The sequence below is a fragment of the Blastococcus sp. CT_GayMR16 genome, assembly GCF_004570875.1.
Lineage (GTDB): Bacteria > Actinomycetota > Actinomycetes > Mycobacteriales > Geodermatophilaceae > Blastococcus_B.
Map to the genome: position 1 here is coordinate 57,672 of NZ_SPQK01000010.1, position 57,671 is coordinate 115,342.

Consider the following 57,671-nt stretch of genomic DNA (forward strand, 5'->3'; position numbering starts at 1 on the left):
CCGACGACCGGCGTGTGCGCAGCGGGACCGGCGAGCATGCGCTCCCCCCGTGGCCGCGAGAAAGAAGTCATGCACTCATCCGAACCGAGCGTGCCCGCCGGGCTCGAGGACCTGCTCGACCTGAGCGTCCGCCTGGGCTCCGACCTCCGCCTCGTCCAGGGGGCCGGCGGCAACCTCTCGATCAAGACCGACGGCGTCCTGTGGATCAAGGCCTCCGGCACCCGGTTGAGCCAGGCGCGGACGCGCGACATCTTCGTCCCGATGGATGAGGCGGCCACCCGGGAGGCCGTGCTGGTCACCGAGGCGCTCACCCCCTACGTGCTGCCGTCCGCCCAGGCCGGGGGGCTCCGTCCGAGCATCGAGACGGCGCTGCACGTCCTGCTCCCGCACACCGTCGTCGTCCACGTGCACGGCGTCGGGTCGATCGCGGCCGGGCTGACCGACGGGGTCGAGGAGTCGGTCCGGACGCTGCCGGCCGACGTCGACACGGTCGTGGTGCCCTACGCCAAGCCGGGCGTCGAGCTCGCCCGCGCCGTGCTCGCGCGCACCCCTGCAGACCTCACCGGCGACCGTCCGCTGGTGCTGGTCCTGCGCAACCACGGGGTCGTCGTCGGAGCGGCGGACAGCGCCACCGCTGCCGAGGTGCTGGACCGCGTCGAGGCGCACTTCCGCTCGGCCTCGGCACCCCCCGCGGACGTCTCGACCGACTCGGGCCCGCTCTCCCCGCCCGGCACCGTCGACGCGACCGCGGCAGCGGTGCTGTGCGCCGGCGCCCTGACCCCGGATTCCGCGGTGTTCCTGGGCCCCGCGCCCTTCGGCCGGATCGACGGGGGCCCGCCGGCCGCCGACGACGGCAGCCCGCACTCGGGCTTCGTCGCCGACGACGGCTCGGTGTGGCTGCGCCCCGGGCTCGGCCCCGACGAGCGCGAGGTCGCGGCCAGCCTCGTCGACGCCGCTCGTCAGACCGACGGCGGCGACGTCTCGACGCTCTCGACCGCGCAGGTCGACGAACTGGTCACCTGGGAGGCGGAGAAGTGGCGTCAGCAGCTCAAGCGATGAGGCCCCTGCTCGTCATCCCGATGACCGGGGTGAGCGCGCGGTTCACGGCGGCGGGCTACGACCGGCCGAAGTTCCTCCTCGAGACCGACGGTCAGCTCGTCATCGACCACGTGATCGACATGTACCCCGACTGGGCCGACGTGGTCTTCGTCTGCAATGCGCTGCACCTCGACGATCCGCGGTTCGGCCTCGAGGAGCACCTGCTCTCCCGGCGTCCCGGCGCGACCGTCGTCCGCGTCGACACCCCGGCCCTCGGGCCGGGCGACGCGGTGCTCCGGGCGCGCGAGCACATCCCCCTGGACCGCCCGGTCGTCGTCAACTACTGCGACTTCGCCGCCTACCAGGACAGCGACCTGCTCGCCGAGCGCTTGAGCAGCGGCGAGGTGGACGGGATCATCCCCGTCTACACCGGCGGACACCCCCACATGGCGCACTCCACGTCCTACGCCTACGTGCGCATGGACGGCGCGCGGGTGGCCGACATCCAGGAGAAGCAGCCCTGGACCGACGATCCCACCAGCGAGTTCGCGTCCAGCGGCACCTACGCGTTCGCCTCCGGGAAGCTGCTGCTCGACTCGCTGGAGCAGCAGGTCGAGGAGGGGCACCTGCTCAAGGGCGAGTACTACCTGAGCCTCACCTACAAGCCGCTGCTCGCCCGCGGCGGCCGCGTCGAGGTGCTGGAGCTCCAGCACTTCATGCAGTGGGGCACGCCGCAGGACTTCGAGGAGTACCGGGAGACCAGCCGGGCCGTGGCCGCCTGGACCGCCCCCCGGGTCCGCCCCTCCACCACGGGTGCGGCCGGCCCGAGCGCGCGCGTGCTCCTGGCCTCCGGCGCAGGTCAGCGGTTCAAGGACGCCGGCTACGACGCCCCCAAGCCGGCGCTGCCCCTCTCCGGCCGGCCCGTCGTCGACCACGCCCTGGCCGGCCTGCCCGGCACCGAGACCGTGCTCGTGACCCGGCGCGACCTCGCCGACCACGGCGCCGTCGCGAGCCTCGCCGAGCAGGTGGGGGCCCGGCTGGTGTCCCTGCCCGGCATGACGCAGGGCCAGGCCGAGTCGGCGCTGCGCGGGCTGGAGGCGGTCGCGGCCGACGTCCCCGTGACCGTCGGCGCGTGCGACGCGCTGCCCACGATCGCGCAGTCGGCCTTCGACGAGGCGCTGGCGACCGCCGGACCCGAGGGCCTGGTGGTCTGGCTGGCCCGCCCGTACCACGCGGCGGCTCGGCGCCCCCAGCAGTACGGCTGGGCGTCGGTGGTCCCCGACGGCACCCTGGGCGACTGCTGGCTCAAGACGGCCCCGGCCGACCCGTCTGCCGGCGTCATGATCGGCACGTTCACGTTCGGCTCCCGGGACGCCGGCATCCGGCACATCGAGTCCCTGATGGCCGACGACGAGCGGGTGAACGGCGAGTTCTACCTCGACAGCCTGGTCGCGCGGCTGGCCAAGCAGGGCGTCCCGGTGGCCGGTCTGGTCGTGGAGACCTTCAGCTCGGTGGGCACCCCGGCCGAGTACGAGGCGCTGCGCTACTGGCAGTCCTGCTTCTCCAAGTGGGTGCACCATCCCTACGCCCTCGCCGCCGATCCGCTCGTCCGGGCCGCCGACCGGGCGGCGCTGGACCACGGGTTCCGGCAGTTCGAGCCCCGCCTGCCCGTACCGAGGACGCCGCACCGTGGCGCGTGAGCAGCATCTGAAGTCGCTCCTGCGCTTCCTGCTGGTGGGTGGCACCGCGGTCGTGCTGGACGCCGTCTCCTACGTGCTGCTGCACAAGGCCGGCGTCCCGGTCGACGCCGCCAAGGCGATCAGCTTCCTGATCGGCGCGGTCTTCGCCTACTTCGCGAACTGGCGCTTCACCTTCGGTGCCCGCCGAAGCCGGTGGAGCGAGGTCCTCTTCGTCGTCGTCTACGCCCTCGCGCTGGGGATCAACGTGGCGGCCAACGCCGGTGTGCGAGCGTGGCTCGGCACCAGCACCACCGACGCGACGATCGCGTTCCTGGTGGCGACCGGCCTGTCGGCCGCCTGGAACTTCGTCGGCATGTCCCTGTTCGTGTTCCGCCGGGAGGAGTCCAGCGTTGACCACGTCGCACAGCGGTGACACCACGGGAGGAGGCAACCTCGCCTTCTCCCTGGTGATCCCCTGCTACAACGAGTCCGCCGGACTGCCCGAGCTCGTCCGTCGCTGCGCGTACGTCGCGGCCGAGGGCGGGGGCGAGATCGTCCTGGTCGACAACGGCTCTACCGACGACTCCGCTGCCGTGCTCGAGGGCCTCCTGGGCCCCGCCGGCGACACCGCGGGACGCGACGGCGTGCGATGGGTGCGCGTGCCGGTCAACCAGGGCTACGGCTTCGGGATCACCAGCGGCCTCGCGGCGGCCCGGGCCGACATCGTCGGCTGGACGCACGCGGACCTGCAGACCGACCCGGCCGACGTCCTCCGCGCGCTGCCCCTGTTCGAGGGGGCCGGCGAGCGGGTGCTGGTCAAGGGCCGCCGCTTCGGCCGGCCGGTCGCCGACCGCGTCTTCACGGCCGGCATGTCGACCTTCGAGACCGCGCTGCTCCGCCGTCCGCTGCGCGACATCAACGCCCAGCCCACGCTCTTCTCCCGGGAGCTGCTGGACCGCTGGGGCGAGCCGCCGACCGACTTCTCCCTGGACCTCTTCGCGCTGTACTCCGCACAGGAGCTGGGCTTCGAGATCCGGCGCTTCCCGGTGATCTTCGCGCCGCGCAAGTGGGGCTCCTCGAGCTGGAACACCGACTGGTCGGCCAAGCGCCGCTTCATCCGCCGCACGCTGGACTACAGCCTCCAGCTGCGGAAGTCGCTGTGACCCTGATCTGCGCCCACCGCGTCAACGAACCCGACGCGCTGCGCGAGGTGCCGACCGACCTGGGCGTGGAGATCGACCTGCACGCCGACGGCGACCGCCTCGTCCTCGTGCACGACGCCTTCTCGACCGGACCGGACTTCGAGACGTGGCTGGCCGGCTACCGGCACCGCTTCATCGTGCTGAACACGAAGGAGGAGGGACTCGAGCAGCGGATCACCGCGATGCTCACCGAGCGCGGCATCACCGAGTGGGCGTTCCTCGACCAGTCCTTCCCCTTCCTCGTCCGCAGCCTGCGCTCCGGGGAGACCCGCACGATGGTGCGGCTCTCCGAGTACGAGTCGGTGGCGACGGCGATGGCTCTCACTCCCCGGCCGGACTGGGTGTGGGTCGACTCCTTCACCGGCAGCTGGCCGCCGGCGGAGGAACTGCGCACCCTCGCCGACCACGGCTTCCGGCTGATGGTCGTGAGCCCCGAGCTGCAGGGTCGGCCCCTGGACGACGAGATGCCCGCGATCACCCAGCGCTTCCTGGACGCCGGCATCCGCCTGGACGGGGTGTGCACCAAGCAGCCCGCCCGCTGGCATCGACCCGAGGCGCCGTGGTGGGGACCCTGATCGCCCGGCTCAAGGGGAGCCGCACGCTCACCGGACTGTCGCGGGGCACGGCCGTCCTCCTCGCCCTCGCGCTGCTCCTGCGCCTGGCTCTGGTCCTGCTCCTCGTGCCGGAGATCCACAGCGCGTGGTTCGTCCCGTTCTTCGACGACGTCATCGCCCACCCCTCGTGGGACCCGTGGCAGTCGTTCCTGGACCACGGCGGCGACCCGGACTCCTTCCCCTACGGGCCGGTCATGTTCGTCTGGTTCGGCTTCTGGGCCTGGATCACCAGCTGGCTGCCCGCCCCCTGGGGCACCCAGATCGGCATCGGGCTCGGCCTGCTCGCCCTGGAAGTCCTCCTGTGGGCGCTGGTCACCCGGTTCCGACCCGCGTCGTCCCGGACGACGCTGCTCCTGCTGGCGCTCAGCCCGGTCGCGGTCTACGCCACCTACATCCACGGTCAGCTGGACCTGCTGCCGACCCTGCTCATCGTCGCCAGCGTCCTGCTCCTGCGGGACCGCCGCTGGACGGCGGCCGGCGTCCTCGGCGGGCTCGCCGTGGCCGCCAAGTTCTCCTCGGCCTTCGTGCCGCCCCTCATCCTGATCTTCCTGCTGCGCAACGCGCGCTTCCGGGAGCACACCCGGGCCTACGTGATCGGGCTGATCCCGGGGCTGGTCCTGACGGTCCTGCCGATCCTGCTGCCCGGCTACCGCACGATGGTCCTGCGGACGCCGGAGAGTCAGTCGGTCGTCGCCTACGCACTGGAGCTCGGCCCCGGGCTCGCGCTGGTCGTCCTGCCGGCGGTCTACCTTGCCCTGGCCGGACTGCTCTACCGCTTCAAGCGGGGCAATCCCGACATCGTCGTGCTGGTCGTCGGCGTGATGCTCACGGCGGTCACCCTGCTCACCCCGGCCAGCCCCGGCTGGTACCTCTGGTCGGTCCCGTTCCTCGCGCTGCTCGCCGCACCGCTGGGCCGACAGGCGGTCGCCTCCGTCTGGCTGTTCTGGGGCGCCGCCACGGTAACCCTTGCCCTGCGCGCCTCCGGCGCGACATGGCGGGCCGCGGTCGGAGACCGGCCCGCGAGCACGTTCAGCGAGGTCGGCAACTTCGTCAACCGGTCGGGCGCCGTCGGCGCAGTCCTCTCCACAGGCACGGTGCTGCTCGGCGTCCTCATGCTGGTGCTCATCTACCGCCGGGCCCGCCCCCGCCTGGACATGTACCGGCTCAGCAACTCGCCGATGTCGGTCGCCATCGCCGGGGACAGCGGCACGGGCAAGGACACGCTGTGCATCTCGCTGGCCAATGTCTTCGGCGAGAGCGCGACGTCGTTCCTGATGGGCGACGACTACCACCTCTACGACCGCAAGGCACCGCTGTGGCAGGTCACCACCCACCTGCACCCGGCGGCCAACGACCTGCCCACCATGAACCGCGACGCGCTGAGCCTCATGCGCGGCCAGCCGGTGTGGGCGGTGCACTACGACCACACCCGGGGCCGGTTCACCAAGCCACGGCCGATCAAGCAGCGGGAGCTGGTCGTCGTCAACGGTCTCCACGCACTGACCGCGGAGGAGGTCCGCCGCACGGCGGACCTGACCGTCTACACCTCCATGGACGAGCGGCTGCGCCGGCGGCTGAAGATCAACCGGGACGTCGGACAACGCGGGCACTCCCTGGAGAACGTGGTCGCCTCCATCGAGCGGCGCTATCCGCACGCCCGCCGGTTCATCGAGCCGCAGGCCGATCTCGCCTCGGTCGTCTTCCGGCTGGAGCCGGTGAAGCCGCTGCCGGCCGAGGAGGCTGTCGACAACCGCCCGATCGAGATGATGCTGGTCGCCTACCTGCGTGGCTCCTCGTTCGTAGAGGCGCTTCAACGGACACTGATCTCCGTCGGGAACTGCCCGACCTGGATCGAGTACCTCGACACCCCCGGCTCGGTCCGGCTGGTCGTCCACCCGGAGCACCTTCGACCGGCGGACACGGCTGCGGTCGCCAGCTACCTGATCGAACGTCCCGAGGAGCTGTTCACCGGGACGCCGGTCTGGCTCGGCAAGACCCGGGGCGCCATGCAGCTGATCATCGTTCTGGCCCTGCTGGAGCGACGGAAGAACGGACGCACGCGGTGACCGCGACGCAGATGCCGACGATGGTCGTCTTCGATCTCGACGACACCCTCTACGAGTACGAGCCGTGCAACACCGCGGGCAAGGACGCTCTCTTCCGGTTCGCGACCGAGGAGCTCGGAGTCATGTCCCCGGCCTTCGAGCAGGCGTACACGCAGGCCCGGGTCAACGTGAAGAAGCGCCTGGGCCCCACGGCCAGCAGCCACAGCCGACTGCTCTACTGCCACGAGGCGATGGAGCTGATCGGGCTGCGCAGCGAGCCGCATGTCGCGCTGGTCATGGAGCAGGAGTACTGGCGCAACTACATGCTGGCCATGGAGCTGCGCCCCGGTGTGGCCGACCTCCTGCAGGCGCTGCGCTACAACGACGTGGTGACGGCGATCGTCACCGACCTCACCGCCCAGATCCAGTTCCGCAAGCTCTATCACCTCGACGTCGCCAAGCTCATCGACCACGTCGTCTGTTCGGAGGAGACGGCGCTGGAGAAGGCGTCGCTGCAGCCCTTCGAGCTCCTCGCCGCCCGGGTGACTTCCTCGGCGCTGGACTGCGTGTGGTTCGTCGGTGATCAGGACTTCGACGCGCCGGTCGACGTCCTGGTCGAGCGGGGCGTCATCAAGGACGGCCTCGGCTTCGTGCACGGCTCCTCGGGGCAGGACCGGGTCCGTCCCTGGCGGACCGTCCGCGAGATCGAGGACCAACTGGACCGCAGCGCGAGTCCGTCGTCGTGACCACGACGGAGAGCGAGCCGATCCCCTCCCGCACCCGGTACGAGCGCCCCGCGCATCCGAGATCCCGCGGACGCAGCCGCGTCCTGCTCGCCGGCGTCAGCCGCCGGCGGGACGACCTGCTCGGCCTGAACGCTCCCACGATCGGCGAGCGGGCCACCGGCCCGGCCTACGTGTTCGCCGTCCTGGCGGCGCTGTTCTACCCCCTCCATCAGCTGCTGACCCGCGGCGAGCTGCTGCTCAGCGGGTCGATGTGGGCCGAGATGGGCACGAACTACTACGCCACCACGCAGGACCCCTCGCTGCTGCAGCGCCTGTTCGCGACCGACGCCGGCTACATCCCGCTCCCGCAGCGGCTCATCGCCTTCGCCGGCGGCACCCTCGGCCTGCCTGCGGAGACCGTCCCGTATCTCTACACCGGCTCGGCCCTCGTGCTGGCGGCGGTACTGATCGCGACGGTCTGCCTCCCGGTGTTCCGGCCGGTGCTCGCGAGCGACGGCATGCGGTTCGTCCTCGCCATTACGCTGATGATCGTTCCGGACTACGAGACCCGGACGTTCATCAACTTCACCTACTTCGCGGTCGTCCCCGCCGTGGCCCTGACGGCCCTGGCCGCCGTCCAGCGGGACCGCGAGGTGCCGGCCTGGGCCTGGGTCCTCCCTCTGTTCATGCTGTCCAAGCCGGGTGTGCTCGCCGTGCTCCCGGCCATGGTGCTCGTCGCCGTGGTCAGCCGGCCCCGCTTCCGCTGGATCACCGTGGTCTCGGTGGTCGCCGGCCTCGTCCAGGCCGTCCAGCTGGCGTTGAGCACGAGTTCGGGGGCCAGCCTCCTGCAGGCCAGCGACCAATCCGGTCTGTCGAAACTCGTCACGGCGCTGAAGTACACGCTGGGCTTCGTGGGTCGGCTCGTGCTCGGCCCCGGCACGACCCTCAGCACGTACCCGTGGATGTTCGCGGGGCTCGCCGTCGTCGTCCTGAGCGTCGGGGCCGCCCTGTACCTGCGGTCGCGGGCCACGCCGCTGGTGTTCATCGGCCTGTCCCTCGTGCTGTTCACGATGTTGGTCAACGGCTTCACGTTCAGCGCCGCCTTCACCCGCGACATGGCCCTGTTGTCCTACCCGGCCTTCGACCGTCGGTTCGTCGTCGCCGTCATCGGTGCCCTGTTCGTGGTTGCCGGGCTCGTCGCGATGGTCGTCGAGAGCCCCCGGACGGTGGCGTTGGCGCAGCGCATCCCACGGTTGCATCCGGCCCGTGTCTCGTCGATGGTGGGTACCGCGGTCCTTGCGATCTGGCTGTTCCTCGCCGGCTGGACGGACTACGCGGCGATGATCAACCGCCCGTTCGGCGTGCCCGTCGGCAACGTCTCGCAGTGGCAGCAGATGAGCCCGGTCCTCAGCAGCGCCGAGCCCGTGGTCTGCGTTCCGCTCGACCCGTTCAGCTGGGTATACGGGCGCAACTGCGAGGTCCTGACCGAGCGGGTCATCCCCTTCTACTACGCCTGGACGGCGAGCGACCGGGCCGACGACGGCTCGGGGCTCGAGCTGCCGGTGCCCCGCGAGGTCCGCGACGCCGAGCTGGCCTCCGTGGGCGTGATGGTCCGCCCGACGGCGGGCACCAGCATCGTCAGCGGCCGCGCAGTCGTCACCGACGGCGCGGGCCGGGAGACGGTGCTGTCGGGTGAGGCGGAACTCCCCGCGGACGGCGGCCTCCTGCAGTTCGTGGCCAGTCCCACACCGCTCGTCGACGGTGCCCGGTCGCTGCGGCTGGAGTTCGACGAGCCCGTCGAGGTCGCCGCCCTGGACGGGCACGACACGGACACCACGATCGTGCTCTGGATGGGGCAGCCCGGCTCCGGCGAATGACGTCTGGGGATCGGCGCCGCGCTCGGGTGCGCTGCGCCGATCCCGGCACCCCTCTACCGTGCAGGGGATGACTGCGACCTCGGGACACCGGACAGATGAGTCCCAGCGGCCCGCCGTACTGGGCGACAGCGCGCTGCAGTCCCGCACCCTCGAGTCCCTGGCGTCAGCGGTCAACTACCACGACTGGCTCACGGCACTGACCTTCCCGCACCTCGGGGAGCACCCGCTGGAGCTGGGGAGCGGACTGGGCGACTACGCCCTCCGGTGGCTCGACCTGGGCGTCCCGCGGCTGACCCTCACCGAAGCCGACCCGGAACGACTGGGCCGGCTGGAGGAGCAGTTCGCGGACGAGGACCGGGTGGACGTGCGTTTCCTGGACGTGCGGCAGCCCGAGCCCGCCAGCCACTCCGCGTTCGTGATGGTGAACGTGCTCGAGCACATCGTGGACGACGTCGGCGCCCTCCGGGCTGCCCACACTCTCGTCCGGCCCGGGGGGACCGTGGTCGTCCTGGTACCCGCCTTCCCGTTCGCGCTGAGCCGTTTCGACCGCGCCGTCGGCCACGTCCGCCGCTACACCGTGCGGTCGCTCACCCGGGTCCTGACCGAGGCGGGTCTGACCCCTGCGTACGTCCGGTACGTGAACCTGCCGGGGCTCCCGGCCTGGTTCCTCGGCATGCGCCTGCTCCGCATGACGCCGGGTGAGGGGAGGTGGGTCTCCTTGTGGGACCGCTACGTCGTTCCGCGGGCCCGCCGCTGGGAGTCGCGGCACCGCCCGGCCTTCGGCCAGTCGGTGCTCGCCGTCGCCCGGGTGGCCGGCCGATGACCACGACCCGGCCCGAGCCGACCGCGACGACGGCAAGCGGCAACTTCGTCGTGGACACCGCCCTGGTGGGCAGGCCCGCCGAGGCCGCCGGCGGCACGGAGACCTGCGAGCTCTCGATCGTGCTGCCGTGTCTCAACGAGGCGGAGACGCTGGAGACCTGCATCCGCAAGGCCCAGCGATCGCTGACGGCTCTCGGCGTCGCCGGCGAGGTGATCGTCGCCGACAACGGCTCGACCGACGGCTCCCAGGACATCGCGCGTGCCGCCGGGGCCCGCGTGGTCCCGGTGCCCCGCAAGGGCTACGGCGCCGCACTGCAGGGCGGCATCGTGGCGGCGCGCGGCCGCTACGTCCTCATGGGCGACGCCGACGACAGCTACGCCTTGGACGACATCGGCGGTTTCCTCGGCGCGCTGCGGGACGGCGCAGACCTGGTCATGGGCAACCGTTTCCAGGGCGGCATCGAGCCCGGCGCCATGCCGTTCCTGCACCGGTACGTCGGCAATCCGGTGCTCTCCTGGGCCGGCCGCCTGTTCTTCCGGGTGCCCATCGGCGACTTCCACTGCGGGATGCGGGCGTTCCGGCGGGACCGCGTGCTGGCACTGGGCATGCGCACCGAGGGCATGGAGTTCGCCAGCGAGATGGTGGTGCGCGCGTCACTGCGGGGCCTGGCGATCCATGAGGTCCCGACACAACTGCGCCCCGACGGGCGCAGCCGGCCTCCCCACCTGCGCACGTGGCGGGACGGCTGGCGCCACCTGCGATTCCTCTTCGCGTTCAGCCCTCGCTGGTTCCTGCTCTACCCCGGGCTGGCGATGATCGCCGTCGGCCTGCTCGGCCTGACCTGGCTGGCCGCCGACGACGTGACCATCGGCGGGCTCACGTTCGGCGTCCATACCATGCTGGCCTGCGCCACCGCCGTGATCGCCGGGCTGCAGGTGACCGGTGTCGCAGTCGTCTCCCGGTCCTACGCGGCCCGCCTGGGCCTGTTGCCCCGCAACCAGGCGCTGGAGAGATGGCTGGAGCGGGCCACCCTCGAGCGAGGGCTGGTGCTGGGTGCGCTGTGCGCGCTCGCGGGTGTCGCCTGCTTCGTCGTGGCGCTCGTGACCTGGGGATCCACCGGCTTCGGGGTGCTCGACCCGGTGGCTACGCTGCAGCTACCGATCCTCGGCATGGTGCTGATCGTGGGAGGCACGGAGATCGCGGTCGTCGGGTTCGCGGTGAGCCTGATCGACGCCACCGACCGCCCGGCGGACTGACCCCGGACGACGGCGGTCCCGCACCACGGCGACCACCCCTGCTGCACCGACCGTGACGGCGGCCAGCAGGAACACGTGGGAGGTGAGCTGGTAGCGGCCGTTGGCGGCGTCGTACTCGGCGACGTCGACGATGGCCAGCAGTCCCAGCCGCACGAGCACGCCCACGGCGAGCGCCGAGCCCAGCACGACGAGGGCGGCCTCGCGTCGCGGTGCGCGCCACCGCGGACGTCGACGGCGGAGCACCAGGACGGCGATCCCGCCCAGCAGCGCGACGGCCAGCAACGCGAGGACGGCGCTGCGGTACACGGCGCCGAGCCCCTCGTACAGCCAGAGCCGATCGCCATACTGCGCGCCCTCTGCCGCCGCAGCCGCGTTGCTGCCCGGCAGCCCGAGGATGATCGCGGTGTACTCGGCGCGGGTGCGGGGGGAGACGTCGGTCTGCACCTCGACGGGCTCGAACAGGTCCCGCGAGAGCAGCAGGTCGCCGGCCATGCCGCCGTAGGACCGGGTGAGCTCCCCGGCCGGAGCCCGCTGGACCGGCTGGAGGCCGGCCGGCAGGCGGGAGCTACAGGTCAGCTCACCTCGGGTGCAGGCGCCGTCGATCTCCGCAGCGAGCCGGACGAAGAACGCCTGTGCCTCCCGGGCGTCGTCGAAGTGTCCCGCCTCGGCGGCGGCGTCGCGGATCGCCCAGACCATCCACCCCCCGCCGAACTCACACGGCCGGGTGCGGCAGTCCTCGTATCGCCACGGGTTGTCCTTCCGCTCGAGGTACGGGGCGAGCTCACGGGCGGCCCCGCTGACCGCGTACACCGCGCGGCGCTGGGCGGCGTCGATGGGCACACGCCGCTGCTCGTCGCCCACCTCGACCCGGGTCCAGTCGGCGTAGGCCCGCAGGAACGTCCCGGAACCCATGTCGTCGGTGAGGGCCACTCCGTACCGTTCTGCGTTGGTCGCGGCCACTGCGACGAGCGGGGCGGCGAAGGAAGCGCCGACGACGAGGACGGCGATCAGCGGCCGGGCCGCCGCCGCCCATGACCGGCGGCCGGGACCGAGGGCGCGACGACGACGCCGGGAGCTGCGCCAAGTGACCACGCCGAAACCCACGACGACGGCGAGCACCGGCGGCACGAGCGAGAGGCCTTCCTCCCGGGTCACCCACGCCCAGGCGCCGCTGAGTCCGCAGAGCAGTCCGGCCCCGACGATCCAGACGATCCGAGCGCCGCGCAGGACGGCGAGACACAGCAGCGCCGTGGACGCCACGAACAGCAGGGCCAAGGACGCGTAGAGGTTGTCGCGGACGACGTCGTTGCTCGCGGCACCGAAGTTGGCGGGAGCGAGCGCGAGGAAGACGAAGCACCCGGTGGAGAGCACCTTCCTGCGGGTGGCCGCCAGGATGCAGCCGGCGACGGCGAGGGCCGCCATCAGGTACACGAGCTGTTCGGCCTGCCCGAGTTCGATCCTCGCGTCGTGGGCGAACGCCATCAGGGCCGGGTAGCCGATGCCCTTCACGAGGGTGAGGTCGGTGAACCGTCCCAGCCAGTCGCCGTCAGCCAGCGAGGTGGCGTTGCGGGCGAAGAGCAGCCCGTCGTAGGGAGACAGGTTGAGGAACGTGGGGACGCCGCGCTTGAGGACGAGGCTGACTGCCGCCGCCATCAGGACGGTCAGCAGGCAGAGGACCGTGGACGTGCGGCCGGGCGTCCGCCCCGCTCCGTCCGGACGGGATCCGGGACGGACCACGGCAACCGGGGGTGGGCCGGGCATCCGTTCGTCGACTGCCATCGGACCGAGCCTAGGCGTGCGGGCCGCGGGAGGGCCGCGGCGACGGCCGCCGACGGTCAGCCCGCGAGCCGCGACCCGTGGCGGCCGGCGATGACCTCGATCCGGGTGGGGATCCGGTTGCGCAGCTCTTCGAGGTGACTGATGACCCCGACGGTGCGCCCGCCGCGCCGGAGCTCGTCGAGCACGCTCATCACCGCGTCGAGGGCGCGGGCGTCGAGCGTGCCGAACCCCTCGTCGACGAACAGAGTGTCGATCTGCACGCCACCGGACTCGGCGGTCACGACGTCGGCGAGGCCCAGCGCCAGCGCCAGCGACGCCATGAAGCTCTCGCCGCCGGACAGGGTCTTGGTCGCCCGCAGGCATCCGGTGTACTCGTCCAGGACGTCGAGACCGAGACCGCCCCGTGCACCGTGCCGGCCCTGCGCGTCGCTGTGCCGGAACGTGTACCGACCGCCGGACATGTCCTGCAGCCGCCGGCTGGCCGCCTCGGCGACCTGCTCCAGGCGCGCCGCGAGGACGAACGACTGCAGGCGCATCCGGAGGGTGTTGGCGCCCCGGCCGTTGACCAGGTCGGCGAGCCCGCTCACCTGGTCGAACGCGGCCCGCCGATCGTCGAGCTCGACCTGCAGGGCCGTGACCTCGCCGGCGAGGGAGTCCAGGCCGGTCGCACACCGGCGGGCCCGGTCCAGCTCGGCGACCGCGGCGTCGCGCTTCCGCGTCTCCTCGGCGCACCGCTCCCCCAGCACCTCGAGGTCCGGCCGCGCCCCCAGGTCGGCGAGGTCGGGGTCGGCGACGGCCGCCTGGACCACGGAGAGATCGCGGTCGTGCCCGTCGATCCGGCGGTCCAGCACCGCCAGCCGTCCCGCGTCCAGCAGCGCCGCAGTGGCGTCGAGCAGGTCGTCGAAGCCGGCCTGAGCGGCCCGCTCCTCGGCCGCCTCCCGGGCGGTGTCGGCGGCGGCCCGGGCCCGCACGTCGTCGGTCTCCGCCGCAACGACCGCCTCGCAGCGCTCGGCCTCCATGGTCAGCCGGGCGACCCTGGCGGGCAGGTCGGCGTCCTCCCCGCGCGCGGCGGCCAGCTCGGCGGTCAGGTCCTCCAGTGCAGCCGAGACGGCGGTGCGCTCGGCGGAGCGGGCCTGGAGCTCCTCGCGGCCGGCGGCCAGCTCGGCCGCCGCAGCGTCCCGTCCGGCGACCAGCTTCGCCAGCCGGGCCCGGACGGCCGGGAGCTGGGCAGCCTCGCCCTCGGTGCGTCCGGCGACGTCTCGCAGCTGCTGGACCACGGTGAGCTGCTCGGCCGCCGGCAGGTCACCGGCCCGCCCGCGCAGCGCGGCCAGTTCACGCTCCTGGAGCTCCACCACTGCCGCGGCGCGTGTCGTGTCGGCCTCGGTCGCCTCGACGACCTCGCGTGCCGCCTGCTCGTCGGCTGCGGTCACCACCGGCCCGTCGTGGGCGGCCGGTCGCGGGTGCTCGGTCGCTCCGCACACGGGGCAGTCCGCTCCGTCGGCCAGGCCGGCCGCGAGCTCGGCGGCCATTCCGTCCAGCCGCTGGGCACGGAGGGTGACCCAGTGCTCGCGGGCGTCGATCCAGGCCTCGCGGCACCGGGCAGCCTCCCCGCGGGCGCGCTCGAGGGCGGTGCCGAGACCGTCCGCGGCCTGGGCGGCGGTCAGGGCGGACTCGGCCGCCTCCAGCCGTTCGCGCAGGCCCGGGATCCGGGCGGCCGCGTCCCGGGCCGCCGCGACCTGGGCCTCCTGCTCCGCGATCCGGGCGGGCCACCCGGCGAGGTCCGCCGCACCCTGCTCGCACCTGCGGGTGAGCTGCGCCAGCGCGGTGTCCAGGCGGCGCAGCTTCCGGGTGAGCTCCGCGGCCCGGTCGACGTCCGGGAGGAGTGCCCGCACGGCGGCCGCCTCGTCCCGCAGTGCCCGGGCGAGGATCCCGTCGGCCTCCTGCCGGCCGACCGCCGCCCACGCGCGGCGGGCGGATTCGAGCGCCTGTGCTGCCCGCTCGGCCTCCAGCGCGGTCCGGCCGGCCGCCTCCAGGACGTCCCGGAGCGGCTCGGCGCGCCGGCCGGAGTCCCGCTCGGCGCGCAGCGGAGCCAGCTGCTGCTCCTGCGCGGTGAGCCGGGCGAGCTCCGCCCGGGCGCGGTCCCGTCGGACGTGCCGGTCGGCCAGCGCCCGAGCCGCCGTCAGCTCCGCGTCGATCCCGGCCGTGCGCTCCTCCGCGGCCGTGGCGGCGGCGCGGGCCGCGGTCAGCCGCCCGGCCGCCGATGCGCGGACACCGGTGACCCAGCGGCCGATCCCGGCGCCCGGCCCCGCCCCTGCCAGCTCAGGTGCCAGCGCCTCCGGGACGTCGATGTCGGCCACCTGGGCCAGGCGGGCGATCAAGGTGCTCATCGTGTGCCGGACCGCGTCCAGTCGGTCGCGGGCCGTGGCGCGCTCCCCGGCCAGCCAGTCCTCGACCGTGGCGAAGCGCCCGACGTCGAAGAGGGTCCGCAGCAGACGGCCCCGGTCCTCCGGCTCGGCCCGCAGGAACCGGGCGAAGTCGCCCTGGGGCAGTAGGACGACCTGGCAGAACTGCTCGGCGGAGAGCCCCAGCCGGGTGTGCAGGTACTCCGACCCCTCGTCGATCCGGGTGCTGACCGGCGACCATTCGTCGCCGGTCCAGCGCTGCACGGTGAGCTTGGCCTGCTCGGTGGTCCAGCCGCTGCCGCGCTTCTTGAGGCGTTGCTGCTCGGGACGCCGGATCACCCGCACCCGCTCACCGGCGAGCGTCGCCTCGCAGGAGACCTCGGTGCGCACGTCGGCGGTGGCGTGGTCGCTGCGCAGCCGCTTCTCCTCGCCCCGCGCGCCCGGGACCGTGCCGTAGAAGGCGTAGACCACGGCGTCGAGCAGGGTGGTCTTGCCGGCCCCGGTGGGCCCCCAGAGCAGGAACAGCCCGTCGCGGCCGGCCTCGTCGAGGTCCACGTCCACGGTCCCGGGGAACGGTCCGAAGGCGGTGAGGGACAGGGAGTGCAGCCTCACAGCTGGGCCTCGGCCCGGGCTGCGGAGGCCAGCGCCCGGCCGAGCAGCTCCCGCTCGGCGGGGGTGGCCGGCACGCGTCGCACGTGGCCGACGAACTCCCCGACGACGTCGAGGTCGCTGCGGCCGCGGAGCCGCTCCTGGTAGCTCCGGGCGTCCGGGACCACGCCGGAGCCGGTCCACTCCAGGTGCACGCAGTGGGGGAAGCGCGCCTGCAGGCGACGCATCGGATCGGTCGGCCGGGACGGATCGGTCAGGCGCGCCGAGACGAAGTGGTCGGTGACCGGGTCATGGGCAGGATCGGCGAGCAGGTCCTCGAGCTCGCCGCGCAGGACCGACAGCGGCCGGGGCGTCGGCAGCTCCACCGGCCGCACGTCGGCCAGACCGGAGGCGTCGAGGTCGATCAGCCAGGCCTGCTTCTGCTGCCCGGCCTCGCCGAAGGAGTAGGCCAGCGGCGAGCCGCTGTACCGCAGGCGAGGGGTGAGCGTCTGGGGCCGGTGCAGGTGGCCGAGAGCGACGTAGTCGACGCCGTCGAACACGGCCGCGGGCACCAGGTCGACCCCGCCGACGCTGATGTCCCGCTCGCTCTCGCTGGGCAGCCCGCCGCCGACGAAGGCATGCGCCAGCACCACCGATCGCGCCCCGGGCCGCAGGAACAGGTCGGCACGCACGCGGTCCATCGCCTCGGCCAGCACCGCCTCGTGGCTGCGCGCCGCCGGCAGCCCCAGCTCGAACCGGGCCACCTCCGGCTCCAGGAAGGGCAGCCCGTAGATGGCGACCTCGCCGTGCTCGTCGGCGAGGAGCACCGGCTCGTCGAGCTTCTGGGTCTCGGCCCGCACGTGCAGCCCGCCGACGGCCAACAGCTCGGAGAACGTGCCGAGCCGGCGGGCGGAGTCGTGGTTGCCGGGGGTCAGCACGACGGCGGCCCCGGCCCGGCGCAGGCGCGCGGCGACGCGGCTGAGCACCGCGGTGGCATCGGCCGACGGAACGGCCCGGTCGTACACGTCACCGGCGACGAGCACGACGTCGACGCCCTCGGCAGTGACGACATCGGCGAGGCCGGCCAGCACCTGCTCCTGCTCCGCGAGCAGGTCGGTGCCGTGCAGCGACCGGCCGATGTGCCAGTCGGACGTGTGCAGGAGGCGCATGGTCGGGACGGTAGGTCGCGCTACCGACAGAAACGATCCGGACGCGCCGTGACGGACCGGTCCACAGGAGTCAACCGGGTCACGGGAGGCTGCTCGGACTTCATTGAGGGGCGGTCCCCTGGTGCCCGCTGTAGTAGTCACCGACGTAGCCGGCACTTTCCTGCGCGCGACGGTCGGCGTCTTCCTCGACCATGTAATTGAGCAGCTGCTGGACGCCCTCGCTGTCCGGAATCTGGCGGAGCACCGTCGCGCCGCTGTCGCCGGCGGACTCGATGGTCAGCGTCCCGGAATTGATGATCCGGTCCCACAGGGACTGCCGGTAGGACACGTCGGTGATCCGCGAGAGCCCGATGTCGCGGCCGCGGCGCGCCATGATGCCCTCGCGGAACAGCAGCCGGTGCGTCGTGATCACGTAGTGGGTCGTCCGCCACTTCAGCAGCGGCACGAGGACGAACACGATCAGCAGGACGACGGCGAGCGCGAGGATCAGCATCCGCACGAGGCCCTGCTGCCGCCCGGCCGGGATCGCGGCCATGCCGAAGGAGGCGCCCCCGATCACCACGAGCAACCACACGACCGGCCAGAAGAGGGTCAGCCAATGGGGGTGCAGGTGCCGGGCGACCTCTTCGTCCTCCGCCAGCAGCTTGTCCGGGTACGGCATGCAGCCAGGATGACGCACGATTCCGTGCAGGGAAGTCAGCCAAGGACTGTGTTGTGACGAGTGTGGCCCGAAGGGTCCCGCGAGGAACGACAGGCGTACCCCAGCGACAGCGTCGGGCCGAGTGGGGCCCGGAGGGTCCCAACGCTGGCGCGAGACAGGGGCTCCGAGCATCCGGGGAACGGCTCGTGGCCGCGGTGTCGGCCGGAGGACCGCCATGTCACCGCACGTGCCGCACGTCTCCCGAGGCGAGCTCGACGGTGCCGCCCGGCGTGGCCACCACGAGCCGGCCGTCCCAGTCGACCGCCTGCGCCGTCCCCTCCAGGGTCGAACCGTCCGGAAGGCTGACGGCCACCTCGGTGCCGACGGTGGACGACCAGCCCAGGTAGTCCTGCGCCAGGCCGGACGCGACCGGGTCGCCGAGGGCTGCGGTCCATCGCAGGTAGCGCTTCTCGACCGCGCGGAGGAACGCCAGGAGGACGGGCCCGCGGTCGACCGGCGCACCCAGCACCCGGGAGAGCGACGTCCCGGTGTCGGGCAGCTCGTCGGCGGTCGTGGAGACGTTGAGGCCGACGCCGACGACGACCGCCTTCTCGCGGCCCTCCGCGAGGATGCCGGCGAGCTTGCGGCCGTCCACGGCGAGCAGGTCGTTCGGCCACTTCAGCGAGGCGCGGACGCCGGTGACCTCGCCTACCGCCTCGGCCAGGGCGACTCCGGTCAGCAGCGGGAGCCATCCCCGCCGGGCGGCCGGGACGTCGGGGCGCAGCAGGAAGGAGACGGTGATGCCGGCGCGCGGCGGCGACGTCCAGACGCGGTCCAGCCGGCCGCGGCCGGCGACCTGGTGCTCGGCGACGAGCACTGCTCCCTCCGGGGTCTCCTCCCCGGTCGTGGCGACGAGCGCGGCGTTGGTGGACCCGATCTCGGGCACCACCTCGAGGGTCCGCCACAGGGCGCTGTCGCGCGTGAGGGCGGTCTGCAGGGCGGGCCCGTCGAGCGCCGGGCGGTCCAGATCCGACCAGCGGGAGGAGGGGTCATCGGGCACTCCCTTACGCTACGGCCCGTGACCGCCGCTGAGCTGGAGAGCGCCGGGGAGCACGTCCCCGACGACATCGACATCCACACCACTGCCGGGAAGCTCGCCGACTTCGAACGGCGCGTGCAGGAAGCCACGCATGCCGGCTCCGAGCGCGCCATCGAGAAGCAGCACGCCGCGGGGAAGATGACCGCGCGCGAGCGCATCGAGGCACTGCTCGACCCGGGCTCGTTCACCGAGTTCGACGAGTTCGCCCGGCACCGGTCGACCAACTTCGGCATGGGCGACAGGCGTCCGTTCGGCGACGGCGTCGTCACCGGCTACGGCACCGTCGACGGCCGTCCGGTCGCGATCTTCTCCCAGGACGTCACCGTCTTCGGCGGCAGCCTGGGCGAGGTCTACGGCGAGAAGATCGTCAAGATCCTCGACTTCGCGGTGAAGAACGGCTGCCCGATGATCGGGATCAACGAGGGCGGTGGCGCGCGGATCCAGGAGGGCGTGGTCTCCCTCGGCCTCTACGGCGAGATCTTCCAGCGCAACGTGCACGCCTCCGGCGTCATCCCGCAGATCTCGCTGGTGATGGGCCCGGCCGCCGGTGGACACGTCTACTCCCCCGCGCTGACGGACTTCATCGTGATGGTCGACAAGACCAGCCAGATGTTCATCACCGGGCCCGACGTCGTGAAGACCGTCACCGGCGAGGAGGTCACCCTCGAGGAGCTCGGCGGCGCGCGCACGCACAACACCAAGTCCGGGGTGGCCCACTACCTGGCCGAGAACGAGGACGACGCCCTCGACTACGTCAAGGCGCTGCTGTCCTACCTGCCGAGCAACAACCTCGACCCGCTGCCGGCGCTCGACGTCGCTCCGGTCGACGTCGTCCTCCCGGACGCGCTGACCGAGGAGGACCTCGAGCTCGACACGTTCATCCCGGACTCGGCGAACACCCCCTACGACATGCACACGGTGATCGAGCACGTCGTCGACGACGGCGAGTTCCTCGAGGTGCAGCCGCTGTTCGCGCCGAACATCCTCATCGGCTTCGGCCGGGTCGAGGGGCGCCCGGTGGGCATCGTGGCCAACCAGCCCACCCAGTTCGCCGGCACCCTCGACATCGACGCGAGCGAGAAGGCCGCCCGGTTCGTGCGGACCTGCGACGCCTTCAACATCCCGGTGCTCACCTTCGTCGACGTCCCCGGCTTCCTGCCCGGGACGTCGCAGGAGTGGGACGGGATCATCCGCCGCGGCGCCAAGCTCATCTACGCCTACGCGGAGGCCACCGTCCCGCTGGTCACGATCATCACGCGCAAGGCCTACGGCGGCGCCTACGACGTCATGGGGTCCAAGCACCTGGGCGCCGACGTCAACCTGGCGTGGCCCAGCGCGCAGATCGCCGTCGTCGGGGCGCAGGGCGCCGTCGGCATCCTCTACCGCAAGGAGCTCGCGGCGGCCGACGACCCCGACGCCCGCCGCGCGGAGCTGATCGCGGAGTACGAGGACACCCTCGCCAACCCCTACATCGCCGCCGACCGCGGTTACGTCGACGCGGTCATCCCCCCGTCGCAGACCCGCGTGCAGGTGACCAAGGCGCTGCGGGTGCTGGCCAACAAGCGGCAGACCCTGCCGCCGAAGAAGCACGGGAACATCCCGCTATGACATCGCGACCCTCCGGGCCGCACCGCGGCCAGGAGCCGTCCCCCGACTCGGGTGGAGCCCCTGCGTCGTTCGATCGCGGAGACCCTTCGGGCCCCCACTCCTCACGACAGCCGTTGTTGAGTGTCGTTCGCGGGGAGCCCACCGCCGAGGAGCTGGCGGCGCTCACCGTCGTCGTCGCCGCGTTGTCGCAGCGCCGCGAGCGTCGTCGTCCGGTCCCCGTCGGTGCGTGGGCGTCGTTCGGGCACCGCCACCGCCGCCCGCTTCAGGCCGGGCCCGGGGGCTGGTTCGCCGCTGGGTGGAACGCGTGAGCTCCGACCGTCGCCTCGTCCTGGCCTCGGCGTCCCCCGCCCGGCTGTCGCTGCTGCGGCAGGCCGGCCTGGCACCGGACGTCGTCGTGAGCCAGGTCGACGAATCGGTCGTGAAGGCGCCACGGGTCGCCGAGCAGGTCGCCCTGCTGGCCGCGGCCAAGGCCGCCGCGGTGGCCAAGAACGAGACCGACGCACTCGTCATCGGCGCCGACTCCCTGCTGGAGTTCCACGGCAAGCCGTTGGGCAAGCCGGCCGACGCAGCCGACGCGATCGACCGGTGGCAGCGCATGGCCGGCCGCTCCGGTGTGCTGCACACCGGGCAGGCGCTCTTCGACGTCCAGGACGGCGCCGTCGTGGGCCGCGACATCGCCGTGGCCTCGACGGTCGTCTACTTCGCCAGCCCGACCCCGCAGGAGCTCGAGGCCTACGTGGCCACCGGGGAGCCGCTGGCCGTCGCGGGCGCCTTCACCCTCGACGGCCTGGGCGCCCCCTTCGTCCGCCGCGTCGAGGGCGACCCCGCCGCGGTGGTCGGGCTGTCCTTGACGGTGCTCCGTACCCAGCTGGCCAAGCGCGGTCTGGCGATCACCGATCTCTGGCGCCGCTGACGCCTCGTCCTGCCGTTCTGCGACCTGCCCGCGGGCTGGTCGCGACCCGAGAACTACAGTCCGGACGTTCGGACTCGAGAGGGAGAAACCGGTGCAGAAGGTCCTGATCGCCAACCGTGGTGAGATCGCGGTACGCGTCGCACGTGCCTGCAAGGACGCGGGTCTGACCAGCGTGGCCGTCTACGCCGAGCCCGACCGGGACGCGTTGCACGTCCGCGTCGCCGACGAGGCCTTCGCCCTGGGCGGCACGACGCCCGGCGACTCCTATCTCGTGGTCGAGAAGATCCTGGCCGCCGCGTCGCAGTCCGGCGCCGACGCCGTCCACCCCGGGTACGGCTTCCTCTCGGAGAACGCCGACTTCGCCCAGGCGGTCATCGACGCCGGGCTGACCTGGATCGGCCCCTCCCCGCAGTCGATCATCGACCTCGGCGACAAGGTCGCTGCCCGGCACATCGCCACCAAGGCCGGCGCGCCCCTGGTCCCCGGCACCAAGGACCCGGTCAAGGACGCCGACGAGGTCGTCGCCTTCGCCGAGGAGCACGGGCTGCCGGTTGCGATCAAGGCCGCGTTCGGCGGCGGTGGTCGCGGGCTGAAGGTCGCCCGCACGATCGAGGAGATCCCCGAACTGTTCGACTCCGCCGTCCGCGAGGCCGTGTCCGCGTTCGGTCGCGGCGAGTGCTTCGTCGAGCGCTTCCTGGACAAGCCCCGCCACGTCGAGGCCCAGGTGCTCGCCGACACCCACGGCAACGTGATCGTCGTCGGCACCCGCGACTGCTCGCTGCAGCGACGCAACCAGAAGCTGGTCGAGGAGGCGCCCGCGCCGTTCCTGACCGACGAGCAGCGCGCGAGCATCCACAGCTCGGCCAAGGCCATCTGCAAGGAGGCCGGCTACCACGGCGCCGGCACCGTGGAGTACCTGGTCGGGGTCGACGGCTCGATCTCGTTCCTGGAGGTCAACACCCGCCTGCAGGTCGAGCACCCGGTCAGCGAGGAGACCAGCGGCATCGACCTCGTCCGCCAGCAGTTCCGCATCGCCGACGGCCTCGAGCTGGAGTTCACCGAGGACCCGACCCCCCGTGGGCACAGCATCGAGTTCCGCATCAACGCCGAGGACGCCGGGCGCAACTTCATGCCGGCCCCGGGCCCGGTCGAGCGCCTGGAGATCCCGCAGGGCCCCGGCGTCCGCTGGGACTCCGGCGTCGAGACCGGCGGCGAGGTCGCCGGCGCGTTCGACTCGATGCTGGCCAAGCTGATCGTCACCGGCGCCACCCGCGAGGAGGCGCTGCAGCGCGCCCGCCGCGCGCTGGACGAGCTGATCGTCGAGGGCATGCCGACCGTCGTCGCGTTCCACCGGGCCGTCGTCCGCGACGAGGCCTTCACCAGCGAGCCGTTCACCGTGCACACCCGGTGGATCGAGACCGAGTGGGACAACCAGGTCCCGCCCTACGACGCCGCCCCGGCCGAGCAGGACGAGGAAGCCCCGCGGCAGACCGTCGTCGTCGAGGTCGGCGGACGGCGGCTCGAGGTGTCGCTGCCGGCGGGCCTGGCGGCCGGTGGCGCAGCGCCCGGTGCGGCCGCCAAGCCCCGCAAGCGCGGTGGCGGCGGCAGCGGCTCCGGCGCGTCCGGCGACTCCCTCACCGCGCCCATGCAGGGCACGATCGTCAAGGTCGCGGTCGAGGACGGCGCCACCGTCGAGGCCGGCGACCTGATCGTCGTCCTCGAGGCGATGAAGATGGAGCAGCCGATCAACGCCCACAAGGCGGGGACGATCTCCGGGCTTGCCGCCGAGGTCGGCGCCGCGGTCACCAGCGGCGCGGTCATCTGCACCATCGCCGACGCCGCCTCCGAGTAGCCGCGACCGCTAGAGCGTGATGCTCCGGCAGCCGAGGGGCGTGTTCAGCCAGCCGATCTGGCCGTCGATCGCGTAGACGCACACCCGGTGGACGCCAGGGCCGACCGTGGCCGTGTGGCTGAACCCGTGGTCGTTCCCCGCCCCCGGGTAGAACGCGCCGACGTCGGGCCGGGACCCGTTCGCCGACACCGCCGTCCCCTGCCCGTCGACGTACACGTGGACGGCGTTCGGCGCGGTCCCGGAGTCGGGGTCGAGTGCCCAGCCGCTCACCGTCAGCGTCGAACCGGATGCCGAGAGGACCTCCCAGTTCGCCCGCGGGGGCGTCACCTGCGTGTCGATCGTGCGGCAGCCCAGCGCGGAGTTCCGCCACGGCAGATCGGCGTCGACCGCGTAGACGCAGACCGTGTGCCGGCCCGGCGCCACCGCGCCGGACCAGGTGAACCCGCGGGAGTTGCCGACACCCGGGAAGAACTCGCCCACGTCGGGCCGGGACCCGTTCGCCGAGATCGCGGTGCCCTGACCGTCGACGTACACGTGCACCGGCACCGCCCCGGAGGGAGAGTCGGTGTCGAACGCCCACCCGGCAACCGTGACGGTCGATCCGGACGCGCTCAGCACCTCCCAGTTGGCCACCGGCAGTGCCAGCTGGGTGGTGATCGACCGGCACCCGAGGGCTGCGTTGCGGAACGGGAACTCCGGGTCGATCGCGTAGGCGCACACCGTGTGGACGCCGGGGACGACGGTGCCGGTCCAACTGAAGCCGTGCGAGCTGCCGACACCCGGGAAGAACGCGCCCACGTCGGGCCGGGACCCGTTCGCCGAGATCGCGGTGCCCCGGCCGTCGACGTAGACGTGGATCGGCACCGACCCGGTCGGGGAGTCGGTGTCGAAGGCCCAACCGGCGACGGTCACCGTCGAGCCCGAGGCGCTGAGCACCTCCCAGTTCGCCGAGGGGAGGGCGACCTGCGTCGCGATGGACCGGCAGCCCAGGGGCACGTTGCGCCAGGCCTGGTCCAGGTCGATCGCGTACGCGCACACCGTGTGCGCGCCGGGCGCCACGGTCCCCGACCAGCTGAAACCGTGCGACGAGCCCACCCCGAACGCCGCGCCCACGTCGGGCCGGCTGCCGTTCGCGGTCACCGCGGTGCCCTGACCGTCGACGTAGAGGTGCACCTGGCTGGCCGTGTTGGGCGAGTCCGGATCGAACGCCCAGCCCGACACCGTCAGGGTCGAGCCAGAGGCGCTCAGCCCCTCCCAGTTGGCCAGCGGGAGCGCCTGCCGGATGGTGATGGATCGGCAGCCCAGCCACTCACGCTGGATGGGCCTGTCCCACTCCGTCCCGTAGACGCAGACGTTGTGGGCGCCGGGCGACACCGCGCCCGACCAGCTGTAGCCGTGCGCGTCGCCGGCTCCGGGGTTGGCGGTGCCGATGTCGGGTCGCGATCGGTCGGCCATGACCTCGGCCGCGACGTGGACGCCGTCGATCCAGACGTCCATCGGGACTGCCTGCGTCGGCCAGTCCTGGTTGATCGACCAACCGGTGACGGTGATGGTCGACCCCTCTGCCGTCAGCGTCTCGACAGCACCGATGGGCCGGTACGAGCCGTTCCTCCTGGGCTCCACCAGGATGCTCGCGCTCGTGGAGGAGACGCTCTGGACGGTCACCACGTAATAGCCACCATCGACGTTGATCCGCACCGGGGTGCCGATGGGGAGCGCGTAGTCGAAATCCTCGCCCCACTCGGCCTGCGGCGAGGGCGTCCCGTCGAGCAGTGTCGAGTAGGCATGGGTCGAGTTCGTCGCGCGCAGGAGCACGCCCGGCTGCAGGCCGGCGAGATTGTCCGGCGTGCCGAGCCACGCGTCGCGGCCGCTCGCGGGCCGGTATTCCAGCCACCACTTCATGTACTCGTCGTCACGCAACACGACAGCCCGGCGACCAGCTCGTTGCGAGACGGCGTCGATGCTGACGGTCGCTGCGCCACTCGAGCCGATGTCGAAAGCCTGGGCCGAGACCAGCGAGATCGCACCGGCCTGCACGAGGTTCAGCGATCCGAGCTGCTCCCAGGTGTAACCCATCACGTCGTACAGGTCGCCGTAGTCATCCCTTCCACAGAGCCACTCGTAGCCGTACTGGGTGCAGTTCAGGCTCGAGGAATGGTTGAGGCTGAGGTTGTGCCCGAGCTCGTGCGCGATGAGCGACGTGTTCACGTCGCGCACGTAGGCGAACGACGCCTGGCTGTTGTACGCCCAACCGATCTCCCCGAGCCCGTACTCGCACCCCGGAAGGCCGCCGGGAGTGCTCGTGACGTACAGCAGGAGGTGCTTGCCGTGACCTTCGACGAACCCGACGGTGTCGGCGACCTCGTCCCAGAGCGCGTAGGGGTCCTCGCAACTGGCGTCGGTGTCGATCCAGTCGTGAGAGGCCGTGACACCGAACTTGTAGCGGGCGTCGGTCTCCTGCTCCCAGAAGTCGGCGACCGGGCCGTTCACCGCGGAGACGACATCGGCGAGCGTCGTGGAGTCCCGCACACCACCGGCCGGGTTCACCATCACCACGGTCACCGAGTTGGTGTACGGCGGCGATGCGGGCGCAGCCGGCGGGGGGACGGCGGGGACGGCGGGCGCTGCCTCCAGCACCTCGGCATCCAGCACCTCCCGGGCCTCCTCGAAGCCCTGGGCCGCACCCGTGTCCGGGGCCGCCTCCCCCACGGTGACCTCTACTGTGGCGCCGATCTCGAGGTCGTCGACGTCAGCGGTGTCGAGCCGCACGGTCTCCCCGTCGTCGGTCCGGACATAGCTCAGCGGTCCCTCGTCGGCGTACTCGGAGGCCTCGCCGGGCTCCTCGTACTCCGGCCAGATCTGCGCGAATTCGCCGACCACGGTCTCCGCGACCCCCGGAGCCGGCTCGTCGTCCGCTCTCGCGGGCAGCGTGCCCAGGCTCACCGAGCCCGTCAGGACGGCGGCGGCGACGCTGACGACCAGGGCGCGTGAGAGCAGTGGCCGGGTAGCGGGGCGCACGAGCAACTCCTCAGGGCAGACGGAAGCCCACGTCCACCTGCGCGTAACGGGGCAAAAACGGACAGTATCTGCGGTCGGCGTGGCGCGAGGGAAACGCTGTGTCAGGTGGTGATGCTGCGACAGCCGAGCGGGGTGTTCAGCCAGGTGATCTGCACGTCTACGGCGTAGAGGCAGACGGTGTGCCGGCCCGGCGACACCGTCGTCGCGTGGCCGAAGCCGTGGTCGCCGCCGGCCCCGGCGAACGCGGCGCCGACGTCGGGGCGCGATCCGCCCGCGATGATCGCCGCACCCTCGCCGTCAACGTAGACGTGCACCTGGCTGACGGCGGTCGGCGCATCCGGGTCGAACGCCCAGCCGCCGACGGTGACCGTCGAGCCCGACGCGGAGAGGACCTCCCAGTTCGCGTACGGCCGCGTGAGCGCCACGGCCACCGTCCGGCACCCCAATCCGGTGTTCGACCACGGGAGCTGCCCGTCGATCGCGTACACGCAGACGGTGTGCAGCCCCGGGTCGACCGTCCCCGACCACCCGAAGCCGTGATCCGCCCCGGCCTCAGGGAAGGCCGCCCCCACGTCCGGACGCGACGCCGCCGCCGTCAGCGGCGTCCCCCGGCCGTCGACGTAGACGTGCACCTGACCGGCCGTCGTCGCGGAATCGGGGTCGAACGCCCAGCCGCCGACGGTGATCGTCGTGCCGGAGGCGGAGAGGACCTCCCAGTTGCCCCACGGGCGGGTCACCGCGACGGCCACCGCACGACAGCCGAGCGGGGTGTTGGCCCACGACAGCTGCGCATCGATCGCGTACACGCACACGGTGTGCACGCCCGGGCTGAGCGTTCCCGACCAGGCGAACCCGTGGTCCGCCCCGGCCTGGGGGAACACCGCCCCGACGTCCGGTCGCGCGGTCGCCGCCGTCAAGGCCGTCCCACCACCATCGACGTAGACGTGCACCTCACCGGCCACTGTCGGGGAGTCGGGGTCGAAGGCCCAGCCGCCGACCGACACGGTCGTCCCCGACGCCGAGAGGGCCTCCCAGTTGGCGGCCGGCCTCTTGTTCGTCGCCGCCGTCCACCCCCGCAGGCTCGGGCCCGGCACGACCCGGATCGACGCGCTGGTCCCCGACACAGCCGTGACGGTCACGTTGAAGACCCCGTAGGAGACGGCCACCGATCGGCCGAGGGGCAGCGCCACCTGCAGGTCGCTGTTCCAGCCCGAGGCGGCCGACGGCGAGCCGTCCAGCAGGATCGAGGTGTCGGAGTAGAAGGACGACGCCGGGAACGGCGCCGCCCGGTGCAGGAGCACCCCGGTCTGCAGTCCGAACCGGTTCGAGGGCGCCAGCCAGCTGTCCTGGCCGGTCGCCGTCCGGTACTCCAGCCAGTACACGACTCCGTCCGGGTCGACGAGTTTCAGCGCCCGCGTGCCCGTGGTGCCACTCAGCGGCGCCAGTTCGTAGGTGGTCGCCGCCCCCGTCGCCGGGACGACCTGTTGCTGACCGGTGGGGAGCAGTCCGAGCCGCACCGCCTGGGCGGCGTTCAGCGAGCCGATCTGCTGCCAGGACACGCCCATGACGTCGTAGTAGTCGCGGTAGGACTCCGTGCGGCAGGAGCCCGATTCAGGCCCGGCGTCACACTGCCGGCCCGAGGAATGTCCGAGACCCAAGTTGTGGCCGAGTTCGTGGGCGATGACCGAGGGGGCGACGTCGGTGACGTACAGCTTGCCGCCGCCGACCTGCGCGAGGCCGTACGCACAGCCCGGACTGTTCCGGGGCAGGTACACCAGCAGGTGGTTCCGCCCCGGCCCCGCGTCCCAGCCGGGAGCGGCGGCGGCCGCCTGGTTCCACAGGTCGTTGGGCCGCGAGCAGTCCACGGTCGCGGGCACCCACGCGGGATCGTTGCCGGCGGCCGTGGTGATCCGGATCGTGTCGCCCGACTGCCCGGACCAGAACGCCGCCACCGACGTGCTGATGGCCGCCTCGACCTGGGCGAGGGTCCTCCCCGGCTCGGCCGTCCCGCCGCCGGGGATCATCATCACGACGGTCACCACGTCCGTGGCCGCGGCCGCCACGGGCGGCTCCTCGGCGGGTGCTGCTTCGACGACCTCTGCGGACAGCACCTCGAGCGCCGGCTCGAGCCCGTCCTCGGTGCCCGGGTCGCCATCGACCTCGTCACCCACGACGACCTCGACCGTGGCCCCCACCGGCGCCCCCGCCCCCGGCAGACCATCCTGCAGGTCGTCGGTCGACACCCGGACGGACCCGCCGTCCTCGGTCTCGATCCAGGTGAGCGGTCCCTCGGCTCCCCGCTCGGCCGCCTCGTCGTGGTCCTCGTACTCCGGCCAGGCCTGCACGAGCTCGCCGACCACCGTCTCCCCGCTGGAGGGAGCGTCGTCGGCGGCGGCCGCCGCCGGGACGGCGATCGGCAGCAGGACCGCCGCGATGATCGCGGCGATCCGGGATCGCCGTCGAGGCGATCGGTGGGGCACGGGCACGGACGACTCCTGGAACGGCGAGGGACTGCCCTCTTCTTCGGCGCGAGGGCCCCCGGTCTCAACCGCAGCCACCCGGTCGGGCGAACGGGCTTCAGGCCCGGCGGGCCCGCGACCTGCGCATGGTGCGGACGACGAACAGTGCGGAGGCGGCCAGCACGGCCCCCGCCAGGGGCGCCAGGAGGCCACTCCCGGTGGTGCTCTCGGCGGCCGACTCCAGAGCCGGCGTGGCGTGCAGGGCCTGCCGGGTGTCGTACTGCGGCGTCACGAAGCCGGCCGAGTCACCCGCCTTGGCGGGGATGCCCTCGGCCGACGCCGGCAACACGCTGCCGGGCACGGTGGCGGCCTGCCGGGGAGCCGGGGTGGCAGGGGCCGCCGACGGCGTGGGCGTGACGGTGAGGACGGCGCCGGCCGCGGTCACGCTCTGCACGACGACGGTGAAGTCTCCCCCGGAGACCGACACGGGCGCGCCGACGGAGAGCGCCGACTGCAGGTCGCCGTCCCACGAGGCAGCAGTGCCCGGCGTGCCGTCGAGCAGCACGGAGGTGTCGGGCAGGCTCTCCGCGCGTCGGAGCAGCACGCCGGTCTGCAGCCGGTAGCGGTTGGCCGCCGTCCCGAGCCAGGCGTCGCGGCCGGTCGGCGTGCGGTACTCGAGCCAGTAGTCGACGCCCTCGGCGTCGGTGAGCCGCAGCGCCCGAGTGCCCTCGCTACCGGACAGCGGCGCGAGGGTGACCGTGGCCGCCGCGCCCGTGACGGGAAGCGCCTGCTGCTGAGCTGCCGGCAGCACCCCGAGGCGAGCGGCCTGGGCGACGTTCAGCGAGCCGAGCTGCGCCCACGAGACGCCCATGACGTCGTAGTAGTCGCGGTAGGGCGCGGTCCGGCAGGTGTCGGACTCGACGGCGGCGTCGCACTGCCGGGCGGAGGAGTGCCCCAGCCCGAAGTTGTGGCCGAGCTCGTGGGCGATCACCGAGCTCACCGTGTCCCGCACGTACATCCGGCCACCGGTCGCCGGCGAGGAGCCGACCTCGGCCAGGGCGTAGGAGCAGGTCGTGGCCGCGCTGCTCACGTAGAGCAGGAGGTGCTTGCCGGGGCCGGGGACGAAGCCGACCGTCGTGGCGACCTCGTTCCACATCGCCGTCGGGTCGGCGCAGCCGGCGGCGGGCGACACCCAGTCGCGGGTGGCGGTGACGCCGAGGGCGATCGCGCCGTTGCTCTGCTCGGCCCAGAAGTCCGCGACCGGCCCGTCGACGACGTCGACCAGCTTCTGGGCGGTGACGGCGTCCGGGGCCACCCCGTCCGGAGCGACGCGGACGACGGTGACCTGGTTGGTGAAGCCGGCGGGGTCGCGCAGCACCGGCTCCGCGGGGGCGGCGGCGACGACCCGGGTGGCGGTGACCTCGTGCAGGGGGTCCGCGGCGCCGTCGTCCTCGGAGTCGACGGTGACCTGCAGGGTCGTCCCGGTGGGGATGCCCTCGACGTCCTCGGTCGGAATGCGGACCGCGTCACCCTCGGCGTTCTGCACCCAGCTGATCGGGTCGGTGTGGGCGCCGTCCACGGAGTCCGGCCAGGCCTGCACCAGCCGGCCGACGACCGTGCTGCCGCTCGGCTCGTCGGCCTGCGCGACGGCGCCGGGGGCCAGCACCGCGGCCGCCACGGCGGAACCGACCGTGAGCGAACGCAGCAGGCGACGACGGGCGGGGGCGAGGACGAACCGGACAGAAGGCATCTCCCTCTGTCTCGGCGGGCTCCGCGCGCGTCGGCACCGTCGGCGCGGAATTGAGCGGAACGCCCGTCACATCTGCCGCAGTGGGCGCTCCGCCCCCGGCAGTCCCGTCAGGACAGCTCGTCGACGCCCATCAGCCGGCGGCCGGCCTCGGTGATCGACCCCGAGAGGGACGGGTAGATCGAGAACGTCTGCGCCAGGTCGGCAGCGGTCAGCCCCTTCGTCACCGCGAGGGCGATCGGCAGGATCAGCTCCGAGGCGCCGGGCGCCACGACGACGCCGCCGACGACGACCCCGGTCGAGCGGCGGGTGAACAGCTTCACGAAGCCGTCCCGCAGGTCGCTCATCTTGGCGCGCGCGTTGGTGGCCAGCGGGAGCCGGACGACGTCGATGTCCTGGGCGTCGGTGATCGTCTTCTCCTGGACGCCGACCGTGGCGATCTCGGGGTGGGTGAAGACGTTGGCCGCGACGGTCTTGAGCTTGATCGGCGCGACGGCCTCACCGAGTGCGTGCCACATGGCGATCCGGCCCTGCATCGCCGCGACCGACGCGAGCTGGAAGACACCGGTGACGTCACCGGCGGCGTAGATGCCCGGTACCGAGGTGCGGGAGACCCGGTCGACGACGATGTGCCCGGCCTGGGTCACCTCGACCCCGGTCTGCTCCAGGTTCAGCCCGGTGGTGTTCGGCACGGTGCCGACGGTCATCAGCGCGTGCGATCCTTCGACGGTGCGGCCGTCGGTCAGCTCGACGACGACGCCCTTCTCGGTGCGCTTCACCGCCGCGGCGCGACCGCGCTCGGCGATCCGGCCACCGCGGGACTGGAAGACCTCCTCCAGCACCTCGGCCGCGTCGGAGTCCTCGCCCGGCAGGACCTGGTCGCGCGAGGAGACCAGCGTGACCGGTACCCCTGCCTCCAGGTAGCCGGAGGCGAACTCGGCCCCGGTCACCCCGGACCCGACCACCACGAGGTGCTCGGGCATCTCCTCGAGCTCGTAGACGTCGCGCCAGTCGAGGATCCGCTCGCCGTCGGGCTCGGCGCCGATCAGGACGCGCGGGTCCGCGCCGGTGGCGATGAGGACGACGTCGCTCTCCAGCTCCTCGGTGACCCGCCCGTCGGGGTCGAGCACCTCGACGCGGTGCGCGGCCAGGCCGCGGATCTCGTCGGAGAGACGCCCCTGACCGACGACGATCCGGACTCCCTCGCCGGTCAGCCGGGCGTGGATGTCGGCCGACTGGGCCATGGCCAGGCCCTTGACCCGGTGGTTGACCGACGCGAGGTCGAGGCTCACGGTGGCGAGCTCGGCGCCCTGCAGCCCCAGGACGGCGGAGTCGCGCACCGAGGTCATGGCGCCCGCGGCGGCGATGAGGGTCTTGGAGGGGACGCAGTCGGTGAGGACGCTGGCGCCGCCGATGCCGTCCCGCTCGATCACGGTGACCTGCGCACCGAGCTGTGCGGCGACCAGTGCGGCTTCGTAGCCGGCCGGTCCGCCGCCGATGATGACGATGCGGGTCATGGGTCCTTTTCCGATGCTGGAGCAATGGTTCAGCGGCCATTCTCCCCGGTGTCGTCACCGAGCGCTGCGACCGGCGTCCTTCGGCCCGGCGCATCCGGTCGTTAGTGTCGGCCCAATGGGCCTCTACGCCGCTTACGGGTCGAACATGGATCCCGAGCAGATGCTGCGCCGCTGCCCCTCCTCGCCGCACACCGGTACCGGGTGGGTCCGCGGCTGGCGCCTCACGTTCGGCGCCGAGGAGTACGGCTGGGACGGCGCGCTGGCGACCCTCGTGCCGGACGACGACACCGGTCCCGGCGTCTTCGTCGCCCTCTACGACCTGACCGAGGCCGACGAACGCACCCTCGACGCCTGGGAGGGCGCCGACTCCGGCCTCTACCGGCGGGTGCACCTGCGCGTGCACACCCTGACCGGGGACGACGTCGCCTACGTCTACGTGCTGGACGCCTTCGAGGGCGGCCTGCCCTCGGCGCGGCACCTGGGCGGCATCGCCGACGCCGCCGAGGCTGCCGGCGCTCCCACCGACTACGTGACCGACCTGCGCTCGAAGGAGTGCCGCTCCACGGGCAACTGACACGGCCCTCGCCGACCCCGTTGACCCCGGCTCCCCGCCGACGCTAGGTTCCCGCAGCCCAGTGGCCCAGGACGGGGGAACGGTGAGCGAGCCCGTGACCGATACCCGGCTGTCGGAGTGGGCGAAGAACCCGGCGCTCGGGGCGGTGGCGGTCGTCGCCGTCCTCGCCGCCGTCGGCGTCGCCGGCGACCTGCTGCCGCGGCTGGTCCGCAACCAGCCGCTCTGGGCAGCCCTGCTCGTCTCCGCCGCGGTCGTGTCGCTGTTCGTCATGCTGATCGGCCGGGGACCCTGGCTGCTCGTCGGCACGCTGCTCCTCGCTGCGGCCCTCGTGGGAGTGATCTTCCTCGGGGTGGGCAGCCTGTCCGAGCGCGAGATCCCGCACGTCACCCTGGCGGTCACGCAGAAGGCCGAGCCGCTGTCGACCACGGTCGCCGTCACGGGGACCGCGACGAGCCAGCGCAGCACCGAGACGATGCTCGTGCAGGTCCTCGGCTTCCCCAGCGCGGTCGACCCGGAGGTCCTGTCAGGAGCCTGCCGCGGGTCGCGCCGGACGGACGACGCCGGCGACGACCAGTTCAGCGTGCTGCTGTGGAACGAGAGCGGGCCGGACCAGACCGGGAGGTCGAGGGTGGAGACCACGCTGGACGTGCCGTCGGACGACTTCGCCGTCGTGTGTGTCGGCGTCTTCCTGCGCGAGCGGGACCGGAACGACGCCGAGGACGACCGCATCGCCTGGGCCTACTCCACGGTGCCCTGATCAGGGGGTGTCTGCGGGCGCTTCCTCGGGAGTCGCCAGGAAGGTCTGCAGGATCTGCTGCGCGGCCAGCGCCGGCGTCAGCTCCCCCGACAGCACCGCCTTCTCCAGGTCCGGGACGGCGTTCCGCACCCCGGGGTGCGCCCGCAGCCGGTGCTCCAGCGCATCGCGGACCAGCTGCCATGTCCAGCGCACCTGCTGGGCCCGCCGGCGGTCCTCGAACTCACCCGAGGCCCTCATCCGGTCCTGGTGCTCGACCAGCTTCGCCCAGACCTGGTCCAGGCCCTCCCCCGTGAGTCCGGCACAGGTCAGCACCGGCACGTCCCAGCCGTCGTCCGTGTGCCCGCGCAGCATGCGGATCGCACCGGCCAGCTCCCGGGCGGCCTTGCGCGCATCGCCGGCTCCCGGGCCGTCGGCCTTGTTCACGGCGATGACGTCGGCGATCTCGAGGATGCCGCGCTTGATGCCCTGGAGCTGGTCGCCGGTGCGCGCGATGGTCAGGAACAGGAACGAGTCGACCATCTCGGCGACGGTGATCTCCGACTGCCCGACACCCACGGTCTCCACCAGGACGACGTCGTAGCCGGCCGCCTCCGCGACGACCATCGACTCGCGGGTCGCCTGGGCCACCCCGCCGAGCGTCCCCGACGTCGGCGAGGGGCGGATGAAGGCGTTCGGGTCGACCGCCAGCCGGGCCATCCGGGTCTTGTCACCCAGGATCGACCCCCCGGACCGCGCGGACGACGGGTCGACGGCGAGCACCGCGACCTTCGAGCCGCCCGCCGTGAGGTCGACCCCCAGCTGGTCGATGAAGGTCGACTTCCCGACCCCGGGGACGCCGCTGATCCCGACCCGCCGCGCCCCCCCGGCGTGCGGCAGCAGCTCGACGAGCAGCTCCTGCGCCTTCTCCCGGTGGTCACCGCGACGGGACTCGACCAGCGTGATGGCGCGCGCCATCACCCGCCGGTCGCCGGCGAGGACCCCCTCGACGAGCGCAGGTACGTCGATCTCTCTCGCCATCAATGACCGAGACGCGACGACAGCGTGCGCAGCAGCTCCTGCGCCGCCTCGGCGATGACCGTGCCGGGCGGGAACACCGCGGCCGCGCCCATCTCCTTCAGGGTCGGGACGTCGTCGGGCGGGATGACGCCGCCGACCACGATCAGCACGTCGTCGGCACCCAGCTCGGCCAGCGCCGTCTTCAGCGCGGGCACGAGGGTGAGGTGGCCCGCGGCCAGCGACGAGACGCCGACGACGTGCACGTCGGCCTCCACCGCCTGCCGGGCGACCTCTTCGGGCGTCTGGAACAGCGGGCCGACGTCGACGTCGAAGCCGAGGTCGGCGAAGGCGGTCGCGATGACCTTCTGGCCGCGGTCGTGGCCGTCCTGGCCCATCTTCGCGACGAGGATGCGGGGACGGCGCCCCTCGGCCTCCTCGAACGCCTCGGCCAGGCGACGGGTCTCGTCCAAGGGTGCGGAGCTCCCTGATTCCTCGCGGTACACACCGGAGATGGTGCGCACCTGGCCGGCGTGCCGCCCGTAGACCTCCTCCAGCGCGTCGGAGATCTCCCCCACGGTCGCCTTCGCGCGGGCGGCGTCGACGGCGAGCTTGAGCAGGTTGGCGTCCAGGTCGCTGCCGCGTCGTCCCTCGGACGCGGCGCGCGCGGCGTCGGTGAGCCGGGACAGCGCCTCCTGGACGGCGCCGGAGTCGCGCTCGGCGCGCAGCTGCTCGAGCTTGGCCTTCTGCTGCGCCAGGACGTCGGCGTTGTCGACGCGGAGCACCTCGATGGCCTCGTCGGCCTCGACCCGGTACTTGTTCACGCCGATGACGGGCTGGCGGCCGGAGTCGATGCGGGCCTGGGTGCGGGCCGCGGCCTCCTCGATGCGCAGCTTCGGGATGCCGTCGTCGATGGCCTGGGCCATGCCGCCGTGCTCGGCGACCTCCTGGATGTGCGCCCAGGCGCGGCGCGCCAGGTCGTAGGTCAGCTTCTCGACGTAGGCCGAGCCGCCCCAGGGGTCGATGACCCGCGTGGTCCCCGACTCCTGTTGCAGCAGCAGCTGGGTGTTGCGCGCGATCCGGGCGGAGAAGTCGGTCGGCAGTGCCAGCGCCTCGTCGAGGGCGTTGGTGTGCAGCGACTGGGTGTGCCCCTGGGTCGCCGCCATCGCCTCCAGGCAGGTGCGGACGACGTTGTTGTAGACGTCCTGCGCGGTCAGCGACCAGCCCGAGGTCTGCGAGTGGGTGCGCAGCGACAGCGACTTCGCGTTCTTGGCGCCCGCCTCCTTGACCAGCTTCGCCCACAGCAGCCGCCCGGCCCGGAGCTTGGCGACCTCCATGAAGAAGTTCATGCCGATGCCCCAGAAGAACGACAGCCGGGGCGCGAACGCGTCGACGTCCATCCCGGCGTCGACGCCGGCCTTCAGGTACTCGACACCGTCGGCCAGCGTGTAAGCCAGCTCCAGGTCGGCCGTCGCCCCGGCCTCCTGGATGTGGTAGCCGGAGATCGAGATCGAGTTGAACTTCGGCATCTCCTGCGAGGTGAACGCGAAGATGTCGCTGATGATCTGCATCGAGGGCTTGGGCGGATAGATGTAGGTGTTGCGCACCATGAACTCTTTGAGGATGTCGTTCTGGATGGTCCCGGTCAGCTGATCGGGCTTCACCCCCTGCTCCTCTGCCGCGACGATGTAGAGCGCCAGCACGGGCAGGACCGCGCCGTTCATCGTCATGGAGACGCTCATCTTGTCCAGCGGGATGCCGTCGAAGAGCTGGCGCATGTCCAGGATCGAGTCGATCGCCACGCCGGCCATGCCCACGTCGCCGGGCACCCGGGGGTGGTCGGAGTCGTAGCCGCGGTGCGTCGGCAGGTCGAAGGCGACCGACAGGCCCTTCTGACCGGCGGCCAGGTTGCGCCGGTAGAACGCGTTGGACGCCGAGGCGGTGGAGAAGCCCGCGTACTGCCGGACGGTCCACGGCTGCGTCGTGTACATCGTCGGGTACGGGCCACGCAGGAAGGGCGCGATGCCCGGGTACGTGTCGAGGAAGTCCACTCCGTCGAGGTCGGCCGGGGTGAACAGCGGCGGGACGGCGATGCCCTCGGGGGTCTCCCAGGTCGCCTCGACCACGCTGCGGCCGGTCGTCTCCTTGAAGGCCTTCGCCCAATCGTCGGCCGTGGCGGTCGACGCCGGGCGGCCCAGCTCGACGGAACCGAAGTCAGGGATACCGCTCATGCCCGTGCTCCCAACTCGTCGTGCGCGCTCCGTAGTGCGGCGAGGGCGTCGCAGCCGGCGAACACGTAGCCGTCGACGCCGTCCACCGCGAGGTCCGGCTTGCCGGCCAGCCACACCTGCGTCGCGCCGGCATCCTTCAACGCCGCGGCCAGCTCGGCCGCCGGGCTCGGCCCGTCCTTTGTCCCGTAGTCCCTGTCCGTACCGCAGATGCAGGCGACCGTCGTCCCCGCGTCGGCGAAGCCCTCCACCCCGTCCCCGGACGGCGTCTCGAGGCCGCCCGCCTGGAAGAGGTTGCCGGCGAAGCCGGCCCGGGCGGTGTGCCGGGCGATCGGGCCGATCGTGGCCAGGTAGACGCGGGGCGGTCGCTCGGCCGCGGCCGCCCGGTCGCGCAGCTCCTCGAACGCCTGGGCGGCGCGGACCCGCGGCAGGCCGCCCGTGGGCAGCACGTCGGTGGCGGGCTCGCGCTCGGGCAGCTTCTCGGCGAGGTTCGGGAACTCGCTGACGCCGGTGATGGCGTCCTTCCGCGTGGCCAGCCGCTTCGCGCGGGCCTCCCAGGCGGCGGCGATCCGGTCACCGACCAGACCCGAGTCCAGCGCGGCGACCAGACCGCCGGCCCGCTCGATCTCGGTGAACCACTCCCAGGCCGCCTGGGCGAGGGAGTCGGTGAGCGACTCGACGTACCAGGAGCCGCCGGCGGGATCGAGCACGCGCGCGAGGTGCCCCTCCTCGACCAGCAGGCTCTGCGTGTTGCGCGCGATCCGCCGGGAGAACGCGTCGGGCAGGCCGAGCGCGGCGTCGAAGGGCTGCACGGTGACGACGTCGGCGCCGCCGACACCGGCGGCGAACCCGGCGACCGTCGTCCGCAGCAGATTGACCCACGGGTCGTGCTTGGTGGTCATCACCGACGAGGTGACGGCGTGCTGCCGCTGGCCGCGCAGCTCGGGAGCGGCGCCGCTGACCTCGCCGACGCGGTCCCACAGCCGGCGGGCCGCGCGCAGTGCGGCGATCGTCGTGAACTGGTCGGCGCTCGCGCTGTAGCGGAACTCCAACTGGCCGAACGCCTCGTCGACGCTCAGGCCGCCGTCGGTCAGGGCGCGCAGGTAGGCGGTGCCGGCCGCGAGCGAGCAGCCGAGCTCCTCCACCGCGGAGGCGCCGGCGTCGGCGAACACGGTGGCGTCGACGACGACCGTCCGAAGGCCGTCGTGGGCGGCCGCGCGCCGGGCGACGTCGGCCAGCCCGGAGAGGTCCTGCTGCTCCCCGCCGGCGGCCTGCAGGCCGAGGGGGTCCAGCCCGAGGGTGCTGCCGGCCGCGAGATCGCTGCGGCCCTCGACCAGGGAGAGGAACGCCTCGGCTACGTCATACCCGCCCACCCCGGCCGCCTGGATGGTCACCGGGGCGAGGTCGAGGAGGACGTCGGAGAGCACGTCCCCGAGCGCGTCGACCCCGATCGCGCCCTCCCCCACCACCAGCCAGAGGGAGGTGACGCCGTTCTCCAGGTCGGCGGCGATGGCCTCCTTGGTGACGGCCGGGTCGGGGTGCGCGTGCCGCTGGCGGACGTCCCAGCCACCGGGCACCCCGGTCTCCGGGTCGGCGCCGGGCCGCGAGCCGCGCACGAACGGCGCCAGGCCCGGGACGCCGACGGTCGCGGGCAGGTCGCCGGCGTCCTCGGCCGTGTACAGCGGTTCGATCCGCACGCCGGTGGCGACGGTGGCGGTGAGCGCCGCCTCCACCGGGTCGGGCAGTTCCTCGCGGCCGGCCTTGCGCAGCACGCCGGCGACCAGCTCACGCCACTGGTCGCGGGTCGCCGCGTCGAACTCAGCGGCGAGTTCGAGGGCCTCGGGGACCTCGTGCTCGGCCGGTACCTCGGCGTCGGCCGACGCGGTCGCGTCCGGGCTGACGGCCTGCTGATCGGTGGAACTCATCGTCGGGTTCCCGCCTCTCGTCGACGGTGTGTCAGTTATGAGTGTCCCCAGGCGCCCGACGGCCCGTGCGAGGGGGTGCCGCGTCGGCCTCGAGAGCGTGCAGCGCGGTGCGCGCCATGAGGCGGACGCCGATGCCGATGGCGCGTTCGTCGACGTCGAACGTGCCCCGGTGCAGGTCGAGCGGCGGACCGCCCCCGTGGGTGCCGAGGCGGGCCAGCGCGATGGGCATGACGTCGGCGAACCAGCCGAAGTCCTCCCCACCCATGCTCTGCGGCGACAGGACGAGCTGGTCGCTGCCGACGGTCTCCAGGGCCGCGGCGCGCAGGAGTGCCACGGCGCGCGGGTCGTTCACGACCGGCGGCACGCCGCGCACGTAGTCGACGTCGACCATGGCGCCGGTGGTGGCGGCCACCCGCTCGACCAGCGAGCGCAGCAGGTCCTCGGCGTCCTTCCAGGCGTCCCGGTCGAGCACCCGGACGGTGCCGCGGAGATGACCGCGCTGCGGGATGGCGTTGGCGGCGATCCCCGCGTTGACCGCCCCCCACACCAGCGACATCCCCGAGCGGGGGTCGACCTGGCGGGACAGCAGCGCGGGCAGGTCGGTGATGAGCCGGCCGAGGGCGTCGACCAGGTCGACGGTGAGCTGCGGCCGCGCGGTGTGCCCGCCGGGGCCGGTCAGCGTCACGTCCAGCCGGTCGCACGCGGCGGTGATCGCGCCGGTGCGCAGGCCGATCTTGCCCGCGGGCACGGACGGGTCGCAGTGCAGGGCGAAGGCACGGGTGGCGCCGTCGAGGACCCCGGACGCGACCACCTCGGACGCGCCGCCGGGCAGGGTCTCCTCGGCGGGCTGGAACACCGCCCGGACGGTGCCGGGCAGGCCGTCCAGCGAGGCGAGCGCGATCAGCACGCCGAGCAGGACGGTCGTGTGCACGTCGTGCCCGCAGGCGTGGCACATGCCCTCGCGGGTGGAGGCGTAGGGCACGTCCTTGAGGTCGGCGAGCGGGAGCGCATCGATGTCGGCCCGGAGCACGACGACCGGCTCGCCCGAACCGACCTCGCACACCAGGCCCGTGCCGGTGGGCAGCCGCCGCGGCGCCAGGCCGTGGGCCCGCAGCCGCGACTCGAGGAAGGAGGTGGTCTCGAACTCGGCGAAGGCGAGTTCGGGATGGGCGTGCAGGTGCCGCCGCGTCGACACCAGCTGCGCGTGGTTCGCAGCCACCCAGTCGTCGACGGCGGAGCCCAGCTTCTCGACGACCGGAGTCATGCCGCGTGTCCCCCTGCAGAGCTCGGTGCCGGCCGACCCGCGGGACCCTCGGCGGGGAGTCCGTTCCGCATCTCGGCGAGCAGGCTGTCCACGACCGCGGTCAGATCCCCGCCGTTCGCCTCCGCCACCGCCCGCTGCCGCTGGTAGGAGGCCCCCACGGCGAGGACCCGCTCGACGTCGGCGAGCTCGGCCGCGCAGCCGAGCCGCTTCGCCGTCGGCGAGAGGTCCTCCACCAGGTCGAGGATCGCCTGCCGGACCGGCCGGACGGTGCCCTTCTCGTCGACCACGATGTCGGCGTCCAGACCGTAGCGCGCCGCCCGCCACTTGTTCTCCCGCAGGATCCAGCTCGCCGGCCGCGGCAGCGTGTAGCCGCGGTCGAGCTGGGTGTCGAACTGCTCCACCAGGCACTGGCTCAGCGCGGCGACGGCGCCGATCTCGTCGAGGGTCGGCAGGCCGTCGCAGATGCGCAGCTCGACGGTGCCGAACCCCGGGTGGGGGCGCACGTCCCACCAGACCTCGCGGACGCTCTCGATCGAGGCCGTGGAGATCAGGGTCTCCATGTAGGTCTCGAACTCGTCCCAGCCCGAGAGCTGGTAGGGCAGCCCCGCCGTCGGCATGCTCTCGAAGACCTTGGTGCGTGCCGAGGCCAGCCCCGTGTCGCAGCCGACCCAGTACGGCGAGGACGCCGACAGCGCCAGGAAGTGCGGGACGTACTGGCACAGCGCGTTGACGATCGGGATGGCCTTCTCCGGCGACCGGACGCCGACGTGCACGTGCACACCGAAGATCTGCAGCCGCCGGGCGAGCCACTGCATCCGCTCGACCAGCTGGAGGTAGCGCTCCTTCGGCGAGATGAGCTGGCTCTGCCAGTCGGTGAACGGGTGGGTGCCCGAGCACATCAGCCCCAGGTTGCGGGGCGCGGCGGCGGCGGAGACCTCGGCGAAGGTCTCGGCGAGGTCGGCCTTGGCCTCCTCGACCGTGCTGCAGATGCCCGTGATGATCTCGATCGTCGACTGCAAGAGCTCGTGCTTGGCCTTGGGATGCTCCTCGGCGCCCTCGGGGCGGATCTCCTCGAGGATCTCGACGGCGCCGGCGGTCAGCTCGCGGGTGTCGCGGTCGACGAGCTGCAGCTCCCACTCCACACCCAGGCTGGCGCGCTCGGAGGACTGGAAGGGGATCTGCACGTCGGAAGTCTAGGTTCGATCACTCCTCCCCACCGACCGGCGGACCACGATCACCCGCCCGGTGGACGGGCGCCCTCACCCCAGGTCGCTGCAGGTGGCCTGCCAGGGACGGTCCCCGAGGTAGCTCCGCCACTCGGCCCGGGTGAGATCCCGTCCCGCGATCAGGCATGCGCTGGCCAGCCGGTCCTCCGGACCGGTCGACTCCCGCGCACCGCCGGGGCTCATGTCCCAGCTGATCATCGTGCGGTCCACGGACACGGAGACCAGCCGCTCGCCCGTCGGATCGATCTCGACTCCCACGACACCCCCACTGTGGCCGGCCAGGGGTTCCCGGCCGAACCAGCGACCGGTGCCGGGTTCGACGTCCCAGCGGAAGATCTCACCTCCGTACCCAGCGGACACGGCCCAGCTGCCGTCCGGGGACACCGCGACGTCCCGGATCGACCACCGCTGGGCGCCGACCTCCTGGACGATCACGCCGGATCGGTCGACGAGGGTGATCAGACCGTCGTCCCAGAGCGCGGCCGCCCCGGTGGGCGTCGCCCGGAACCCCCCGATGCCCACGGGCCGGGGGCGCGTCGCGACCGGGGTCTGGGTCCCGTCGGCCAGCTGGACGAGCGTCGCGGACGGAGTGGGGTTGTCGGCCCACACGACGACGGACTCGGAGTGGTCCGCGAAGTCGGCGCGCACGGCCTCGAGGGGCACGGGGACCGAACCTGCGATCCCGGTGTCCCTCGTCGTGCCGTCCGCGACGTCCACCTCGATCACATGCCAGCGTGACGAGGCCTCACCCGGCGGGGCGGCCTCGGCCTCCGCGACCAGGAGCAGGAGCCGACGGCCGTCGGCGGTGACCGCGCCGTCGATCGGCCGGCCCCCCACCCGGTCGCCCTCGAGCAGCAACCGGGACGACCCGTCCAGCGCGGAGACCATCCGGAGCCACGACCCGTCCGGGCCCCGGCCCGCGCCCATCAGCACGCCCTCGACCGGGGACGGGGCGGTGACGAACCAGGCACCCCACTCCCGGGGGACCTCCATGACCACCTCGGGCACGGTCGAGGGACCGATCGACCACCGCACCAGCGAGAGCCCGATGCCGACGGTCACGGTGCTGCTGCCCGAGAGGTCGACGTCCTGCGGGCCCCCGGTGAACGAGACGGCCCGCTGGACACGTGCGTGACCGTCGACCGCGGCGGTCAGCCCCAGGCGGGTCTCCGAGGTGTCGGCCAGGCGGAACGCCTGGGCCGCCAGGAGGACGGAGACGTCGAGCCGATCCTCCGTGACCGACAGGCCGGCCAGCCGGTTGGCCTCGTCCACGGTCGAGGCCCGATCCGCCGCCCCCTCCGACCCCGCCGACAGCCGGGCCGTGGCGATCACGACGGCGACCGCGGCCACGAGTCCGCCGATCAGGATCGCCTGCCGACGCGCAGGCGAACGGGGGTGCCCCGCCGCGCTTCCGGGATCAGGCGTGCCGTGGTCCTCCTGCAGGACCTCGGCCGGTGAGGTCTCGGTCTCGGGGGCCTGCGGCTCCACGGGGACGACGACGGGAGGGTCCTCCGTCAGCCACACGCGCTCGCGCACCGGGCGCGGGATCTCGCGCGGCGCCTCGGGCCGGGAGGCGAGGAGCTCCCGTGCCTGCGCGAGATCGCACTCGGCGCCGGCGCGGACAGCCTCCAGCCGGTGCCGCTCCGCCGCCGCGAAGGTCGCGTCCGGCCAGTCGCCGTACGGCTCGCCGCGCCAGAGCCCGAGGGCCCGCGCGAGGAGCCGTTCGGCGCCGTCGGCGTCGTCGGCTGCCAACTGCGCGTGACCGCGGGCCGCGAGATCGGTGAACCGCAGCGCGTCGACGTCCCCCCGGGGCACGGCCAGCGCGTAGCCGGAACCGCGGCGCAGGACGTACTGCCCGCTCGAGCGCTCCGGGAGGCCGGGTTCGAGGGAGCTGCGGAGGCGGCGGACATCGCTGCGCAGGGTCTCGACGCCGGCTGTCCCGTCGTACCCGAGCGAGGCGGTCAGCCGTTCCTCGGCGATGGCGCCGGGAGCTGCGGCCACCAGGACGCCGAGGAGCAGCCGCTCCCCCTCGTCGGGCACGTCGACAGGGGCGGAATCGTCCGCCGTGACCTCCAGCGGCCCGAGGACGGCGATCCGCATGCCCCGACGGTAGGCGTCGGACCGCGGCACGGGGAGACCTCCTCCACCGACCCTGTATCCCCGCGGCGCGGATCGGGCTCCTCCTGGTGTCGGCGTCGACCGACACGCCCCCGGCGAAGTTCCCGCTCGCGGAGCGTTCCCCCGAGGACTCCCTCGACCACCCGCCCTGCGCCTGCGCGCCGCCCGAGCGGTCCCGGTCCTCTCCCCTGGAGGTACCGCCATGTCCATCCGTCACACCCTCGCCCGCCGTAGCCGCACCGCCACGATCACGATCGCCGCCGCCGCCGTCCTGGTGGGCGCGGGCAGCGGCGCCGCCCTCGCCGAGCCCCAGCCCGGCGACCGTGACGACTGCGTGCTCGCCCTCGCGCGGGCCGGGAGCTGGCCGGGATCGATGTCGGACGGCAACGACACCGTCCGGCTCGTCTCCGACGCCTTCACCAGCTACCTGTCCCGCACGGGTGGCTGCGCCGCCGACCCGACCATCCCGTAGGACTGCGCTAGCGTCCGTGCGTGAGCCAGCCCTCCTCTGTCGCCGATCCCGCCGCCCTCGCCGCCCTCGCGGCCAAGGACCTGACCACCGCCCTCGGCGAGCACGACGTGGCGGTGGTCATGGGGTCCGGGTGGGCGCCGGCCGCCGACGCCTTCGGCGCTGCCGAGGGCTCCATCGCGATCGGGAACCTCCCCGGCTTCGCCGCCCCCACCGCCGTCGGGCACGGCGGGGAGGTCCGCTCGGTGCGGGTCGGCGAGCACCGGGTCCTGCTGTTCCTCGGCCGCACCCACCTGTACGAGGGCCGTGGCGTCGAACCGGTCGTGCACGGCGTCCGGACGGCGGCCGCGGCCGGGGTGAAGACCGTGATCCTCACCAACGCAGCCGGTGGACTCGACGCCGACCACCGCGTCGGACAGGCCGTGATCATCTCCGACCACCTGAACCTGACCGCCCGCTCGCCGCTGGTCGGGGCCACCTTCGTCGACCTCACGACGCTGTACTCCCCGCGACTGCGTGCGCTGGCCGCGGAGCTGGACCCGAGCCTGATCGACGGCGTCTACGCCGCCCTGCCCGGGCCGCACTACGAGACCCCCGCCGAGATCCGCATGCTGCGCACCCTCGGCGCGAACCTGGTCGGCATGTCCACGGCGCTCGAGGCGATCGCCGCCCGCGCCGCCGGCCTGGAGGTCTTCGGGCTGTCGCTGGTCACCAACGCCGCGGCCGGCGTGACCGGGGAGGCACTGGACGCCGACGAGGTCATCGCGGCCGGCAAGGCGGCGGCCGGTCGGCTGGGCGCCTTCCTCGTCGAGTTCATCGGACGGCTGTGATGCGCGAGCGTGCGAGCGCACGAGAAGGCACAGCAGCGCCGCGAACGCGGCCGACGAGCGCCAGCGAGGAGAACACGTGAGCGGGCCCGTCCTGGTGACCGGCGCGGCCGGCCGGATCGGCACGTGGCTGCGCGGCGGGCTGCCCGAGCGCGGCTGGGCGGTGCGGTGTCTGGACGTCGTGCCGGTCACAGACGTCCGGCCCGGTGAGGAGCACCTGGTCGCCGACATCACCGACCTCGCCGCGATGGTCGATGCCACCGAGGGCGCCTCGGCGGTCGTCCACATGGCCGGCATCTCGGGGGAGTCGACCTGGCCGGCGATCAGCCACGCCAACATCGAGGGCACGTACTGCGTGCTCGAGGCGGCGCGGCGGTCCGGCGTCCCCCGTGTCGTGCTCGCGAGCAGCAACCACGCCACCGGGTACACGCCACGACCGGACGGCGGCCTGCTGCGCGAGGTGGACGCCCCGCCGCGGCCGGACACCTACTACGGCGTCGCCAAGGTGACGATGGAGGCGCTGGGCTCGCTCTACGTCGACCGCTACGGACTCGACGTGGTCTGCCTGCGCATCGGCAGTGCGTTCCCCGAGCCGACGTCGACGCGGCAGCTCTCGACCTGGCTCTCCCCCGCCGACACCGTCTCCCTCGTGGACGCCGCGCTCAAGGCGCCGTCCCCGGGCTTCTCCGTGGTGTGGGGCGTCTCGAACAACACCCGCCGCTGGTGGGACCTCACCGCCGCGCAGGCGCTCGGCTACGAGCCGGCCGACGACGCCGAGGTCTACGCCGAGGCGCTGATCGAGGTGCACGGCGAGCCGGACCTCGGCGATCCGGTGCACGGCCGCGTCGGTGGGGAGTACACCCTGCCCGAGTTCGACGCCGAGAACTTCGAGAAGCCGTGACCGCGGAACTGCTCGCGACGGCCCGCGACTGGGCCGACGCCGATCCGCACGCCGGCGACCGCGCCGAGATCGAGGCGCTGATCGAGGCCGAGAACCTCGCGGAGCTGGAGCGCCGGTTCGCCGGTCCCCTGACCTTCGGGACGGCGGGGCTGCGCGGACCGCTGCGCGCCGGGCCGGCCGGGATGAACGCCGCCGTCGTCACGCGCGCGGCGTCCGGTCTCGGCCGCTACCTGGCCGAGGACGGGCACGCGGGCAGTGGGGTGGTCATCGGCTACGACGCGCGCCGACGGTCGGACGAGTTCGCCCACATCACCGCGGCCGTGCTCGCGGGGGCCGGCTTCGCGGTGCAGGTGCTGCCGCGGGCGCTGCCGACGCCGGTGCTGTCCTTCGCCGTCCGCCACCTGGGCTGTGCGGCGGGCGTGATGGTGACCGCCAGCCACAACCCGCCCGACGACAACGGCTACAAGGTCTACCTCGGTGACGGCGCCCAGCTCGTGCCGCCGGCCGACCGGCTGATCGAGGCCGCGATCGCCGCGGTGGGGCCGGCCCGGGACGCGCAGCTCAGCGACGAGTGGCTGACCCTCGGGCACGACGTCGAGGCCGACTACGTGGCCGCGGTCGTGTCCGCACTGGAGCCCGCGCGCGTTCCGTCCCGCGGCGACCTCGTGGTCGCGTACACCGCGATGCACGGGGTGGGCGCGGACACGACCCGGGCCGTGTTCGCGGCCGCCGGGCTCCCCGAGCCGGTGAGCGTGCCGGAGCAGGACCGGCCCGACCCGCGGTTCCCGACGGTGGCCTTCCCGAACCCGGAGGAGCCCGGCGCCGTCGACCTGTTGAAGGCCCTGGCCACGCGGATCGGCGCCGACGTGGCGATCGCCGAGGACCCGGACGCCGACCGCTGCTCCGTCGTCTGCGGGGGGCGTCAGCTCACCGGCGACGAGGTGGGCGCACTGCTCGCCGACTGGCTGCTCCGCCGGGACGTGCGCGGCACCTACGCGTCGTCGCTGGTCAGCGGCTCGTTGATGCACGTGATCACGGCGGCGGCCGGCCAGCCGTCGGCCGAGACCCCGACCGGGTTCAAGTGGATCATCCGTGCCGGTGCGCCCGACGCACCGCTGGTGTTCGGGTACGAGGAGGCACTCGGCTACGCGGTCTCGCCCACGGTGGCGCGGGACAAGGACGGCATCTCGGCGGCGCTCGCCGTCGCCCTGCTGGCCGCGGAGCTCAAGGCCGACGGCCGGACGTTGCTCGACCGGCTCGACGAGCTGGCGACCGAGCACGGGCTGTTCGTGACCGGGCAGCTGTCGGTGCGCGTGGAGGACCTGTCGATCATCTCCGGGGCGATGACGCGACTGCGTGCCGAACCCCCTGCGCGGCTGCTGGGTCGCGACGTCGCGTATGCCGACCTGGCGCTCGAGGAGCCGCCGGTCGACGCAGTGCGGCTGCTCGGCGACGGCGTGCGGGTCATCGTCCGGCCCAGCGGCACGGAGCCGAAGCTGAAGGCGTACCTGGAGACGGTCGTGCCGGTGCACGACGACGCGGGGCTGATCGCCGCGCGTGGGCGGGGCGAGGACGAGCTGGATCAGCTCCGCGCGGAGATGTCGGTAGCGCTCGGGCTCTGAACGCCGCTCAGACGGTCTCGCGGCAGCCGGATGCGAGCGCCCGCTGCGCCGTCTCCAGCACCGCCACGACGTCCCGCCCGAAGGCTGCGTCGCACGGGTGGGCGCCGCCGGTCAACGCCGCGACGGTGAGTTCGTCGACGGCGACCGCGAACGCCTCGTTGGCCGCGCCGGTCTCGGGCAAGAGCACCAGCCGGCCGGCGTCGCCGTGCACGAAGAACTCGATCCCCGACGACAAGGCCGCCACGGTGTGCGAGAGCGACACGGTGGAGGCGGCCCCGGACTCGTGCTGCAGGACCAGGTGGACGGTGTCGCGCAGCCCGGCGCCGGCCTGCACCGACACGACCGGCCCGAGCGTCGGTACCAGCAGGGAGAGGGCGTGCGGCCCGATGTCCCAGAGCGCCCCGTGCTGATCACGCCAGGGGGACGCGTCGAAGGGACTGTTCTCCCGGGAGCCCAACCACGACCCGTGCCCCCCGGCCAGGGTCGTCCGGGCCGCCTGCTGCATCCAGGTCGACGTCGCCGCCTGGAACCGGAACGTGAAGAACACGACCGAGGCGACCCCGGCAGCGCGCACCGCATCGACCACCCGGTCGGCGCCCGCGACGTCGAGCGCGATCGGTTTCTCCAGCAGCACGTGCTTGCCGGCCGCTGCGGCCCGCTCGGCGAGCGGGGCCTGCACGTCCGGCGGGAGGGCGATCGTCACGGCGTCCACCTGGGACAGCAGCTCGTCGACGTCGGCGAACCCGGCGACGTCGAACTCCGCACCCACGGCCTTGGCCTTCGCGACGTCCCGCCCCCACACACCGACCAGGTCGGCCGTGGGGTGCGCAGCAAGCGCTGCGGCGTGTACGTGCTGAGCCCAGAAGCCGGTGCCGAGCACGCCGAAGCGCATGGTCAGACCGCGCCGAACTGGCGGTCGCCTGCGTCTCCGAGGCCGGGGACGATGTACGCCTTGTCGTTGAGGCCCTCGTCGACGCTGGCGGTGAAGACCCGCAGCGGGAGCCCGCTCTGCTCCAACCGCTCGATGCCCTCCGGCGCGGCGAGCGCGCACAGCACGGTGATCGAGGTGGCGCCGCGGGCGGTCAGCAGCCCGCAGCAGTGCACCAGCGAGCCTCCGGTGGCCAGCATCGGGTCGAGCACGAACACCTCGCGGTCGACCAGCGACTCCGGCAGCGAAGCCATGTAGGCCTCGGGCTCGAACGTGACCTCGTTGCGGGCCAGGCCCACGAACCCCATCTGGGACTCCGGCAGCATCCCGTGCGCGGTGTCGGCCATCCCGAGTCCCGCGCGGAGGACGGGAACGATCAGCGGCGGAGCGGCCAGCCGGTAGCCGGTCGTGGCGGTGACCGGCGTCTGGATCGGCTCCTCGGCGACGACGAGATCGCGCGTGGCCTCGTAGACCAGCATCTGGGTGAGTTCCCGCAGCGCGGCCCGGAAGGCCGCGTTGTCGGTTCGCTCGTCCCGCATGCGCGAGAGCCGGGCACGGGCGAGCGGGTGGTCCACCACGGTCAGCTGCACGCGCGACACCGTATCGGCAGCCGGAACAGGGGGAACCGCCCGCTACGCACGAGGCGGCCCGCCCCTCTGCTGCGAAAGATCAGGGTCACGACCGTGAAGCGCTCCATACCGGGCGCCGACCTGCTCCGGGCTCAGGAACTCGAGGGTGCCGTCGCATCCCTCCGGAGGGCTGGCCACCCACCCGTAGCCGCCGTCGGGGTCCAGATCGGGCCATGGTTCCGGCTCGCGCACCGGATCGACGTCGAGCCCCCTCGGTCCGATCGTGACGCTCGATCCGGCCATGACACTCGTCGCCACTTCCTCATCGAGGTGGACGTGGAGGAGTTGGTAGGCGGCCTGCACCGCATCGACGTCCGGGAAGACTTCCTGCGCGTCCTGAGCCATGGACAGCAGGTGCCCCCGGAGCCCGGCATCGGTGAAGGCCAGTCGAACGGGCGGGTCCCACGTCTCGACGTCGTCCTCCCGCAGCAGGATCGTTCCGTCGTCGTCCTGCTCGGCGAGGTACCCGTCCTGGGCAAGGTCCCGGGCAAGTCGCTCGACCGAGTAGTCGAGGCTCCTCCGGACGCGGGCCAGCCTGGCCGTCATCGGACGGTCTCGATTTCGCCGCCTCGCCATGCGTCCTCCTCACGTCCCGGTCGGGGCGCGACCGTACCGGCGGCACAGGTCAACCGCTGGAGAATTCCGGGTCGGGCATCAGGATCTCGGTGCCGTCGGGTCGCCAGGTTCGCCATCGGCCGTCGGGTTGTCGTTCGACCCGGAAGCCGTGGTGGACCTTGGTGTGCGAAAGGACCACCCCCTCCCCACGACTCGCAAGCTCGCCGCGGGCCCCTGGGGATGGGCGGATGGTGGACGTCGCACCAGTGGGTGGGGGCCTCGCAGCCGGCGAAGATGCAGTGCCGGTCCTGGACCTCGACGGCACGGCGGAGGGCAGGCGGGACGATCCGTTTGCTGCGGCCGTAGTCGAGCACCTGCCCGTGGGGGCCCATGATCACCCGGCTGATGTTCCCGTCGCAGGCCAGCCAGCGGGCGCGGGAGGCGGAGATCATCGCCCCGAAGCCCATCTCCCCGGCGCCCGGGCCGGTCCCGGGGTCGACCAGGTCGTCGATGTTGATGAGCACCTGCACGTGCGGCTTGACCGTGCGCAGCACCGGGAGTTGTCCTGACGCCAGAGCCACGTCGGCCCACTGCACCAGCCCGTCACCCAGCCGCTGGGCGCGGCTGCGCTGGTCACCGGCGGGCCGATCGGCCTGCACGTAGGACTCCAGCGCCGCCTGCACCTTCTCCCCGCCGACGGCATCGAGTTCGCCGCGGAGAACCAGCCTCCCGTCCAGCAGCTTGGACAAGGTCAGCCACCGGCCCTCCGTCGGGTCGGGTTCGGACCCGTCGGGGTCGAGTCGGTCGAGGTAGTGGTGCACCGCCCGCGTCAGCTGCTGGTAGGGCCGGTTGGCGGCGAGCTCGGCCAGCGTGGCGTCGACCGCCGCGAGGTCGACGTCCTGCTCGGCAGCGGCGGCCTGGTTCTGGTCGCGGGTGACGGGGGCGATCGCGGTGACCTGTTCAGCCGTGATCCGGCCCGAGGCGAAGCAGGCTGCCACTGCCGGCAGATGGTCCAGTGCCCGCCCGATCCGGACCAGCCGGTGCGCGGCGGCCGGCGAGAGCCGGGCGTGCCCACGCAGCCAGGACTGCATCGTCGCCAGCCCGTCGGTCTCGGCCGCCTGGGTCAGCTCGCCCTCGCGGACGGAGCGGGCGACCTGCGCGTCGATCCGGTTCTGCGCCCTGAGCAACCGCCTCGTCCGGTCCAGCACCTGTGGCCCGAACATCGCCGTGGTGTCCTCGACCGCGAGGCGGTCCAACACGGCCTCCAGATCCGCCAGGGCATCGCCGGAAGTGTTCGAACACATGTATGGATGATACCCGGCCGCGCGGCTCTCTTCTACCTGAATCCCCAGCTCAGCGGCCTGTACACAGATGCCGAGAGGCCCTTGCGAAGCCCACACACGGGAGGCTGCGACGCCGGACTCGCGAGCCGACCGCCGATCCGCCGTCCTCCGATGACTGAAGACCATCAAGTCAGGGCTGGGCAGGCGGGGCTTCCGGCGCTAGCGTTCCGCCATCCCGGCTCCCCGACGGACGGACAGACATGCCGCGCAAGCTGGCTCTTCTCGTGACGGCGGTCGCCCTCACGGTCACGGGAGGCGTCGTCGGCGCGGGCTTTGCGGCCGCAGCGCCGAGTCCCAGGAGCGTCCACAACTACTGCGTCGGCGCGAGCACCAACGCCCACCCCGGGAACCACAACGGCTGGTTCAAGCAGGACAGCCTCGAACGTCGCAACGTGGGCGGCACCTGCCCGGCCGGCTAGCGGGAGACACGGCCGCGAGGGACAAGGAAAGGACGTCATGAGACGCCAACTGGGCATGCTGGCCATGGGTACCTGGCTCGCCCTCGCCGGGGTCGCCGTCACAGCCTCGCCTGCGGCGGCGACGCCAGGAGTCTGCGCGCCCGGGGAGCGGCGCAACGTCGGCGGCACCGGCCCGGCCGCCTGCACCTGCTGGATGCCCTTCCTCGAGCGGCGCAACGTCGGCGGCACCGGCCCGGCCGCCTGCACCTGCGTGGGATCTCTGTTCGAGCGGCGCAACGTCGGCGGCACCGGCCCGGCGGACGGCACCTGTTCCCCGTGGCCGACGTTCAGCTGGCAGTTCCCACGGTTCCGCTTCGGCTGACCAGCCCGCCGCGGACGGTCCACTCCCCCGGGGTGAGCGGTTTCCGGCAGTGACACCCCGCAGGGGACAATGGCGGGCATGACCCACGTGCTCGATCCCGATGCGCTGTCGGACGGCGCCCGGCTGCTTCCCGCGCCGGTGGACCCGTTCAGCGACGTGACGCGTTCCGACGCCGCATTCCGCGCCTTCCTGCACGGCCTGCCCGGCGTCGACCAAGTCGGTGCGGAGTCCCGCGTGGCCATGCTCGGCACGCGGTCGATCAAGACCACGGCGAAGGCCTGGGCGATCGACACCGCGATCTCGATGGTCGACCTCACCACGCTCGAGGGCTCCGACACCCCCGGCAAGGTGCGGTCGCTGGCCGCCAAGGCCCGCCGCCCCGACCCCGGCGACCTGAACACCCCCCCGGTCGCCGCCGTCTGCGTGTACGGCGACCTCGCCGGCGTCGCCCGGCAGGCGCTCGGGAACAGCGGGATCCACGTCGCCGCCGTCGCCACGGCGTTCCCCAGCGGGCGCGCCAGCCGGGCCATCAAGATCGCCGACGTGAAGGACGCCGTCGCCAACGGTGCCGACGAGATCGACATGGTCATCGACCGCGGCGCCTTCCTCGCGGGCCGATACCTGGACGTGTACGACGAGATCGTCGCCGTCAAGGAGGCCTGCGGGACCGCTCACCTCAAGGTCATCCTCGAGACCGGCGAGCTCGTCACCCTCGACAACGTCCGCCGCGCCTCGTGGCTGGCGATGCTCGCCGGCGGCGACTTCATCAAGACCTCCACCGGCAAGATCGCCCCCGCGGCGACCCTGCCGGTCTGCCTCGTCATGCTCGAGGCGGTCCGCGACTTCCGCGCCCAGACGGGCACGCAGATCGGCGTCAAGCCGGCCGGTGGCATCCGGACGACGCAGGACGCCATGAAGCACCTGGTCCTGGTCAACGAGACCGCCGGGCCCGACTGGCTCTCTCCCCACTGGTTCCGGTTCGGCGCCTCCAGCCTGCTCAACGACCTCCTGCTGCAGCGGCAGAAGCTCCGCACCGGCCACTACTCCGGTCCCGACTACGTCACGGTGGACTGACCCCTCATGACAACTGCTCCGCCCAGCCCGGCCAAGCCCAACCTGTTCGAGTACGCCCCGGCGCCCGAGTCCCGCTCGATCGTCGACATCAAGCCGTCCTACGGCCTGTTCATCGACGGTGAGTTCGTCGACGGCACCGGCGAGGCGTTCAAGACGGTCAACCCGGCCACCGAGGAGGTCCTCACCGAGGTCTCCAGCGGCAGCGTGGCCGACGTCGACCGTGCCGTCGCCGCCGCCCGCCGCGCCTTCACCCGCGTCTGGGGCCCGATGCGCCCGGCCGACCGCGGCAAGTACCTCTTCCGCATCGCCCGGCTGCTGCAGGAGCGCGCGCGGGAGTTCGCCGTCCTGGAGTCGCTGGACAACGGCAAGCCGATCCGGGAGTCCCGCGACGTCGACATCCCCCTCGCCGCGGCGCACTTCTTCTACCACGCAGGGTGGGCCGACAAGCTCGACTTCGCGGGCCTCGGCCCGAACCCCCGCCCGCTCGGCGTGGCCGGCCAGGTCATCCCGTGGAACTTCCCGATGCTGATGCTGGCGTGGAAGGTCGCACCGGCCCTGGCGACCGGCAACACCGTCGTCCTCAAGCCCGCGGAGACCACCCCGTTGACGGCGCTGCTGTTCGCCGAGATCTGCCAGCAGGCCGACCTGCCGCCGGGGGTCGTGAACATCGTGACCGGGGCCGGGGAGACCGGCCGGGCGGTCGTCGAGCACGGGGACGTCGACAAGGTGGCGTTCACCGGTTCGACCGAGGTGGGCAAGTCGATCGCCCGCGCGGTCGCCGGCACCCGCAAGTCGCTCACCCTGGAGCTCGGCGGCAAGGCGGCCAACATCGTCTTCGACGACGCCCCGATCGACCAGGCCGTCGAGGGCATCGTGCAGGGCATCTTCTTCAACCAGGGCCACGTCTGCTGCGCGGGATCGCGGCTGCTGGTGCAGGAGAACATCCACGACGAGGTCATCGCCTCGCTGCAGCGCCGGATCGGCACGCTGCGCGTCGGCGACCCGCTGGACAAGAACACCGACATCGGCGCGATCAACTCCGCCGAGCAGCTGGCCCGCATCCGGGAGCTGTCCGACATCGGCGAGGCCGAGGGCGCGGTGCGCTGGCAGCCCGAGTGCGTGCTGCCCGACCGCGGTTTCTGGTTCCCGCCGACCGTCTTCACCGACGTCTCCCCCGCCCACCGCATCGCGCGGGACGAGGTCTTCGGGCCGGTCCTCTCCGTGCTCACCTTCCGCACCCCCGATGAGGCCGTGGCGAAGGCCAACAACACGACCTACGGGCTGTCGGCGGGCATCTGGACGGAGAAGGGCTCGCGGATCCTCAAGATCGCCAACCAGCTCCGGGCCGGCGTCGTCTGGGCCAACACGTTCAACAAGTTCGACCCGACGTCGCCCTTCGGCGGCTACAAGCAGTCCGGGTACGGCCGCGAGGGCGGCCGCCACGGGCTCACCGGATACCTGAAGGGTGCGACCCACTCATGAGCGATCGTCTGGCCGTTCGGAAGACCTACAAGCTGTACGTGAACGGCGCCTTCCCGCGCTCGGAGTCCGGCCGCACCTACGAGGTCGCCGACACCCGGGGCCACTTCCTCGCCAACGCCGCCTGGGCCTCCCGCAAGGACGCCCGGGACGCCGTCGTCGCGGCCCGGGGCGCCTTCGCGAAGTGGTCGGGCATGACCGCCTACAACCGCGGTCAGGTGCTCTACCGCGTGGCCGAGGTGATGGAAGGCCGGCACGCGCAGTTCTGCGACGAGGTCGCAGCCGGTGAGGGCCTGTCGTCGTCCAGGGCGCGGGCTGCCGTGGACGCCGCCGTCGACCGCTGGGTCTGGTACGCCGGGTGGACCGACAAGCTGGCCGCCGTCCTCGGTGGCGCGAACCCGGTCGCAGGCCCGTACTTCGACTTCTCGATGCCCGAGCCCACCGGCGTCGTCGCCGTCCTGGCGCCGCAGGAGTCCTCCCTGCTCGGCCTGGTGAGCGTGCTGGCCCCGGTCCTGGCGACCGGCAACACGACCGTCCTGGTGACGTCGAAGGAACGTCCGCTGCCGGCGGTCACGCTCGCCGAGGTGCTGGCCACCAGTGACGTCCCCGGCGGCGTCGTCAACCTGCTCACCGGCGACAGCGCGGAGCTCGGTCCGTGGCTCGCCGAGCACGCCGACGTCGACGGCATCGACCTGACCGGCGCACCCCCCGGGCGCGCCATGGAGTTCGAGCGCGAGGCGGCGGGCACGGTCAAGCGGGTCGTGCGCCCGCAGGTGCCGGAGCAGGACTGGACCGCCGACCCCGGGCTCTCCCGGATGACGCCCTTCCTGGAGACGAAAACCGTCTGGCATCCGATCGGGGTCTGAGCGGCCGCTCAGGGACGTTCCTCATCGACGCGGCCTGGGACCGGCGTCCTCTCGACCCGATGCTTGAGCGCTGCGTTCATGTCGTTGAAGGCCGTGAGCCTGTGTCGGTTCAGGGCACGAAGCAGCAGGGGCGCCAGCACACCGCCGAACCGGTCCTGCTGCCAGAGGCGCACACCACCGTCGTGCTCGGTGATGGTCCAGGTGAGCTCGACGTCGAAGAGCCCTGGGACGGCGAACCTGTCCAACCGGCTCCGCAGCGCCAGCCGCCTGAAGGGAGCCACCTCGACGACCAGGGGCCGCAGTGTCGGCGCCACGAAGGCGTTCACCGGCGGCAGGCTGACAGACAGCCGATCGCCGACGACAAAGGTCCCGGCTGCCTTGGTGATGAACGGGTTCCACTCCGCATAGGCGGGCAGATCGGTCAGCACCTGCCACACGCTCTCGGCAGTGGCGTCGATGTCGACGAACGTCCTCAGTTCGGCGGTCATCGGAATCTCCTGATGGTGAGCGCGCCGGGAGGATGCACACCCTAGGGCGACCCAGGTGGCAGATCCGTTCTCGAGCGCCCGGAGGTCCGAGCGGCCGCCTTCGAGGCCGCCGCTGCGCACTCGGCGTCTATGACGTTCTGATCAACCCGTGGGCGCGCGCCCAGGGAGACCTGGCAGGGTGTCCCCGTGGCCAGGCCCAGCATCGTCCCGATCGCACTCACCCTCGACGACCGCACCGGCTACACGTTGTGGGCGCCGCCCTGGGAGGAGGACGGCGAGGAGTGGCAGGCGTTCCTCGGCACGACCGAGGACGACCCCGACACAGGACCGACTGCTCGCGTCCACCTCTTCCCCAGCCCCGCGGCGCTGGCGGCCTATTGCCGGACCGCCACCGATCACGACCTCGTCGACCATCCGGTCTGGCCGGTCGTGATGGGGCTGGGCGCGGCGGACCTCACGCCGGACGACGACCACCGCTTCGACCTCGACGGCGTCTACGACATCGCCGCGGAGAACCCCGACCGCTGGGCGGTGGAGGAGCTCGCCGCGACGATCGACATCGTCAGCCGCCTGGCCGAGTGCCTCGACACCACGCCCGAGCCCGACGAGGAACTCGACGACGCCGAGACAGAGGGCCAGTTCGAGGCGGTCGCCGAGATGGCCGCCAAGCCCGAGATCGGCTCCCTGGGCCTGGGTGTCGAGGCGTTCGTCGGCCGATCCGGCGAGGACGCCTGGGTCGGCGTCGGAGGCGTCCTCGACGACCTCTGGGAGGACGTCGTCGAGGAGTTGTCGGAGCACCTGGACTGGACCGGCGCAGGTTCGACGAGCATCGAGGACTACCCGGCGGCGTCCGAGGTCGAGGAGAGCGACCCGGACGACCTGCGGGACGGCCAGGGGGATGACGCGATCCTCGTCGACGACGGCGACGAGCCGGGCGTGCGCACGATCGCCCGCGCCGGTCGGATCACGGCCTCCCCGGCCGAGGTCGCCGAGGCCGGGAAGTTCTGGGAGTCCGTCGGCATCCTGCCGGTGGAGGTCGTGGTGCCCGAGGGCGCCGGGGTGACCCTGCGCTGCTACGTCGAGGACGTCGCCCGCTTCCTGGGCCGCGACGGGGAGGTGTTCGTCTTCGACACCCCGGCGGATCTCTCCCGCTTCTGCAAGGGCAACGAGGACCACGACCTCATGGAGATCGCCTCGTGGGCCGAGGTCGCCGACACCGACGTCCCGCCGCTGCCCGCCGACCAGGACCGCTACGACCTCACCGAGCTGTCCGACGTCCTGGGCGAGGTGGCCGACGGCGCGGCCGGGCTGGTCGACAACCGGGCCTTCGCCCAGCCGGTCGAGGGCGTCCGCGACCTCGCGGAGTACGCGGGGCTCCGCCGCGTCGAGGAGCTGCTCTCCCCGACCGCACCGCTGGGCCGGGAGATCGCGCGGGCCGAGACCGAGCCCGATGCCACCCTGCGGGCCGAGGACGCCGCCGAGCTGCGCCCGCAGTGGGACGAGGTCGTGCGCCTGGTCAGCGGAGCCCTGGTCTTCCGCGACTGAAGGGGTCCCCGTCCGCGGCGAGCCTCTGGACGGGGCCTGGTACAGCGAAGCGGCCGGCCCCGGGGGATCCCGGAACCGGCCGCTTCCGGCCCCCTTCCAGGGGCCCGCCCCGAGCGTGCGAGGGGTGGGGAGGAAGGGGGTCCTTCTACTAGCTGGAGTAGCGCGAGGGCCGGCTGGGCCGACCGCCGCCGCCCGCACGCGGGCCGCGGTCGCCGTACGAACGCTCACCCGACGACGGACGGTCGCCGTAGGAGCGCTCACCGGCGGGACGCTCGCCGGCCGGACGGGGCTTGTCCCCGAACGAACGGCGCGGGCCGCCACGGTAGCCGCCGGTGGGACGGTCACCGTCCCGGCGCGGACGTCCGCCGGGCCCGCCGGGGCCACGGCGCATGTCGCGCTGGGTGCGCTCCTTGGGCTCGACCGCGACGCCGTTGGCGACGAGGTCGGTGATCGGGGCATCACCCGGACGGATCCGGACGACGTCCGGGTCCACCTTGGCCGAGCGGAACCGACGCTTGGACTGGCCGACCTGGTCGGGCAGCAGCAGCGAGACGACGACACCGGCGGCACCCGCGCGGGCGGTGCGGCCCGAACGGTGCAGGTAGGTCTTGGCGTCCGTCGGCGGGTCGTAGTGCAGGACCAGCGAGACGTCGTCCACGTGGATGCCGCGGGCGGCGACGTCGGTGGCGACGAGGACCGGCGAGCGGGCGTCGATGAACTCCTCCAGCGCACGCTTGCGCGCCGACTGGGGCAGTCCGCCGTGGATCGCCTCGGCCTTGATGCCGGCAGCCTTCAGGTTGTCGGCCAGCCGGTCCACGCCCAGCTGGGTGCGGGCGAAGATGATCGTGCGACCCGGGCGGCCGGCGAGCTCGGTGGCCACCTGCAGCTTGTCGCGGAAGGCGAGGCTGAAGGCCAGGTGCTCGGCCGGCGGGGCCTCGCCACCGGGGCGGACGACCTCGTGCCGGGCCGGGTCCTTGAGGTAGCGGCGGACCAGGGAGTCGACCTCGCCGTCCAGGGTGGCCGAGAACAG

Annotated in this window: 47 protein-coding genes (1 of these 47 only partly in view); 26 read left to right on the forward strand and 21 right to left on the reverse strand. The window is 72.8% G+C overall.

The window, feature by feature from the left end:
* The first annotated feature begins 69 nt into the window (after window positions 1-69).
* The 10 genes from E4P38_RS12485 (at window position 70) to E4P38_RS12530 (ending at window position 11,259) form a co-directional block, all read left to right on the forward strand.
* A complete protein-coding gene (locus E4P38_RS12485) occupies window positions 70-1,059 on the forward strand; it encodes a class II aldolase/adducin family protein (RefSeq protein ID WP_167760545.1) in 990 nt (329 codons plus the stop codon).
* Window positions 1,056-2,738: an NTP transferase domain-containing protein gene (locus tag E4P38_RS12490; RefSeq protein ID WP_135132137.1), complete on the forward strand. Its 1,683-nt coding sequence runs from the start codon at window positions 1,056-1,058 to the stop codon at window positions 2,736-2,738. The genes E4P38_RS12485 and E4P38_RS12490 overlap by 4 nt, the downstream gene beginning before the upstream one ends.
* On the forward strand, window positions 2,728-3,150 hold the full coding sequence (locus E4P38_RS12495) for a GtrA family protein (protein ID WP_209309079.1): 423 nt from the start codon (window positions 2,728-2,730) through the stop codon (window positions 3,148-3,150). Before E4P38_RS12490 ends, E4P38_RS12495 begins: the two co-directional genes overlap by 11 nt.
* Window positions 3,128-3,880, forward strand: coding sequence for a glycosyltransferase family 2 protein (locus tag E4P38_RS12500; protein ID WP_135132138.1), 753 nt, complete (start codon window positions 3,128-3,130; stop codon window positions 3,878-3,880). The genes E4P38_RS12495 and E4P38_RS12500 overlap by 23 nt, the downstream gene beginning before the upstream one ends.
* A complete protein-coding gene (locus tag E4P38_RS12505; protein WP_135132139.1) occupies window positions 3,877-4,494 on the forward strand; it encodes a hypothetical protein in 618 nt (205 codons plus the stop codon). The genes E4P38_RS12500 and E4P38_RS12505 overlap by 4 nt, the downstream gene beginning before the upstream one ends.
* On the forward strand, window positions 4,482-6,599 hold the full coding sequence (locus tag E4P38_RS12510) for a glycosyltransferase 87 family protein (protein ID WP_135132140.1): 2,118 nt from the start codon (window positions 4,482-4,484) through the stop codon (window positions 6,597-6,599). The genes E4P38_RS12505 and E4P38_RS12510 overlap by 13 nt, the downstream gene beginning before the upstream one ends.
* On the forward strand, window positions 6,596-7,324 hold the full coding sequence (locus E4P38_RS12515; RefSeq protein ID WP_135132141.1) for an HAD family hydrolase: 729 nt from the start codon (window positions 6,596-6,598) through the stop codon (window positions 7,322-7,324). The genes E4P38_RS12510 and E4P38_RS12515 overlap by 4 nt, the downstream gene beginning before the upstream one ends.
* Window positions 7,321-9,180, forward strand: coding sequence for a hypothetical protein (locus tag E4P38_RS12520; RefSeq protein WP_135132142.1), 1,860 nt, complete (start codon window positions 7,321-7,323; stop codon window positions 9,178-9,180). The genes E4P38_RS12515 and E4P38_RS12520 overlap by 4 nt, the downstream gene beginning before the upstream one ends.
* Before the next feature lie 67 nt (window positions 9,181-9,247).
* Window positions 9,248-10,003, forward strand: a complete 756-nt coding sequence (locus E4P38_RS12525; RefSeq protein ID WP_135132143.1) for a class I SAM-dependent methyltransferase — start codon at window positions 9,248-9,250, stop codon at window positions 10,001-10,003.
* Window positions 10,000-11,259: a glycosyltransferase family 2 protein gene (locus E4P38_RS12530; RefSeq protein ID WP_135132144.1), complete on the forward strand. Its 1,260-nt coding sequence runs from the start codon at window positions 10,000-10,002 to the stop codon at window positions 11,257-11,259. Before E4P38_RS12525 ends, E4P38_RS12530 begins: the two co-directional genes overlap by 4 nt.
* On the opposite strand, the gene E4P38_RS12535 is transcribed toward E4P38_RS12530, so the two are convergent.
* The 5 genes from E4P38_RS12535 to E4P38_RS12555 form a co-directional block, all read right to left on the reverse strand.
* Window positions 11,158-13,038, reverse strand: a complete 1,881-nt coding sequence (locus tag E4P38_RS12535) for a hypothetical protein (RefSeq protein WP_135132145.1) — start codon at window positions 13,036-13,038, stop codon at window positions 11,158-11,160. The genes E4P38_RS12530 and E4P38_RS12535 overlap by 102 nt on opposite strands.
* Window positions 13,039-13,094: 56 nt before the next feature.
* Complete coding sequence (locus tag E4P38_RS12540; protein WP_135132146.1) at window positions 13,095-16,052, reverse strand: SMC family ATPase; 2,958 nt, start codon at window positions 16,050-16,052, stop codon at window positions 13,095-13,097.
* Window positions 16,049-17,197, reverse strand: coding sequence for an exonuclease SbcCD subunit D (locus E4P38_RS12545; RefSeq protein ID WP_135132147.1), 1,149 nt, complete (start codon window positions 17,195-17,197; stop codon window positions 16,049-16,051). The genes E4P38_RS12540 and E4P38_RS12545 overlap by 4 nt, the downstream gene beginning before the upstream one ends.
* A 100-nt stretch (window positions 17,198-17,297) precedes the next feature.
* Window positions 17,298-17,858, reverse strand: a complete 561-nt coding sequence (locus E4P38_RS12550; protein ID WP_135132148.1) for a PH domain-containing protein — start codon at window positions 17,856-17,858, stop codon at window positions 17,298-17,300.
* Between the two features lie 217 nt (window positions 17,859-18,075).
* Complete coding sequence (locus tag E4P38_RS12555; protein WP_135132149.1) at window positions 18,076-18,897, reverse strand: biotin--[acetyl-CoA-carboxylase] ligase; 822 nt, start codon at window positions 18,895-18,897, stop codon at window positions 18,076-18,078.
* Between the two features lie 18 nt (window positions 18,898-18,915).
* Between E4P38_RS12555 and E4P38_RS12560 the strand changes: the two genes are divergently transcribed.
* From E4P38_RS12560 to E4P38_RS12575, 4 genes are all read left to right on the forward strand, one after another.
* The gene (locus tag E4P38_RS12560; RefSeq protein ID WP_135132150.1) at window positions 18,916-20,544 is read left to right on the forward strand and encodes an acyl-CoA carboxylase subunit beta; all 1,629 of its coding nucleotides are present in this window, start codon (window positions 18,916-18,918) and stop codon (window positions 20,542-20,544) included.
* 113 nt (window positions 20,545-20,657) lie between these two features.
* Entirely contained in the window at window positions 20,658-20,852 is a 195-nt protein-coding gene (locus E4P38_RS23555) for an acyl-CoA carboxylase subunit epsilon (protein ID WP_245160988.1), read from the forward strand.
* Window positions 20,849-21,457 (forward strand): Maf family protein, encoded by a 609-nt coding sequence (locus E4P38_RS12570; RefSeq protein ID WP_135132152.1) that lies wholly within the window; start codon window positions 20,849-20,851, stop codon window positions 21,455-21,457. The genes E4P38_RS23555 and E4P38_RS12570 overlap by 4 nt, the downstream gene beginning before the upstream one ends.
* 91 nt (window positions 21,458-21,548) lie before the next feature.
* Complete coding sequence (locus E4P38_RS12575; RefSeq protein WP_135132153.1) at window positions 21,549-23,309, forward strand: biotin carboxylase N-terminal domain-containing protein; 1,761 nt, start codon at window positions 21,549-21,551, stop codon at window positions 23,307-23,309.
* Between the two features lie 9 nt (window positions 23,310-23,318).
* Here the strand turns inward: E4P38_RS12575 and E4P38_RS12580 are convergent, their stop codons facing one another.
* The 4 genes from E4P38_RS12580 to E4P38_RS12595 all read right to left on the reverse strand — a co-directional run bounded on the left by E4P38_RS12580 (window position 23,319) and on the right by E4P38_RS12595 (window position 32,050).
* The gene (locus tag E4P38_RS12580) at window positions 23,319-26,327 is read right to left on the reverse strand and encodes a hypothetical protein (RefSeq protein ID WP_135132154.1); all 3,009 of its coding nucleotides are present in this window, start codon (window positions 26,325-26,327) and stop codon (window positions 23,319-23,321) included.
* 101 nt (window positions 26,328-26,428) lie between these two features.
* Entirely contained in the window at window positions 26,429-28,813 is a 2,385-nt protein-coding gene (locus E4P38_RS12585; RefSeq protein ID WP_135132155.1) for a hypothetical protein, read from the reverse strand.
* Window positions 28,814-28,904: 91 nt separating this feature from the next.
* Window positions 28,905-30,536, reverse strand: coding sequence for a reprolysin-like metallopeptidase (locus E4P38_RS12590; RefSeq protein ID WP_135132156.1), 1,632 nt, complete (start codon window positions 30,534-30,536; stop codon window positions 28,905-28,907).
* 107 nt (window positions 30,537-30,643) lie between these two features.
* Window positions 30,644-32,050 carry an NAD(P)H-quinone dehydrogenase gene (locus E4P38_RS12595; protein WP_135132157.1) on the reverse strand — a complete coding sequence of 469 codons (1,407 nt, stop codon included), beginning with the start codon at window positions 32,048-32,050 and terminating at the stop codon, window positions 30,644-30,646.
* A 115-nt stretch (window positions 32,051-32,165) separates the two neighbouring features.
* Here E4P38_RS12595 and E4P38_RS12600 point away from each other — a divergent pair, with 115 nt between their 5' ends.
* Both E4P38_RS12600 and E4P38_RS12605 read left to right on the forward strand, forming a co-directional pair.
* Window positions 32,166-32,624 (forward strand): gamma-glutamylcyclotransferase family protein, encoded by a 459-nt coding sequence (locus E4P38_RS12600; protein WP_135132158.1) that lies wholly within the window; start codon window positions 32,166-32,168, stop codon window positions 32,622-32,624.
* Between the two features lie 82 nt (window positions 32,625-32,706).
* A complete protein-coding gene (locus E4P38_RS12605; protein ID WP_135132159.1) occupies window positions 32,707-33,381 on the forward strand; it encodes a hypothetical protein in 675 nt (224 codons plus the stop codon).
* On the opposite strand, the gene meaB is transcribed toward E4P38_RS12605, so the two are convergent.
* The 6 genes from meaB to E4P38_RS12635 form a co-directional block, all read right to left on the reverse strand.
* Window positions 33,382-34,398 carry a methylmalonyl Co-A mutase-associated GTPase MeaB gene (gene meaB / locus E4P38_RS12610; RefSeq protein ID WP_135132160.1) on the reverse strand — a complete coding sequence of 339 codons (1,017 nt, stop codon included), beginning with the start codon at window positions 34,396-34,398 and terminating at the stop codon, window positions 33,382-33,384.
* Window positions 34,398-36,605 carry a methylmalonyl-CoA mutase gene (scpA, locus tag E4P38_RS12615; protein WP_135132161.1) on the reverse strand — a complete coding sequence of 736 codons (2,208 nt, stop codon included), beginning with the start codon at window positions 36,603-36,605 and terminating at the stop codon, window positions 34,398-34,400. The genes meaB and scpA overlap by 1 nt, the downstream gene beginning before the upstream one ends.
* Complete coding sequence (locus E4P38_RS12620) at window positions 36,602-38,527, reverse strand: methylmalonyl-CoA mutase subunit beta (protein ID WP_135132162.1); 1,926 nt, start codon at window positions 38,525-38,527, stop codon at window positions 36,602-36,604. Before E4P38_RS12620 ends, scpA begins: the two co-directional genes overlap by 4 nt.
* 31 nt (window positions 38,528-38,558) lie before the next feature.
* A complete protein-coding gene (locus E4P38_RS12625; RefSeq protein ID WP_135132163.1) occupies window positions 38,559-39,791 on the reverse strand; it encodes an amidohydrolase in 1,233 nt (410 codons plus the stop codon).
* Entirely contained in the window at window positions 39,788-40,975 is a 1,188-nt protein-coding gene (locus E4P38_RS12630) for a glutamate--cysteine ligase (RefSeq protein WP_135132164.1), read from the reverse strand. Before E4P38_RS12630 ends, E4P38_RS12625 begins: the two co-directional genes overlap by 4 nt.
* A 75-nt stretch (window positions 40,976-41,050) precedes the next feature.
* Window positions 41,051-43,117, reverse strand: a complete 2,067-nt coding sequence (locus tag E4P38_RS12635; protein ID WP_135132165.1) for a BTAD domain-containing putative transcriptional regulator — start codon at window positions 43,115-43,117, stop codon at window positions 41,051-41,053.
* A 220-nt stretch (window positions 43,118-43,337) separates the two neighbouring features.
* On the opposite strand from E4P38_RS12635, the gene E4P38_RS12640 reads away from it, so the two are divergent.
* From E4P38_RS12640 to E4P38_RS12655, 4 genes are all read left to right on the forward strand, one after another.
* A complete protein-coding gene (locus tag E4P38_RS12640) occupies window positions 43,338-43,607 on the forward strand; it encodes a hypothetical protein (RefSeq protein WP_135132166.1) in 270 nt (89 codons plus the stop codon).
* Window positions 43,608-43,627: 20 nt separating this feature from the next.
* Window positions 43,628-44,434 carry a purine-nucleoside phosphorylase gene (locus tag E4P38_RS12645; RefSeq protein WP_135132167.1) on the forward strand — a complete coding sequence of 269 codons (807 nt, stop codon included), beginning with the start codon at window positions 43,628-43,630 and terminating at the stop codon, window positions 44,432-44,434.
* Between the two features lie 76 nt (window positions 44,435-44,510).
* Entirely contained in the window at window positions 44,511-45,332 is an 822-nt protein-coding gene (locus E4P38_RS12650) for an NAD(P)-dependent oxidoreductase (protein ID WP_135132168.1), read from the forward strand.
* On the forward strand, window positions 45,329-46,954 hold the full coding sequence (locus tag E4P38_RS12655; RefSeq protein WP_135132169.1) for a phospho-sugar mutase: 1,626 nt from the start codon (window positions 45,329-45,331) through the stop codon (window positions 46,952-46,954). Before E4P38_RS12650 ends, E4P38_RS12655 begins: the two co-directional genes overlap by 4 nt.
* A gap of 7 nt (window positions 46,955-46,961) precedes the next feature.
* Here the strand turns inward: E4P38_RS12655 and E4P38_RS12660 are convergent, their stop codons facing one another.
* Genes E4P38_RS12660 through E4P38_RS12675 form a run of 4 tightly spaced genes read right to left on the reverse strand, consistent with a single transcriptional unit; the run spans window position 46,962 to window position 50,370 of the window.
* Window positions 46,962-47,846: a Gfo/Idh/MocA family oxidoreductase gene (locus E4P38_RS12660; RefSeq protein WP_135132170.1), complete on the reverse strand. Its 885-nt coding sequence runs from the start codon at window positions 47,844-47,846 to the stop codon at window positions 46,962-46,964.
* A 2-nt stretch (window positions 47,847-47,848) separates the two neighbouring features.
* Entirely contained in the window at window positions 47,849-48,472 is a 624-nt protein-coding gene (gene upp, locus E4P38_RS12665; protein WP_135132171.1) for a uracil phosphoribosyltransferase, read from the reverse strand.
* A 42-nt stretch (window positions 48,473-48,514) separates the two neighbouring features.
* Window positions 48,515-49,057 (reverse strand): hypothetical protein, encoded by a 543-nt coding sequence (locus E4P38_RS12670; protein WP_135132172.1) that lies wholly within the window; start codon window positions 49,055-49,057, stop codon window positions 48,515-48,517.
* Window positions 49,054-50,370 carry a DUF222 domain-containing protein gene (locus E4P38_RS12675; RefSeq protein WP_245160989.1) on the reverse strand — a complete coding sequence of 439 codons (1,317 nt, stop codon included), beginning with the start codon at window positions 50,368-50,370 and terminating at the stop codon, window positions 49,054-49,056. Before E4P38_RS12675 ends, E4P38_RS12670 begins: the two co-directional genes overlap by 4 nt.
* A 239-nt stretch (window positions 50,371-50,609) precedes the next feature.
* Here E4P38_RS12675 and E4P38_RS12680 point away from each other — a divergent pair, with 239 nt between their 5' ends.
* The 5 genes from E4P38_RS12680 (at window position 50,610) to E4P38_RS12700 (ending at window position 54,608) form a co-directional block, all read left to right on the forward strand.
* A complete protein-coding gene (locus tag E4P38_RS12680) occupies window positions 50,610-50,828 on the forward strand; it encodes a hypothetical protein (RefSeq protein ID WP_135132173.1) in 219 nt (72 codons plus the stop codon).
* Window positions 50,829-50,865: 37 nt separating this feature from the next.
* Complete coding sequence (locus E4P38_RS12685) at window positions 50,866-51,189, forward strand: hypothetical protein (RefSeq protein ID WP_135132174.1); 324 nt, start codon at window positions 50,866-50,868, stop codon at window positions 51,187-51,189.
* Between the two features lie 78 nt (window positions 51,190-51,267).
* Window positions 51,268-52,263 (forward strand): deoxyribose-phosphate aldolase, encoded by a 996-nt coding sequence (deoC, locus tag E4P38_RS12690; RefSeq protein ID WP_135132175.1) that lies wholly within the window; start codon window positions 51,268-51,270, stop codon window positions 52,261-52,263.
* A 6-nt stretch (window positions 52,264-52,269) separates the two neighbouring features.
* The gene (locus tag E4P38_RS12695) at window positions 52,270-53,745 is read left to right on the forward strand and encodes an aldehyde dehydrogenase family protein (RefSeq protein WP_209309080.1); all 1,476 of its coding nucleotides are present in this window, start codon (window positions 52,270-52,272) and stop codon (window positions 53,743-53,745) included.
* Window positions 53,742-54,608 (forward strand): aldehyde dehydrogenase family protein, encoded by an 867-nt coding sequence (locus tag E4P38_RS12700; protein ID WP_135132176.1) that lies wholly within the window; start codon window positions 53,742-53,744, stop codon window positions 54,606-54,608. Before E4P38_RS12695 ends, E4P38_RS12700 begins: the two co-directional genes overlap by 4 nt.
* An 8-nt stretch (window positions 54,609-54,616) precedes the next feature.
* Here E4P38_RS12700 and E4P38_RS12705 read toward each other — a convergent pair whose 3' ends face one another.
* The gene (locus E4P38_RS12705; RefSeq protein WP_135132177.1) at window positions 54,617-55,096 is read right to left on the reverse strand and encodes an SRPBCC domain-containing protein; all 480 of its coding nucleotides are present in this window, start codon (window positions 55,094-55,096) and stop codon (window positions 54,617-54,619) included.
* 186 nt (window positions 55,097-55,282) lie between these two features.
* Between E4P38_RS12705 and E4P38_RS12710 the strand changes: the two genes are divergently transcribed.
* On the forward strand, window positions 55,283-56,641 hold the full coding sequence (locus E4P38_RS12710; RefSeq protein ID WP_135132178.1) for a hypothetical protein: 1,359 nt from the start codon (window positions 55,283-55,285) through the stop codon (window positions 56,639-56,641).
* Between the two features lie 148 nt (window positions 56,642-56,789).
* Here the strand turns inward: E4P38_RS12710 and E4P38_RS12715 are convergent, their stop codons facing one another.
* Window positions 56,790-57,671: the 3' portion of a DEAD/DEAH box helicase gene (locus tag E4P38_RS12715; RefSeq protein WP_135132179.1), read on the reverse strand. It continues 666 nt past the right edge of the window; the window shows 882 of its 1,548 coding nt (coding positions 667-1,548); its start codon lies beyond the right edge, outside the window; the stop codon is at window positions 56,790-56,792.

Bases quoted from the DNA above. Each gene is read 5' to 3' on its own strand.
- E4P38_RS12485 (WP_167760545.1), top strand. From the start codon at position 70: ATGCACTCATCCGAACCGAGCGTGCCCGCCGGGCTCGAGGACCTGCTC.
- E4P38_RS12490 (WP_135132137.1), top strand. From the start codon at position 1,056: ATGAGGCCCCTGCTCGTCATCCCGATGACCGGGGTGAGCGCGCGGTTC.
- E4P38_RS12525 (WP_135132143.1), top strand. From the start codon at position 9,248: ATGACTGCGACCTCGGGACACCGGACAGATGAGTCCCAGCGGCCCGCC.
- E4P38_RS12530 (WP_135132144.1), top strand. From the start codon at position 10,000: ATGACCACGACCCGGCCCGAGCCGACCGCGACGACGGCAAGCGGCAAC.
- E4P38_RS12535 (WP_135132145.1), bottom strand. From the start codon at position 13,038: ATGGCAGTCGACGAACGGATGCCCGGCCCACCCCCGGTTGCCGTGGTC.
- E4P38_RS12545 (WP_135132147.1), bottom strand. From the start codon at position 17,197: ATGCGCCTCCTGCACACGTCCGACTGGCACATCGGCCGGTCGCTGCAC.
- E4P38_RS12550 (WP_135132148.1), bottom strand. From the start codon at position 17,858: ATGCCGTACCCGGACAAGCTGCTGGCGGAGGACGAAGAGGTCGCCCGG.
- E4P38_RS12590 (WP_135132156.1), bottom strand. From the start codon at position 30,536: ATGCCTTCTGTCCGGTTCGTCCTCGCCCCCGCCCGTCGTCGCCTGCTG.
- E4P38_RS12595 (WP_135132157.1), bottom strand. From the start codon at position 32,050: ATGACCCGCATCGTCATCATCGGCGGCGGACCGGCCGGCTACGAAGCC.
- E4P38_RS12600 (WP_135132158.1), top strand. From the start codon at position 32,166: ATGGGCCTCTACGCCGCTTACGGGTCGAACATGGATCCCGAGCAGATG.
- meaB (WP_135132160.1), bottom strand. From the start codon at position 34,398: ATGGCGAGAGAGATCGACGTACCTGCGCTCGTCGAGGGGGTCCTCGCC.
- scpA (WP_135132161.1), bottom strand. From the start codon at position 36,605: ATGAGCGGTATCCCTGACTTCGGTTCCGTCGAGCTGGGCCGCCCGGCG.
- E4P38_RS12620 (WP_135132162.1), bottom strand. From the start codon at position 38,527: ATGAGTTCCACCGATCAGCAGGCCGTCAGCCCGGACGCGACCGCGTCG.
- E4P38_RS12625 (WP_135132163.1), bottom strand. From the start codon at position 39,791: ATGACTCCGGTCGTCGAGAAGCTGGGCTCCGCCGTCGACGACTGGGTG.
- E4P38_RS12635 (WP_135132165.1), bottom strand. From the start codon at position 43,117: ATGCGGATCGCCGTCCTCGGGCCGCTGGAGGTCACGGCGGACGATTCC.
- E4P38_RS12640 (WP_135132166.1), top strand. From the start codon at position 43,338: ATGTCCATCCGTCACACCCTCGCCCGCCGTAGCCGCACCGCCACGATC.
- E4P38_RS12660 (WP_135132170.1), bottom strand. From the start codon at position 47,846: ATGCGCTTCGGCGTGCTCGGCACCGGCTTCTGGGCTCAGCACGTACAC.
- E4P38_RS12670 (WP_135132172.1), bottom strand. From the start codon at position 49,057: ATGACGGCCAGGCTGGCCCGCGTCCGGAGGAGCCTCGACTACTCGGTC.
- E4P38_RS12675 (WP_245160989.1), bottom strand. From the start codon at position 50,370: ATGTGTTCGAACACTTCCGGCGATGCCCTGGCGGATCTGGAGGCCGTG.
- E4P38_RS12680 (WP_135132173.1), top strand. From the start codon at position 50,610: ATGCCGCGCAAGCTGGCTCTTCTCGTGACGGCGGTCGCCCTCACGGTC.
- E4P38_RS12685 (WP_135132174.1), top strand. From the start codon at position 50,866: ATGAGACGCCAACTGGGCATGCTGGCCATGGGTACCTGGCTCGCCCTC.
- deoC (WP_135132175.1), top strand. From the start codon at position 51,268: ATGACCCACGTGCTCGATCCCGATGCGCTGTCGGACGGCGCCCGGCTG.
- E4P38_RS12695 (WP_209309080.1), top strand. From the start codon at position 52,270: ATGACAACTGCTCCGCCCAGCCCGGCCAAGCCCAACCTGTTCGAGTAC.
- E4P38_RS12700 (WP_135132176.1), top strand. From the start codon at position 53,742: ATGAGCGATCGTCTGGCCGTTCGGAAGACCTACAAGCTGTACGTGAAC.
- E4P38_RS12705 (WP_135132177.1), bottom strand. From the start codon at position 55,096: ATGACCGCCGAACTGAGGACGTTCGTCGACATCGACGCCACTGCCGAG.